Annotated in this window: 54 protein-coding genes, 2 tRNA genes and 1 pseudogene (1 of these 57 only partly in view); 24 read left to right on the top strand and 33 right to left on the bottom strand. The window is 48.5% G+C overall.

Annotated features, from left to right (window positions below; all coding sequences use genetic code 11):
• The first annotated feature begins 343 nt into the window (after positions 1-343).
• The 12 genes and pseudogenes from Q1B04_RS04705 to Q1B04_RS04650 all read left to right on the top strand — a co-directional run bounded on the left by Q1B04_RS04705 (position 344) and on the right by Q1B04_RS04650 (position 12,066).
• Complete coding sequence (locus Q1B04_RS04705) at positions 344-3,103, top strand: 2-oxoglutarate dehydrogenase E1 component (RefSeq protein WP_299756162.1); 2,760 nt, start codon at positions 344-346, stop codon at positions 3,101-3,103.
• Positions 3,104-3,128: 25 nt separating this feature from the next.
• Positions 3,129-3,491 (top strand): annotated as a pseudogene (locus Q1B04_RS04700) (four helix bundle protein).
• 54 nt (positions 3,492-3,545) lie between these two features.
• A complete protein-coding gene (gene odhB / locus Q1B04_RS04695; RefSeq protein ID WP_299756160.1) occupies positions 3,546-5,069 on the top strand; it encodes a 2-oxoglutarate dehydrogenase complex dihydrolipoyllysine-residue succinyltransferase in 1,524 nt (507 codons plus the stop codon).
• Positions 5,070-5,193: 124 nt separating this feature from the next.
• Complete coding sequence (locus Q1B04_RS19985; protein WP_366524616.1) at positions 5,194-5,421, top strand: four helix bundle protein; 228 nt, start codon at positions 5,194-5,196, stop codon at positions 5,419-5,421.
• 160 nt (positions 5,422-5,581) lie between these two features.
• Entirely contained in the window at positions 5,582-6,985 is a 1,404-nt protein-coding gene (gene lpdA, locus Q1B04_RS04685) for a dihydrolipoyl dehydrogenase (protein WP_299756157.1), read from the top strand.
• Positions 6,986-7,217: 232 nt separating this feature from the next.
• Positions 7,218-8,546 (top strand): hypothetical protein, encoded by a 1,329-nt coding sequence (locus tag Q1B04_RS04680; RefSeq protein WP_299756154.1) that lies wholly within the window; start codon positions 7,218-7,220, stop codon positions 8,544-8,546.
• A gap of 221 nt (positions 8,547-8,767) precedes the next feature.
• Positions 8,768-9,619 carry an ABC transporter ATP-binding protein gene (locus tag Q1B04_RS04675; protein WP_299756152.1) on the top strand — a complete coding sequence of 284 codons (852 nt, stop codon included), beginning with the start codon at positions 8,768-8,770 and terminating at the stop codon, positions 9,617-9,619.
• Positions 9,609-9,827, top strand: coding sequence for a hypothetical protein (locus Q1B04_RS04670; RefSeq protein WP_299756150.1), 219 nt, complete (start codon positions 9,609-9,611; stop codon positions 9,825-9,827). The genes Q1B04_RS04675 and Q1B04_RS04670 overlap by 11 nt, the downstream gene beginning before the upstream one ends.
• Positions 9,824-10,570, top strand: coding sequence for a hypothetical protein (locus tag Q1B04_RS04665; RefSeq protein ID WP_299756148.1), 747 nt, complete (start codon positions 9,824-9,826; stop codon positions 10,568-10,570). Before Q1B04_RS04670 ends, Q1B04_RS04665 begins: the two co-directional genes overlap by 4 nt.
• 1 nt (position 10,571) lies before the next feature.
• Positions 10,572-10,943: a GntR family transcriptional regulator gene (locus tag Q1B04_RS04660; RefSeq protein ID WP_299756145.1), complete on the top strand. Its 372-nt coding sequence runs from the start codon at positions 10,572-10,574 to the stop codon at positions 10,941-10,943.
• A gap of 29 nt (positions 10,944-10,972) precedes the next feature.
• Positions 10,973-11,134 (top strand): hypothetical protein, encoded by a 162-nt coding sequence (locus Q1B04_RS04655; RefSeq protein ID WP_299756142.1) that lies wholly within the window; start codon positions 10,973-10,975, stop codon positions 11,132-11,134.
• Positions 11,135-11,280: 146 nt separating this feature from the next.
• Entirely contained in the window at positions 11,281-12,066 is a 786-nt protein-coding gene (locus Q1B04_RS04650; protein WP_299756140.1) for a pentapeptide repeat-containing protein, read from the top strand.
• A 59-nt stretch (positions 12,067-12,125) separates the two neighbouring features.
• On the opposite strand, the gene Q1B04_RS04645 is transcribed toward Q1B04_RS04650, so the two are convergent.
• Positions 12,126-12,680, bottom strand: a complete 555-nt coding sequence (locus Q1B04_RS04645; RefSeq protein WP_299756138.1) for a hypothetical protein — start codon at positions 12,678-12,680, stop codon at positions 12,126-12,128.
• A gap of 350 nt (positions 12,681-13,030) precedes the next feature.
• Between Q1B04_RS04645 and Q1B04_RS04640 the strand changes: the two genes are divergently transcribed.
• The 5 genes from Q1B04_RS04640 to Q1B04_RS04620 all read left to right on the top strand — a co-directional run bounded on the left by Q1B04_RS04640 (position 13,031) and on the right by Q1B04_RS04620 (position 18,278).
• Positions 13,031-13,750, top strand: a complete 720-nt coding sequence (locus tag Q1B04_RS04640; RefSeq protein WP_299756135.1) for an ABC transporter ATP-binding protein — start codon at positions 13,031-13,033, stop codon at positions 13,748-13,750.
• Between the two features lie 47 nt (positions 13,751-13,797).
• Entirely contained in the window at positions 13,798-15,036 is a 1,239-nt protein-coding gene (locus Q1B04_RS04635) for an ABC transporter permease (protein ID WP_299756133.1), read from the top strand.
• 171 nt (positions 15,037-15,207) lie between these two features.
• Positions 15,208-16,458, top strand: coding sequence for an ABC transporter permease (locus tag Q1B04_RS04630; RefSeq protein WP_299756131.1), 1,251 nt, complete (start codon positions 15,208-15,210; stop codon positions 16,456-16,458).
• A 35-nt stretch (positions 16,459-16,493) separates the two neighbouring features.
• Positions 16,494-17,588, top strand: coding sequence for an efflux RND transporter periplasmic adaptor subunit (locus tag Q1B04_RS04625; RefSeq protein ID WP_299756129.1), 1,095 nt, complete (start codon positions 16,494-16,496; stop codon positions 17,586-17,588).
• A gap of 201 nt (positions 17,589-17,789) precedes the next feature.
• On the top strand, positions 17,790-18,278 hold the full coding sequence (locus tag Q1B04_RS04620) for a CHRD domain-containing protein (RefSeq protein ID WP_299756126.1): 489 nt from the start codon (positions 17,790-17,792) through the stop codon (positions 18,276-18,278).
• A gap of 10 nt (positions 18,279-18,288) precedes the next feature.
• Here Q1B04_RS04620 and Q1B04_RS04615 read toward each other — a convergent pair whose 3' ends face one another.
• The gene (locus Q1B04_RS04615; protein WP_299756123.1) at positions 18,289-18,888 is read right to left on the bottom strand and encodes a membrane-associated protein; all 600 of its coding nucleotides are present in this window, start codon (positions 18,886-18,888) and stop codon (positions 18,289-18,291) included.
• A gap of 111 nt (positions 18,889-18,999) precedes the next feature.
• Between Q1B04_RS04615 and Q1B04_RS04610 the strand changes: the two genes are divergently transcribed.
• Positions 19,000-19,494 carry a GNAT family N-acetyltransferase gene (locus tag Q1B04_RS04610; RefSeq protein WP_299756121.1) on the top strand — a complete coding sequence of 165 codons (495 nt, stop codon included), beginning with the start codon at positions 19,000-19,002 and terminating at the stop codon, positions 19,492-19,494.
• A 76-nt stretch (positions 19,495-19,570) separates the two neighbouring features.
• Here the strand turns inward: Q1B04_RS04610 and Q1B04_RS04605 are convergent, their stop codons facing one another.
• Both Q1B04_RS04605 and Q1B04_RS04600 read right to left on the bottom strand, forming a co-directional pair.
• Positions 19,571-22,051 (bottom strand): TonB-dependent receptor, encoded by a 2,481-nt coding sequence (locus Q1B04_RS04605; RefSeq protein ID WP_299756118.1) that lies wholly within the window; start codon positions 22,049-22,051, stop codon positions 19,571-19,573.
• Between the two features lie 253 nt (positions 22,052-22,304).
• Complete coding sequence (locus Q1B04_RS04600; RefSeq protein WP_299756115.1) at positions 22,305-22,841, bottom strand: RNA methyltransferase; 537 nt, start codon at positions 22,839-22,841, stop codon at positions 22,305-22,307.
• Between the two features lie 471 nt (positions 22,842-23,312).
• On the opposite strand from Q1B04_RS04600, the gene mutS reads away from it, so the two are divergent.
• The 4 genes from mutS to Q1B04_RS04580 all read left to right on the top strand — a co-directional run bounded on the left by mutS (position 23,313) and on the right by Q1B04_RS04580 (position 27,915).
• On the top strand, positions 23,313-25,946 hold the full coding sequence (gene mutS, locus Q1B04_RS04595; RefSeq protein ID WP_299756113.1) for a DNA mismatch repair protein MutS: 2,634 nt from the start codon (positions 23,313-23,315) through the stop codon (positions 25,944-25,946).
• A 334-nt stretch (positions 25,947-26,280) separates the two neighbouring features.
• Positions 26,281-26,353 (top strand) — tRNA-Gly (locus Q1B04_RS04590).
• A gap of 82 nt (positions 26,354-26,435) precedes the next feature.
• A tRNA-Leu gene (locus Q1B04_RS04585) sits at positions 26,436-26,519 on the top strand.
• 391 nt (positions 26,520-26,910) lie between these two features.
• Positions 26,911-27,915, top strand: a complete 1,005-nt coding sequence (locus Q1B04_RS04580) for a hypothetical protein (RefSeq protein ID WP_299756111.1) — start codon at positions 26,911-26,913, stop codon at positions 27,913-27,915.
• Positions 27,916-28,513: 598 nt separating this feature from the next.
• Here the strand turns inward: Q1B04_RS04580 and rodA are convergent.
• The 11 genes from rodA to Q1B04_RS04525 all read right to left on the bottom strand — a co-directional run bounded on the left by rodA (position 28,514) and on the right by Q1B04_RS04525 (position 39,393).
• Positions 28,514-29,833, bottom strand: a complete 1,320-nt coding sequence (rodA, locus tag Q1B04_RS04575; protein WP_299756109.1) for a rod shape-determining protein RodA — start codon at positions 29,831-29,833, stop codon at positions 28,514-28,516.
• 4 nt (positions 29,834-29,837) lie between these two features.
• Positions 29,838-31,667: a penicillin-binding protein 2 gene (gene mrdA, locus Q1B04_RS04570; protein ID WP_299756107.1), complete on the bottom strand. Its 1,830-nt coding sequence runs from the start codon at positions 31,665-31,667 to the stop codon at positions 29,838-29,840.
• Positions 31,664-32,197, bottom strand: a complete 534-nt coding sequence (locus Q1B04_RS04565; RefSeq protein WP_299756105.1) for a hypothetical protein — start codon at positions 32,195-32,197, stop codon at positions 31,664-31,666. The genes mrdA and Q1B04_RS04565 overlap by 4 nt, the downstream gene beginning before the upstream one ends.
• Positions 32,187-33,053: a rod shape-determining protein MreC gene (gene mreC, locus Q1B04_RS04560; protein WP_299756103.1), complete on the bottom strand. Its 867-nt coding sequence runs from the start codon at positions 33,051-33,053 to the stop codon at positions 32,187-32,189. Before mreC ends, Q1B04_RS04565 begins: the two co-directional genes overlap by 11 nt.
• 9 nt (positions 33,054-33,062) lie before the next feature.
• Positions 33,063-34,088 carry a rod shape-determining protein gene (locus tag Q1B04_RS04555; RefSeq protein WP_046310045.1) on the bottom strand — a complete coding sequence of 342 codons (1,026 nt, stop codon included), beginning with the start codon at positions 34,086-34,088 and terminating at the stop codon, positions 33,063-33,065.
• Between the two features lie 289 nt (positions 34,089-34,377).
• A complete protein-coding gene (purH, locus tag Q1B04_RS04550; RefSeq protein ID WP_299756099.1) occupies positions 34,378-35,901 on the bottom strand; it encodes a bifunctional phosphoribosylaminoimidazolecarboxamide formyltransferase/IMP cyclohydrolase in 1,524 nt (507 codons plus the stop codon).
• A 34-nt stretch (positions 35,902-35,935) separates the two neighbouring features.
• Positions 35,936-36,529 (bottom strand): phosphoribosylglycinamide formyltransferase, encoded by a 594-nt coding sequence (gene purN, locus Q1B04_RS04545; RefSeq protein ID WP_299756097.1) that lies wholly within the window; start codon positions 36,527-36,529, stop codon positions 35,936-35,938.
• Between the two features lie 532 nt (positions 36,530-37,061).
• Positions 37,062-37,445 (bottom strand): SRPBCC domain-containing protein, encoded by a 384-nt coding sequence (locus tag Q1B04_RS04540; RefSeq protein ID WP_299756095.1) that lies wholly within the window; start codon positions 37,443-37,445, stop codon positions 37,062-37,064.
• Between the two features lie 86 nt (positions 37,446-37,531).
• Positions 37,532-38,356: a Cof-type HAD-IIB family hydrolase gene (locus Q1B04_RS04535; protein ID WP_299756093.1), complete on the bottom strand. Its 825-nt coding sequence runs from the start codon at positions 38,354-38,356 to the stop codon at positions 37,532-37,534.
• Between the two features lie 85 nt (positions 38,357-38,441).
• On the bottom strand, positions 38,442-38,942 hold the full coding sequence (locus Q1B04_RS04530) for a DUF4442 domain-containing protein (protein WP_299756092.1): 501 nt from the start codon (positions 38,940-38,942) through the stop codon (positions 38,442-38,444).
• A gap of 19 nt (positions 38,943-38,961) precedes the next feature.
• Positions 38,962-39,393 (bottom strand): transcriptional repressor, encoded by a 432-nt coding sequence (locus tag Q1B04_RS04525; protein WP_299756089.1) that lies wholly within the window; start codon positions 39,391-39,393, stop codon positions 38,962-38,964.
• 206 nt (positions 39,394-39,599) lie between these two features.
• On the opposite strand from Q1B04_RS04525, the gene Q1B04_RS04520 reads away from it, so the two are divergent.
• Entirely contained in the window at positions 39,600-40,343 is a 744-nt protein-coding gene (locus Q1B04_RS04520; RefSeq protein ID WP_299756086.1) for a T9SS type A sorting domain-containing protein, read from the top strand.
• A gap of 59 nt (positions 40,344-40,402) precedes the next feature.
• Here Q1B04_RS04520 and Q1B04_RS04515 read toward each other — a convergent pair whose 3' ends face one another.
• The 18 genes from Q1B04_RS04515 to Q1B04_RS04430 form a co-directional block, all read right to left on the bottom strand.
• The gene (locus Q1B04_RS04515; RefSeq protein ID WP_299756084.1) at positions 40,403-41,245 is read right to left on the bottom strand and encodes a geranylgeranylglycerol-phosphate geranylgeranyltransferase; all 843 of its coding nucleotides are present in this window, start codon (positions 41,243-41,245) and stop codon (positions 40,403-40,405) included.
• Positions 41,246-41,361: 116 nt separating this feature from the next.
• The gene (locus tag Q1B04_RS04510) at positions 41,362-41,556 is read right to left on the bottom strand and encodes a cold-shock protein (protein WP_299756082.1); all 195 of its coding nucleotides are present in this window, start codon (positions 41,554-41,556) and stop codon (positions 41,362-41,364) included.
• Positions 41,557-41,677: 121 nt separating this feature from the next.
• Positions 41,678-42,175, bottom strand: coding sequence for an HAD family hydrolase (locus Q1B04_RS04505; RefSeq protein WP_299756079.1), 498 nt, complete (start codon positions 42,173-42,175; stop codon positions 41,678-41,680).
• A 138-nt stretch (positions 42,176-42,313) separates the two neighbouring features.
• A complete protein-coding gene (gene iscX / locus Q1B04_RS04500) occupies positions 42,314-42,550 on the bottom strand; it encodes a Fe-S cluster assembly protein IscX (protein WP_299756077.1) in 237 nt (78 codons plus the stop codon).
• Between the two features lie 72 nt (positions 42,551-42,622).
• The gene (locus Q1B04_RS04495) at positions 42,623-42,952 is read right to left on the bottom strand and encodes a 2Fe-2S iron-sulfur cluster-binding protein (protein WP_299756074.1); all 330 of its coding nucleotides are present in this window, start codon (positions 42,950-42,952) and stop codon (positions 42,623-42,625) included.
• Between the two features lie 109 nt (positions 42,953-43,061).
• Complete coding sequence (locus Q1B04_RS04490; RefSeq protein ID WP_299756071.1) at positions 43,062-43,841, bottom strand: Rossmann-like and DUF2520 domain-containing protein; 780 nt, start codon at positions 43,839-43,841, stop codon at positions 43,062-43,064.
• A 106-nt stretch (positions 43,842-43,947) separates the two neighbouring features.
• Entirely contained in the window at positions 43,948-46,542 is a 2,595-nt protein-coding gene (gene ccsA / locus Q1B04_RS04485) for a cytochrome c biogenesis protein CcsA (RefSeq protein ID WP_299756069.1), read from the bottom strand.
• 90 nt (positions 46,543-46,632) lie between these two features.
• Complete coding sequence (locus Q1B04_RS04480; RefSeq protein ID WP_299756066.1) at positions 46,633-47,058, bottom strand: cytochrome c maturation protein CcmE; 426 nt, start codon at positions 47,056-47,058, stop codon at positions 46,633-46,635.
• Between the two features lie 133 nt (positions 47,059-47,191).
• Complete coding sequence (locus Q1B04_RS04475) at positions 47,192-47,506, bottom strand: hypothetical protein (RefSeq protein ID WP_299756063.1); 315 nt, start codon at positions 47,504-47,506, stop codon at positions 47,192-47,194.
• 95 nt (positions 47,507-47,601) lie between these two features.
• The gene (locus Q1B04_RS04470) at positions 47,602-47,883 is read right to left on the bottom strand and encodes a CcmD family protein (protein WP_299756061.1); all 282 of its coding nucleotides are present in this window, start codon (positions 47,881-47,883) and stop codon (positions 47,602-47,604) included.
• Entirely contained in the window at positions 47,870-48,535 is a 666-nt protein-coding gene (gene ccsA / locus Q1B04_RS04465; RefSeq protein WP_299756058.1) for a cytochrome c biogenesis protein CcsA, read from the bottom strand. Before ccsA (Q1B04_RS04465) ends, Q1B04_RS04470 begins: the two co-directional genes overlap by 14 nt.
• 167 nt (positions 48,536-48,702) lie before the next feature.
• On the bottom strand, positions 48,703-49,371 hold the full coding sequence (locus tag Q1B04_RS04460) for a heme exporter protein CcmB (protein ID WP_299756055.1): 669 nt from the start codon (positions 49,369-49,371) through the stop codon (positions 48,703-48,705).
• Positions 49,372-49,625: 254 nt separating this feature from the next.
• Positions 49,626-50,330 carry a phosphate signaling complex protein PhoU gene (gene phoU / locus Q1B04_RS04455; RefSeq protein ID WP_299756052.1) on the bottom strand — a complete coding sequence of 235 codons (705 nt, stop codon included), beginning with the start codon at positions 50,328-50,330 and terminating at the stop codon, positions 49,626-49,628.
• A 58-nt stretch (positions 50,331-50,388) separates the two neighbouring features.
• Positions 50,389-51,153 carry a phosphate ABC transporter ATP-binding protein PstB gene (gene pstB, locus Q1B04_RS04450; protein ID WP_299756049.1) on the bottom strand — a complete coding sequence of 255 codons (765 nt, stop codon included), beginning with the start codon at positions 51,151-51,153 and terminating at the stop codon, positions 50,389-50,391.
• Positions 51,154-51,216: 63 nt separating this feature from the next.
• Positions 51,217-52,074 (bottom strand): phosphate ABC transporter permease PstA, encoded by an 858-nt coding sequence (gene pstA / locus Q1B04_RS04445; RefSeq protein WP_299756046.1) that lies wholly within the window; start codon positions 52,072-52,074, stop codon positions 51,217-51,219.
• Complete coding sequence (gene pstC, locus Q1B04_RS04440) at positions 52,067-52,942, bottom strand: phosphate ABC transporter permease subunit PstC (RefSeq protein WP_366524619.1); 876 nt, start codon at positions 52,940-52,942, stop codon at positions 52,067-52,069. The genes pstA and pstC overlap by 8 nt, the downstream gene beginning before the upstream one ends.
• Positions 52,943-53,018: 76 nt before the next feature.
• Positions 53,019-54,017 (bottom strand): PstS family phosphate ABC transporter substrate-binding protein, encoded by a 999-nt coding sequence (locus tag Q1B04_RS04435; RefSeq protein ID WP_299756040.1) that lies wholly within the window; start codon positions 54,015-54,017, stop codon positions 53,019-53,021.
• 116 nt (positions 54,018-54,133) lie between these two features.
• Positions 54,134-55,318, bottom strand: coding sequence for a porin (locus Q1B04_RS04430; protein ID WP_299756037.1), 1,185 nt, complete (start codon positions 55,316-55,318; stop codon positions 54,134-54,136).
• Positions 55,319-55,870: 552 nt separating this feature from the next.
• Here Q1B04_RS04430 and Q1B04_RS04425 point away from each other — a divergent pair.
• Positions 55,871-57,671, top strand: the 5' portion of a protein-coding gene (locus tag Q1B04_RS04425; protein ID WP_299756034.1) for a TonB-dependent receptor. 1,001 nt of this gene lie beyond the right edge of the window; only the first 1,801 of its 2,802 coding nucleotides appear in the window; it begins with the start codon at positions 55,871-55,873; its stop codon lies beyond the right edge, outside the window.

Genomic DNA, 57,671 nt, shown 5'->3' with positions numbered 1-57,671 from the left:
ATATATCTTTAAAGCAGTTTTTGCAAGTATGATAGAGTGATCAATCTATACTTATTGAACATTCTAAAACAGCTTTAAAGTATCAGGCAAGTATGGCTGCAGAAAAAGCAATGTGCTACGAAAGCCTTGCGGTAGATTAATGCTCCTAATTCAAGTTATCTCCTAAAATTCTTTGGATGTTGAAGTTAAATGCTGACTTAAGGTAACCACGAAGTATGAAACTGGGTAAGAGAATAGAAGTTTTGTTATTGATTGTAAGGCATATTTGCTAATGCGAATACATGAAATTTGATTTTTCAATAATACCTCTATCTTTGCCTTTACACATGCAGTAGTTTATACTATGGATAAATATACATACATCGCTAATGCGCACGGCGATTATATTGATGAGCTATACAAAACTTATCAGCAGGACCCGGAGTCAGTAGATGCCGGGTGGCGCAAGTTTTTTGAAGGTTTCGAGTTTGCTACGGCTTATGCCGAAAACGGCCATGAGGTGGCCGAAGGCACAACTCCGGCCTCCGCAAAAGGCGCTGTGGCTGCCGGTGAGTCTGAGAAAGAGGTTGCCGTTCGTAACCTGATCCACGCTTACCGCACACGCGGCCACTTACGCTCCAAAACCAACCCTGTTCGCCCACGCAAAGACCGTAAGGCAAGGCTAGACTTGTCAGACTTTGGCTTAACACAGGCGGATCTGGATACTGTTTTCCAAGTTGGTGAAATTATTGGAATCGGGCCGGCTACACTGCGCGACATTGAGGCGGCGCTGAAGAAAATCTACGAAGGCTCTATCGGCTTTGAATACATGTACATCCGCGATCCGGAGGTGCTGGAGTGGTTCAAGCAGAAGGTGGAGAAAGACTCCCTGAACTTTAATCCTGGGATAGAATATAAAAAGCGCATCCTGTCCAAATTAAACGAGGCAGTGGTATTTGAGAACTTCCTGCACACAAAGTTTTTGGGCCAGAAGCGCTTCTCACTGGAGGGTGGCGAAACAACTATTCCTGCCCTTGATGCTATTATTGATAAAGGCTCTGAACTAGGTGTTGAGGAAGTAGTAATAGGTATGGCGCACCGCGGCAGACTGAACGTGCTTGCCAACATCATGGGCAAAACCTATGAGCAGATCTTCTCTGAGTTTGAAGGCACAGCCGTTCCGGATTTAACCATGGGCGATGGTGACGTAAAATACCACATGGGTTACTCCTCTGAGGTAGTTACGCCATCCGGCAAAAAAGTAAACCTGAAGCTTGCTCCAAACCCATCGCACCTGGAAGCGGTGAATCCGGTAGTAGAAGGTTTTGTGCGCGCTAAGATTGACTGCATGTATAGCAAAGACGCCGACAAGGTGCTGCCTATACTTATACATGGAGACGCGGCCGTAGCAGGACAAGGCATTGTATACGAGGTGACGCAAATGGCAAACTTAGAAGGCTATAATACTGGCGGCACCATCCACTTCGTAATCAACAACCAGGTTGGCTTTACGACTGATTTTGAAGACGCCCGTTCTTCTATCTACAGCACAGACGTTGCCAAAGTTATAGATGCACCGGTGCTGCACGTGAACGGAGATGATCCGGAGGCAGTGGTGTTTGCCATGCGTATGGCTATGGAGTATCGCCAGAAGGTAAACAACGATATCTTTATTGATATGGTATGCTACCGCCGCCACGGACATAACGAGTCTGATGAGCCGAAGTTCACGCAGCCGCAGCTGTACAATATGATCTCGAAGCACGCTAACCCGCGCGAGGTATATAACAAGCAGTTGATTACCCGTGGGGAGGTAGATGCTGACCTGGCCAAGAGCATGGACAAAGAATTCCGTCAGATGCTTCAGGACCGCCTGGATATGGTAAAGCAAAAGCCGTTGCCATATAACTACCAGCAGATGGAGAAAGAGTGGCAGTCTCTGCGCCGCTCCAAGCCGGAAGATTTCAACCAGTCGCCGGAGACAGGTATTTCTGCAGAAGCAGTAGAGGCAGTTGGCAAAGCGTTAACTGTATTGCCGCAGGGCTTTAAGCCTCTGAAGCAGATCGAGAAGCTGATTAAAGAGCGTAAGGAAATGTTCTTTGAGAGCAAGCAGCTAAACTGGGCTGCAGCCGAATTGCTGGCCTATGGCTCTGTATTGTTGGACGGCAGGGTAGTTCGTTTCTCAGGACAGGATGTGCAGCGCGGTACATTCTCGCACCGCCACGCCGTATTACACGATGCCGTAACAAGCGCTCCGTATAACAGCCTGAACCACATGAGCGAGGAGCAGGGTTCATTCGAAATCTATAACTCCCTGCTCTCAGAGTATGGCGTGCTGGGGTTTGAGTTTGGCTACGCGATGGCTAACCCGAATGCCTTGGTAATTTGGGAGGCGCAGTTCGGTGACTTCGGCAACGGAGCACAAGTAATGATTGATCAGTTTATCTCTTCCACAGAATCTAAGTGGCAGCGCATGAACGGTTTGGTGATGCTGTTGCCGCACGGTTACGAAGGCCAGGGGCCAGAGCACTCCAATGCCCGCCCTGAACGATTCCTGCAGTTAGCGGCAGAGAACAACATATTCGTGACAAACGTCACTACGCCAGCCAACCTGTTCCATTTTATGCGTCGCCAGTTGGCCTTGCCGTTCCGTAAGCCTGCTGTTAACATGTCGCCAAAATCGCTGCTGCGCCACCCGGCTGTGGTTTCTCCTGTAGAGGATTTTACATCGGGTAGCTTCAAAGAAGTGCTTGGCGATAATTATGCGTCGGCAAAATCGGTGAAGAAGGTGCTGCTTTGCTCAGGTAAAGTATACTTTGACCTGTTGGAGGAGCAGCAGAAGAACAAGCGCAAAGACGTAGCCATCATTCGTATGGAGCAGCTGGCGCCGTTCCCGAAAGTACAGCTGGAGGCAGAACTGAAGAAGTATAAGAACGCCAAAGTATACTGGGTACAGGAAGAGCCGGAGAACATGGGGGCCTGGACTTATGTACTGCGCATCATGCGTAACGGCGTAGAAGATGTTGTGGCCCGCAAAGCCAGTGCATCGCCTGCCACAGGTTACATGAAAGTGCATGTAAAAGAGCAGCAGGATATCATTGAGAGAGCGTTTGCGGCGAATTAAGAATTAGGAATTAAAAATTAAGAATGTGAAAGCGGAGAATGTATTGCTTACAAAAAGTTATGCGTTCGCTATTCGCATTGTTAATTTGTACAAGTTCCTATCTCAGGAGAGAAATGATACAGTTATATCAAGGCAAATCCTCCGCAGTGGCACGTCTATAGGTGCTAATGCGGAGGAAGCTGCTGGCGCTTAAAGCAAAAAAGACTTCATTGCAAAACTCTCAATTGTCTATAAAGAAGCCAGAGAAACTAACTATTGGTTACGGTTGCTCAGAGACACTCAGTTTATAAGTTCAGAGCAGGCAGTTTCGTTGCTGGCAGATTGTGAAGAGCTGCTAAAGATTTCAGGTTCGATCCTGAAGACTGTTAAAAATCAGAATGATACTTAATTCGATCAGAAATAATTCTTACTTATTAATTCGTAATTCCTAATTGAATAAAATATGAGCTTAGAAGTTAAAGTGCCTGCCGTAGGTGAGTCGATCACTGAGGTAACCATAGCCCAATGGCTTAAGAAAGACGGCGACCGTGTGGAAATGGATGAGGTGATTGCTGAGCTGGAATCTGACAAAGCCACCTTTGAACTGCCCGCCGAAGCCGCAGGCATTTTACGCATTGTAGCACAGGAAGGCGACACAATTGATGTGGGCGCTCTAATCTGCAAAATTGACCAGGACGGTGCTGCCGCATCTGCTCCTGCGGCACCAGCTGCAACAGACGGTGCAGGTGAGGCGGTAGAGATGAAAGTGCCAACTGTAGGTGAGTCTATCTCTGAAGTTACCATTTCAAACTGGCTAAAAAGCAACGGCGATCATGTAGAGATGGATGAGGTGATTGCGGAATTAGAGTCTGACAAAGCCACTTTTGAACTGCCAGCCGAAGCCGCAGGAACTTTAGAAATTGTAGCGCAGGAAGGTGATACAGTGGAGATTGGTGGCCTGCTTTGCCGCATTGTGCCAGGTGCAGGTGCTGTAAAAGCAAATGCGCAGGCTGCAGCCAAGCAAGATGAGGCCGACCATAAAGCTTCTGCTCAGCCAGCTGCCGCACCGTCAGGTGCACAAACATACGCCTCTGGCACGCCATCACCGGCTGCAGGCAAAATCCTTTCTGAGAAAGGTATTAACCCTGCCGATGTGCAAGGCTCAGGCCGCGATGGCCGCATCACCAAAGAGGATGCACAAAATGCCCAGCAAGCCGCTGCCAAACCAGCTGCTGCTCCAGCGCCTAAGCAAGAGGCTGCTGCAGAGGCGCCAGCTGCTGCCGGCGCGCGCAACCAACGCCGTGAGAAAATGAGCTCGCTGCGCAAAACAGTTGCCCGCCGCCTGGTGCAGGTGAAGAACGAAACGGCCATGCTGACAACCTTCAACGAGGTTGACATGAAGCCGATCATGGACATCCGAGCCAAGTATAAAGACAAGTTTAAAGAAGTGCACGAAGTAGGCTTAGGCTTCATGTCGTTCTTCACAAAGGCTTGTACTGTTGCCCTGAAAGAATGGCCAGCGGTAAACGCTCAGATTGATGGTAATGACATGATCTTTAATGATTTTGTGGATGTTTCGATTGCTGTTTCTTCGCCGAAAGGTCTTGTTGTGCCGGTTATACGCAACGCAGAAAGCTTGTCGCTGGATGGCATCGAGAAAGAGGTTATTCGGTTGGCGAAGAAAGCGCGTGATGGCAAGCTTTCCATTGAGGAGATGACAGGTGGTACCTTCACGATCACTAACGGTGGTGTGTTCGGTTCTATGATGTCTACGCCAATCATCAATGCGCCGCAGTCAGCCATACTTGGCATGCACAACATTGTGCAGCGCCCAGTTGCCATCAACGGACAAGTTGAGATTCGCCCGATGATGTACCTGGCCCTGTCTTACGATCACCGCATTATCGACGGTCGCGAGTCAGTAAGCTTCCTTGTTCGCGTAAAAGAACTACTGGAAGACCCGATGCGCCTATTGCTGGGCGTTTAAAAGAACGCCTAGTAATAGGCGCAGTTAAGAGTTAAAAGTTATGAGTTATAAGTGGTTTAGATGTTTTTGTACATCCTGCGTACCAACTTTTAGCTCATAACTTTTAACTCTTAACTACAAAAGCATGGCTGATAGCATTGTAGCTAAAAAAGCATTTCAGTTTGCGATTCGGATTACAAAGCTGTACATGTACCTAAAAGATCAGAAGCAAGAATTTATACTTGCTAAGCAACTGGTTAGAAGCGGAACATCTATAGGAGCGAATGCAGAAGAAGCTGTTGCCGCGCAGTCTAAACCGGATTTTATACACAAGCTGCATATCGCTTTAAAAGAAGCGCGAGAAACAAGCTAATGGCTACAATTACTCCATGCAGTTGAATTATTAGAAACCGCAGCCTTCGAAAGTATACACAAGGATTGCGTAGAGTTGCAGAAGATGCTAAGTAGTATCATTCTTACATCTAAAAAGAACAACTCTTAACTCATAACTTTTAACTCTTAACTATACTAAAGTGCAATACGACGTAGTAGTTATCGGTTCTGGCCCTGGCGGGTATGTGGCGGCAATCCGTTGCGCCCAGGTTGGCCTGAAAACCGCGATCATAGAAAAGTATAATGTACTGGGCGGCACCTGCCTGAACGTAGGATGTATTCCGTCTAAAGCCCTGCTCGACTCATCAGAGCATTACCACAACGCGGCGCACGCTTTCTCGGAGCACGGCATTGAACTGGAGAACCTGAAGGTAAACCTGACGCAGATGATCAAGCGCAAGGGCGAGGTAGTAAAGTCTAACAACGACGGCATTACCTACCTGATGAAGAAGAACAAGATCGACACATACTTCGGCCTTGGCTCTTTCGTGAACAAAAACACGATTAAGATTACCGACGCAGAAGGCAAGGAGCAACAGATCGAAACGAAGAAAACGATTATCGCGACCGGTTCTAAGCCAACCACCCTTCCGTTCCTTCCTCTTGACAAGAAGCGCATCATCACTTCTACAGAGGCTTTGTCGTTGACTGAAATTCCGAAAAACATGATTATCATCGGTGGTGGGGTAATCGGTTTGGAGTTAGGCTCAGTATATGCTCGTTTGGGTGCTAAAGTGCAGGTGATTGAGTACATGGATTCTATTATTCCGACCATGGACCGGGCGCTAGGCAAAGAGCTGATGCGCATCCTGAAAAAAACGCTGAAGTTTGAGTTCTTCATGAGCCACAAAGTAACCGGCGCCACCAACGAGGGCGAGGTAGTGAAAGTGACTGCTGAGAACCCGAAAGGCGAAACGGTAACATTTGAAGGCGATTACGTGCTGGTATCTGTTGGCCGCAAACCATATACTGAAGGCCTTGGTCTGGAGAACGCTGGTGTGCAACTGGGTGAGCGCGGTATGATTGCCGTAAACGACCACCTAGAAACAAACGTGCCGGGCATCTTCGCGATTGGCGACGTGGTGCGTGGCGCGATGCTGGCACACAAAGCCGAAGAAGAGGGTGTTTTGGTTGCAGAGCATATCGTGGGGCAAAAGCCACATATTAATTATAACCTGATCCCGGGTGTAGTTTATACCTGGCCGGAAGTGGCAGGTGTTGGTTTTACCGAGGAGCAGTTGAAGGAGCAGGGTCGCGCCTACAAGTCCGGTTCGTTCCCATTCAAGGCGTCGGGTCGTGCCAAGGCATCCGGTGACACCGACGGTTTCGTGAAAGTGCTGGCAGATAAGGAAACAGACGAGATCCTAGGTGTGCACATGATCGGCCCACGCATCGCTGACCTGATTGCTGAGGCTGTAACAGCTATGGAGTTCCGTGCATCGGCTGAAGATGTGGCCCGCATGAGCCATGCGCACCCAACCTATGCCGAAGCCATGAAAGAAGCTTGCTTAGCCGCCACAGAAAACCGCGCTTTGCATATCTAAGCCGTTTCATACATTAATTTATACCTGGCAGCGCCACCTCGAAAGGGTGGCGCTGTTTGTTTTCTCAGTGGATATCTAGGCCTGGATCATGCGTGCTGAATTGAGAAAACTATCAGTAAAATTCAGCTAGTTCAAAAAGTATAATAATATTTATAGAGCTATATATGCAACTATTCTAAATCATTTTCATCTCTTGTGCAGATAAAAATTAAGCCTATTTACTGCAGATGCTATGAAAAAGATTGTAATTCTATTAGTGTATACTTTAACCCTAAATTTAGCTTTAGGGCAAAGTATGGTGCTTCCTCCCAAGTCACGTGCGCCTTTAGAGGCTATAGAAGCTATTAAGAACAACAAGCTGATAGGCTCGGATTCGACATTCCGATTGCTTTCTGAATGGAAGCAATACCAAGAGATACCGCAGGTAGATCAAGAGTATCTGTATTTCTATAATGATTCTGTATTTGGGCAGGTGCCTGTGAGGATATTTATACCTAAGGGCTACTCCAACTCTAAAAAAAGCCCATTACTCTTGCTGCTTCACGGTGCTGTAGGGCGTAGTTCTTTTACGGCTGCGCTAAAGCCTGACTCAAGTACATCAGAAGAGGATATTTTCTTCCAATACTTTACAAAGCAAGACTTTATTGTAGTGAGGCCCTACGCCGATCGATCCAAGCAATTTGACTGGGTTAGGAATGGGTTCAAACCAAGCCAAAACCTTACCTATAATACGCTTGCAAGTATAGTGGAGGAGTTAAAATTGGTGTTAAATATTGATGACTCTAAAATTTATGGCTTGGGTCATTCTGATGGATCCGATGGATGTGTTGGCCTTCTGTTATATAAACCAACACTGTTTGCCGGTTTTATAGCTTACAACTCCATGATTTTTAACATACATGCAAATAACTTCTATTTGAGAAACACTGCTAATAGGCCGCTATACATAGTGCACTCTGATAAAGATGTAATTAGGCCTGTAGAGCAGGCAAGGCTAATTGTAACTCTTCTAGATAGTATAAAAAGCCCTGTGCTCTACAAAGAATATCATGGTTATGAGCATTATGATGAGCACTTGTTAAAAGATTTGCCGTTAGCGACTAAATTTTTGAAAGGTATAAGTCGTAACCCCTTTGCTAAGCAAGTTTATTGGGAGACTAATAATATACATAATAAGCAGTGCGACTGGCTTAAAATCAATGAGTTTAATGCAGCGCAAGAGGCAAGCTTATGGCATAAAGGTCTGAACACCATCAGCTATAACAAAATAGATAAGGTTTTTGTAGATGAGCCGTATTATGGTACTATTGATAAAAGTGCAGCTGTGACAGGATTCTACCAGAACAATACTTTTTACATTAATACATCTCGTGTTAAAGAACTGGAGGTATTAATAAGTAATGTGATGGTAAATCTTGAAGAACCTGTTAAAATCATTTTAAATGGTGAAGTAGCTTATCATGACAGGGTAAGTATAAACAAATCATTTCTGCTTAATAATTTTTTGAAAAATTTTGACAGGCAAGCACTTTGGGTCAACTCAATTAAGCTAAAGTTGTAGCAGCCTCTGAGCTGCACAGGATAAATTTATGCTTATACTTATTATCTAATCACTTACATTAATTTATACCTGGCAGCGCCACCCCAAAAGGGTGGCGCTGTTTGTTTATCAAGACTTTTTAGAGGGAAGCCAAATTATTTTTTGCTAAACGCTTGCGAATCAGAAAACCTCCTTTACATTTGTAGTGTACTAGTAATCTAATACACTAAGCCGATAAAACTATGATTAAACTTTCACACATTAATTTCAGGTACAAAAAGAAGCGGCAGCTCTTCGAGAACCTGAACCTAAACCTGCAGCCTGGCTTTATCTATGGTTTGCTGGGCAAGAACGGCGCTGGTAAATCGTCGTTGCTGAAGCTGATTTCTGGTTTGCTGTACCCGGATAGCGGGCAGTGCACCGTGTTTGGCCACCATGCCGCTGCGCGCAAGCCCGCCATGCTGCAGGATATCTACATGATTCCGGAGGAATTTGAGCTGCCGCCGGTTAGCCTGGCCACTTTCGTGAAGATCAATTCGGTTTTCTATACCAGGTTCAGCCAAAACCAACTGGAAGCATATCTGGCAGAGTTTGAGCTGTCAGACGATGCAAAGCTTTCCACGCTATCTTATGGCCAGAAGAAGAAGTTTCTTATTGCTTTTGGCCTGGCCACCAACGCCCGCGTGCTCATACTTGATGAGCCAACCAACGGCCTCGATATTCCTTCCAAAAGCCAGTTCCGCAAGATTATGGCAGCCTCTCTGGACGAGGAAAAGATCATCATCATCTCTACCCACCAGGTGCGCGACCTGGAAAACCTGATCGATAACATTGTGGTGCTGGAGCAAGGCAACATCATCTTTAACCACAGCATTGCCCATATTTCTGAGCGACTGGCTTTTGAGTATAACCTGGCAGGCGTGCCGGATCAGGAGATTTTATACACAGAGGAGTTGCAGGGCCGCAAAGCGGGCATCGTGAAGAACATAGCAGGTGTGGATAGCCGCGTGGATATGGAGCTGCTGTTTAACGGCATCGTGAAAAATGCGCCTGCCATTAACGAGGCCTTCGCCAACCTGAAGTATGAATACTAAACCTGACACTGCAAGTATAAACCAGCTTGCCACCGGCAGGATGCTCCGAAGTCTGCGGACCCTGTTAACGGCGCTAATTGCCGCCGTGTGTGCCGTGCTGCTTACCACCAAACAGGTGAACTATACTTACCCCGTGGAGGCACTCCTGAAAAGTATAATTAAAGATAATTCTATCGTTGACGACCATTTGTACAAAATAAAACTATGACTACTGAATTCGACCTGACACGGCTGGGCCATTTTATAAAGCGGCAGCTATACATGAACCTTAATTCGCTATGGATTAGCATCGTAGCAGTAACAGGATTTTTGTTGGCTGCATCTGTGTTGTTACCTTACTTCAAAGGTGCCAGCAGCGTTCCTATACTCGTTAACTTGTTTGGGATCGTTTTTTTTGTTTGTGGATTTATACTTTCGAGCAAAGTATACACTGAGATGCAATCACCCCAAAAGAGCTATATGTTTCTCACACTTCCGGTATCCACAGTTGAAAAACTTATAGGAGCCTGGTTAATCTCATCACCAATATATGTTGTAGCAATAGGGATTTGTTTTTCGATTCTCATGGCTATTAGCGCGCTTATAATCGGGGAACCTGTTTTTTCTTTTTTCCAATCGAAATATTTGTTCCTGAATATCAGAGATATAAGCGCTTATATGGTGTTACAGACTATCTTTTTGTTAGGAGCCTGTACATTCAAGGGGAATAACTTCATGAAAACCCTACTGGCAGCTTTTATACTCTTTACAGTATTAGGGATGTATACAGGCGGGGTAGGGTATCTTCTTTTCGGCGAAAGCAGGCATTTTGGCCCTGATAATACCTCTGTTGAATTTAGAGACTCCATGAGATTCCTTTTCAAGGAAGTTATCCCATTCCTGTTCTGGTTTGTGCTGCCGCTGTACCTGCTGGTGGTATCGTATTTTAAATTGAAAGAAAGGCAAGTGTAAGATGGAATTTAAAGACAATCAAGCCATATACCTACAAATCGCCAACCGCTTCTTCGAGAACATCCTGAAGAGAGAATGGCTAAGCGGCGACAAAATACCTTCCATCCGCGATATGGCCGTGGAGTTTGAGGTAAACCCCAATACCACCATGCGCACGTTCAACTACCTGCAGGACAAAGGCATTATCTACAACAAGCGCGGCATTGGCTACTTTTTGGCCGATGATGGCCTCGAAAAAACCATCGCCCTGAAAAAAGAGCAGTTTGTGGAGGAGGAGCTTCCGGTGTTTTTAAGAACCATGAAACTGCTGGGGCTGTCGCTGGAGGACTTGAAAGCGTATGCTGCCAAGTATGAGGGTCCAAGTATAAATTAACTGATCTCACCATTTTAAAGCGCATTTACATGAAACTAAGTAATAAACTTCTGCTGGGCCTGTTCATCGTGATACTGCTGGGAGCCACAGCGGTAATGGGGACCGCCAAATATTATGGTTTGGATGCCTCTGTAAGCACAGAACCACTACACAAAGCACCGGCGCCACCCGCCCCTCCGGCAGCCGAATAAAGCTAAATGCCTTTGTGCCAGTTGCTTTTTTGAGGCGAAAGGTGCAAAGGCATTCTTTTTTTCTGAGGCTCAGGCAACCTTGCCCATACTTGCTGCATCTTTTAAGCAAACGCCTCCGGCAACCTATAACCTTAACACATACAACTATGCTGAAAAAAGTACAGGTACTACTCGTAATGCTCATGCTGCCCCTAATGGCCTGGGCCCAGACACGCGTAAAAGCTTCTGATATTATAGAAAAGATAAACCGAGGCGAGGCTGTGTCTTACAAAAATGCCGTTATCGACGGCGACCTTGATATGACCACGCTCAAGAACATGGAGCGTAAAAACAGCGGCAACATCGGCTCGAATGAGTATGTAAGCACAGTAACGACCCCACTTACTTTTGTGAACTGCACCTTTAAAGGCGATGTGCTGGCCTATGTTAGCAAAGAAGTGAAAGGCGGCCTTTTCAGCAGCAGCAACGAAGTATACAATACCAATTTTGAGAAAGACGTAGTTTTCGAGAACTGTAACTTTGAGAAGAAGTCTGCCTTTAAGTATAGCGAGTTCGATGGCAAAGCCAATTTCATGAGCAGCCGTTTTGCGGAGGAGGCACTGTTTAAGTATGCCGAGTTCGACAAGGGCCCTAACTTCAGCAACGTACGTTTTGATAGAGATGCTAACTTTAAGTATGTTGAGTTTCCGGAGCGCGTAAGTTTTGCAGGCGCTAATTTCAGGGGAGAGGCCAACTTTAAGTATGCTGAGTTCAACGGAGGCGTGAATTTCGAGAAAGCGTTGTTTAACGGCATTGCCAACTTTAAATATGCTGAGGCCGAAAGATCCTTCAACATTAAGGGCGCAAACTTTAAAGGCAGCGATGACTTTAAGTATACCAAATTTAACAACGAGCACGTAACGTTGGCTACCCTGCAGCGCATGGCGCAATAAAAAATGTAACATACATCTTTCTGGCCGCGCTACTTTCTAAAAAGTAGCGCGGCCTTTTTTTATGATGACTGCAATAACAGCATCACCTTTCCCAAACCCTCCGCAGCAGTATACTCAGGCACCGGCGGCAGCGCCAGCCAAGCTGCCCGCACCTGGTTCAGCAGTTCCAGGTTTATACGTAGGCCATACTTTATACTTGCCACAGCCACAGCAATGGCTGTTTTAAGATGATTGGCCTTAACACGTAACGTATGCAGGGAATAGCGACCGGGGTGCAGGTGCACGTGCCGGTTGGCATGCACACCCCAGCGCATAGCCCACACCGATTTATCCGAAAGCGTGTAGGTGCGGTAGCCATTGGGCGCAAGGTGCTCCCGGAAAGCCTCTGGCTGCAGTAAATCCCGCTCCTGCAAGTATAAAATCACTTCTTCCGAGAGCTGCTGTGCCGTGAGCGGCCCAATATACAGATCCAATTGCGAACCTCCGATAGTGCGCAGGGCTTTCTGCAGCTGCACTTCCGGCAGGTCTATACTTTCCTGCACAAAGCCCAGAATGTAGCCTAAATGGTGCTTTAGTGGGTGGAACAGGATGGGCTCGGGTAATGGCGGCGGCATACATGTATGGTACGTTTTCCGACGGCGCGGGATTTCCGCATCCGTTGCACTTTAAGGTTACTGCTGCGCATCTTAAATAAATCCGGATTTACAGGCAACCTACCCAATATCACTCGCATCTATATTTATACCAAGCGGCCACTGCGGCATTAGCTAACTTTATACTTGCCATAACCGCCGGCTCACTAAAATGGAGCTGCAGTTAAGCCCAGTTAGTAGATACAGATGCATGATAAGTCGATATAAAATCGTTGTAAGTATAAAGCAACTGTTAATTTTTATAACTTAAAGTACCTTGCATAACAGACTACCGTATTAGATAAGAGGTCTATTAATCAAATCTTTAGCCTATGATACAGCTTCAGGATATACACAAGTACTATGCCGTGGGGCAAAACAAGCTGCATGTGCTTAAAGGTATTAACATGCATGTGCGGGAGGGGGAGTTTGTATCGATTATGGGCTCATCCGGCTCTGGCAAGTCTACGCTGCTCAACATTCTGGGCATCCTGGATGATTACGACCAGGGCAGTTATACGTTGGCAGGCACATCCATCAAAAACCTGAGTGCGGCAAAGGCTGCCTATTACCGCAACCGCTTCTTAGGCTTTGTGTTCCAAAGCTTCAACCTGCTGTCCTTTAAAAACGCCATGGAAAATGTGGCGCTGCCGCTGTACTACCAGAAAGTGGGCCGCCGTGAACGCAATAAACTGGCGCTGCAATATCTCGAAATGGTGGGCCTAAAAGAGTGGGCCGAGCACTCGCCCAACGAGATGTCGGGTGGGCAGCGGCAGCGTGTAGCCATAGCCCGGGCGCTTATCTCGCAACCCAAACTCATACTTGCCGATGAGCCAACCGGCGCCCTCGATACCCAGACATCCTACGAGGTAATGGACATCTTTAAGGAGGTAAACGGCAAAGGCATGACTGTAGTGATCGTGACGCACGAGAACGACATAGCCGCCCAGACCCACCGCATCATCCGGTTAAAAGACGGCCTGATTGTGAACGATAATCATGGCTTGCACGAAGCTGCCGAGGCGGCGGCTGTAGGCGTGGCACAGCGGTAAAGTTCTTCTCCGGGTCAGCAATCAATAATTATCAACCAGCAATAAAAATGTTCGACTTAGATAAATGGCAGGAAATACTGGGTACGATGCGCAAGAACAAGCTGCGCACCTTCCTGACGGCCTTCGGTGTGTTTTGGGGCATCTTTATGCTGGTGTTGCTGCTGGGCGCGGGCAAAGGGATGGAGAACGGGGTGATAAACCGCTTCGGAGACGGTGCCAAGAACAGCATTTTTGTGTGGAGCGGGAAAACAGCTGTGGCGCATAAAGGAATGAAGCCCGGCCGTGAAATAAAGTTTACGAACCAGGATCTGAGCGCTATTGAACGGGAGCTGTCACAGCTGAACATGATGGCACCCCGCAACCGCGTGTGGGGAGAGTATACCATCAACTACAAAAAGCAAAACGGCTCATACCAAGTGTTTGGCGCTGCCCCAGACTTTATGGAGATGAACGGCGAGCGCGCTTTCAGGGGCCGCATACTGAACGAGTTAGATGAGCGCGAAAAACGCAAAGTGATCGTACTGGGCGATCAGGTGGCGCAGGTGCTGTTTGGGGAGCAAAACCCAATCGGGGAGTATGTGAATATTCGGGGCATCCATTTTAAAGTAGTGGGCACTTTTAAAGTGCGTGGCAACAACAGCGGCCGCCGCGAGGAGCGCGCTTACATTCCGTTTTCGACACTGCAGAGCGCATTTAACCAGCCAAACCAGGTGCAGCTGATGCTGCTTACCGCTGCAGATGGTGTGCCGGCTAAAGAAATGGAAGATAAGCTGCGCGCGCTGCTGGCCCAGCGGCATAGGTTTTCGGAAACAGATGACATGGCGATTGGCGTGGAAAACACCGAAGCAGAATACTTAAAAGTTCAGGGCCTGTTTAATGGCATCCGGATTTTTGTTTGGATTGTGGGCATCGGCACCCTGATAGCAGGCATTGTGGGGGTGAGCAATATCATGCTCATCATTGTAAAAGAGCGCACCCGCGAAATTGGTGTCCGCAAAGCCTTAGGGGCAACTCCGTTCTCTATCGTAAGCCTGATTTTGCAGGAGTCGGTGGTGATAACGGCTTTTTCCGGATATATGGGGTTGCTGTTCGGTACGGGACTGCTGGCGCTGGTGGAGCACCTGCTTTCCGGTGCAGATTTGCCATTTTTTGCTAACCCGGAAGTAGATCTGGGTGTGGCGCTGTCGGCAACGGTGGTGCTTGTGCTGTCAGGGGCTATTGCTGGTTTAATGCCAGCCCTCAAAGCCGCAAACATTAAACCCATTGAGGCGCTTCGGGCAGATTAAATGGCGAGTGAGTGAATTTTGAATGAGTTAATATTGGATGGTTGAAAAGTATGAGTTTTCTGATTCAGGCAGAAATGCTTTTTATGCTTGCCAGCCTGTAGCTGCTAATAATTTAAGTTTCAACTCATTCATTCGCTCTTTCACTCAATCAAAATTCTAAAGTATAAAAGCATGATCGACATAGATAAATGGACGGAGATCTATAACACGGTAAAGAAGCATAAGCTCCGCACGGCGCTTACGGCCTTTGGCGTGTTTTGGGGCATCTTTATGCTGGTGGTGCTGCTGGGCGCGGGCAAAGGGTTGGAAAACGGCATCACAAGTGAATTTAACATCGCCAAGAATGCGGTTTTTATCTGGACCCAACGAACCAGCGTGCCCTACATGGGGCTGAAGGCCGGCCGAACCATACAAATGACCAACGACGACGTAGCCGCCATAAAAGCCAAGATTCCGGAGGTAGGCGTGATAGCACCCAGCAACCAGCTGCGGGGCGACTTTACTGTGAACTACAAAAATAAAAGCTCAGCCTTTACCGTAAATGGCGAAACGCCCGGAGTACTGTTCGTTAAGCCTCTAATTGTTAAAACCGGGCGCTTTGTAAACGGTATCGACATGCAGGAAAAACGCAAGGTGGCCGTAGTGGGGCCGCGTGTGCTGGAGGTGCTTTTCCCGAACGAGAAAAATCCGTTGGGCAAGTATATCAGCATTAAAGGGAGCTATTTTCAGGTGGTGGGCACTTTTGAGCCGGTGGGCAAAGGCGAGGACGTGGTAGAAGACGCTAAGGTGATTTATATTCCGCACACGGCCCTGCAGCAGACCTTTAACCAGGTAAATGAGGTAGGTTTTTTAGCCATGGTGCCGAAGCCGGGCGTTCCTGCCGCTGTGATAGAAGAGAAGGTTAAAACCCTGCTGATGCAGCGCCACCAGGTAGCCCCCTCCGACCTGAAGGCTTTCGGTTCGGCCAACGTGGAGAAGGAGTTTCAGGATGTGCAGGGGCTGTTTGCCGGTATTGCCGGCTTTAGCTGGCTGGTAAGTATAGGCACCATCATCGCGGGTATCATCGGGGTGGGTAATATCATGCTGATAGTGGTGAAAGAGCGGACAAAGGAGATCGGCATCCGCAAAGCCCTCGGTGCCACACCGCTATCTATTGTCAGCCTTATTATTCAGGAGTCTATCATGATAACGGGGCTGGCGGGCTATGTGGGGCTGCTGGGCGGTACAGGAATTATCGCCCTGATAGAGTACCTGATGCGCAAGTTTGACGTGCAGGCGGGCTTTTTCGGTGTGCCCGAGGTTAACCCCGGCATAGCCATTACAGCCACCGTGCTGCTGGTGGTAACGGGTGCGCTGGCCGGCCTTATACCTGCCACAAAAGCAGCCGCAGTAAATCCTGTGGTGGCGCTAAAAGACGAGTAAACAAAGTATAAACAGACGCTAAAATAATGTTAACTATGAAAAAGGTTCTGCTAGGTTTATTTATTCTGGTATTTCTGGGCCTGTCGGGCTGGTTGGGCTACTACTTCTACAACAAAGCCAACACTGATCCTATTGTATACAAAACAGAAGCTCCCTTCGAGACAGAGATCGTGAAGAAAACCGTGGCGACAGGCTCTATTGTACCGCGCAAGGAGGTGCAGGTCAAATCGCAGGTATCCGGTATTGTGGAGGAGCTGTACGTGGAGACGGGTGAGGTAGTGAAGCAGGGGCAGCTACTGGCCAAAATACGCATTGTGCCGAACATGGTAAACGTAAACAACGCCGAAACCCAGCTGCAAACTGCCAAACTGAACTTTGAGGAAGCTAAGCGTGAGCTGGCGCGCTATGAGCAGTTGTATGCCGAGAAAGTAATTCCGGAGCAGGAGTTCCGCAAGTATAAAGCCGACTACAGCCTGAAGCGGGAGGCGCTATCTGCCGCTGAGAGCAACCTGCAGCTGGTACGCGAAGGCTCATCTCGCAAGCGCGGCCAATCCTCCAACCTGGTTTACTCTACCATAGAAGGCATGCTGCTAGATGTGCCGGTGAAGGTAGGCACCTCCATTATAGAGCGCAACAACTTTAACGAGGGCACCACCATTGCCTCTGTGGCCGATATGCGCAGCCTTATTTTTGAGGGCAAGATTGATGAGTCGGAGGTAGGCAAGCTGAGAGAGAACATGGACCTGCTGCTAACCATCGGGGCGATTGAGGGCCGTGTGTTCGATGCCAAGCTTGAGTACATCGCTCCCAAAGGCGTGGATGAGGAAGGCTCTATAAAGTTTCCGATTCGGGCCAAAGTACTGCTCGATGAGAAAGACTTTATACGTGCCGGCTACAGCGCCAACGCTGATATTGTGCTGGACAAACGCGATAGAACTCTGGCTATAAAAGAAAGCATGCTCAAGTTTGAGGAAGAGCAACCGTATGTGGAGGTGGAGACAGCGCCGCAGCGTTTCGAGAAGCGAATGATTAAAACCGGACTGTCGGACGGCATCAACATAGAGGTGCTATCCGGGCTTCAGAAAAAAGACAAAGTAAAAGTGCCTGATGCCAGCGTCGCTCAGATTTAAAGTATAAACGTGTTTGTTTAAGGTGAGAAAGCGGGTAATATGCCCGCTTTCTCTGTTTCTGGGCGGAGTGCCTACCGTGCAAATATGGCCGTTAGAGGAGTGCTTTGGATAGCTTACGGAAAAGTGACCGGCTAACTTAACAACTGGTGTATGGCTCAGTAAAATAAGTATATGTAAGTTTTACTTATTAAGTACTTTATTATGGAAAAGAGAATTCTAGACTACCGTAAGTTGTTTGTTGTATGCCTGATCATGCTAAGCGGACTGGGTGTGGCCTGCGACGACGACGATGATGACGTTGACCTTACAGATGACATAGAGTTTAATGACATAGCGCTACTCGGAACCAATGAGCGGCCAGTTATTGCAACCTCCGGGGCAGGTGAGATGGATGTCGTTTTTAATGAGCTGAGCAATACCCTAGACTATACCATTACCTGGCAGCTAGGGGATTCAGACGCTGCTACCACTGCCATGCACTTTCACGGGCCTGCAGACCCGGAGTCCAGTGCTCCTCCTATAATTGATATTGAAGAAGGATTTAACCAAGGCTCCAGCGGCACAATATCCGGCTCCACCCGGCCCCTAACCCAGGATGAGGAAGATGATCTGAAGGCAGGCCTATGGTACGTGAACATCCACAGCTCGACATACCCAAGCGGTGAGCTGCGTGGCAACCTGATACAGTAACTTTGGTCAGTTAATTAAAAATCCAGTTGAGCAGGAGGTGAGAGGGGAGGTAAACACCAATTGGGAAGAAAAGCATAACAGCCCCAAAGTATAAGTGGGCTGGTATAGTATGCTGTGCCCTGTTGCCGGGGCCGAAAACCCAATTGATGTTCTCCTGCGGGTCAGTGAGAAAATATGTGAGCGGCAGTACAACCCAGGCCAAAGCCGTTTGCCAGTAAATAGCCTCCGGCTGATAGCCCCACACGGATAGCAGCCAAAGTATGAGCACCGGCAGCGCCACATGAAACAGCGACAGCCCCCGCAGAAAAAGGCTTTTCTGCTTATCAAACATATAAGCACTTAGCCCTAGCAGCTGCCGCCCGGTAACGATTCTCCAGAAATAGTCTACGTTCCATGCTATCTCCAGTGCAAGCACGCCCACAGCCATCATGCTTAGCAGGAGCTTTGAGCCCGTCCATAGTACTACGCCTACCGCAAAAAGCGCAATATCCGAGAACCACAGAAAGTTGCCTGGGCCATAGTTCCGCCAGTATACAGGTAGCAGCAAGAGTACAAAAGCGGTATAGGCCAGCTGCAGCCAGAGCGGGATTATAGTCAGGTCTGTATCCATACTTTGTGGGGCAGGTACAGTGTATATACTGCCATCAGAAGTATAAAGTATAGGCGCTCTATCAGTCGCGGTAAATTTTTACCTTTGCGCTGATTATACTTTCAGCATACCATGGCACAGCATTACAACACGCCTTCGGCAATACAGATTGTTGATTTTAACATTTTTTACGCTAAAGCTTTTTACGACCTCAACCACGAGTGGATCTCAAAATATTTTGTGATGGAAGAGGCTGACACCAAATCGCTGAGCGACCCGCAGAGCTATATCATTAATAAGGGCGGGCATATCCTGATTGCGCTATTCAACGGGGAGCCTGTAGGTACCTGCGCCCTTATAAACGATGGCGACGGTGTGCTGGAACTGGCTAAAATGGCTGTGGCTCCTAAAATGCAAGGCATGAAAATAGGCAAGATGCTTGGAGAGGCTGCCATAGACAGGGCGCGTCGCGCAGGTGCCAGCAAAGTATACCTGGTATCGAACCGCCGCTTGCAAACGGCTTTAAACCTGTATGAACGCCTCGGTTTTGTGGAAGTGCCTATGCCGCCCAGCATCTATGAGCGCGCCAATATTAAAATGGAGCTGGAGCTAACGCCAGAAGTGTAGCTACAACCCTTCTGGCGCAAGTGTCTGCTTGTGCCTTGCAACCGGAGCTAAACTATACTTCTGTAGCTCTGGCTGATTAAAAATCCTCCTCGTCGCCGCCGTTTTGCTCGCGCTGCTCATTGCGGCGGTTGCGTCTGTCGTTGTCGTCGCTGTTAAGGCGATAAGTGAAGCCCAGGTATATAATGCGGCTCTGTCGGCGGTTCTCGATCTCGGACCTGAACTCAGGGCCATAGCTCAGAAAGTTAAACTGCCGGGTGTTAAACAAATCCGAGATGCGCAGAGAAATTGTGCCGTTCTTCTTCAGCACGTCTTTTTTCATGCCTAAGTCTGCGCTGAACATCTGCTCCATGCGGCCTTGTATATCGGCGCGCGGAGCACGGTAAAATGCAGACAGCTGTATGTCCAGATCCTTCCACACCGTCATGTTAGAGTTGAGTTTGGAGTTCCAGCTAAACTGCGCGTTGCTGAGCTCGGTGTCGCCTTGGGTGGTGTTTAATTCTGTTCTGAATCCGGACCAACTGGCATTTAGCTTCCACCAATCCGTAACCGGGTAATTCGCGCCAAACTCAAAGCCATACGACCTGTTATCTGATAGGTTTATAAAAGTGGTTTCGGTGCCCGGCTCTCCGGTCTCATCCACAAGAAGTGTGGAGGTTGTTCTAAAGCGCTCGATCTCATCGGTAGTGTGGCGGAAGAACATCGTGGCGTTAAAAGATGCCTGCCCCCAATAACGCAGATACCCCAGCTCCAGCGAATTTACGAATTCCGGGTTCAGGTTTGGGTTGCCATAGTATAAGTTATACCTGTCGGAGCGGTCAATAAAAGGATTCAGGTAGCGGCTGCGGGGTCTGTTAATGCGGCGGCTGTAGCTGAACTGCATCTTATTATCCTCATCAAAATCGTTGGTGATAAACAAGGTAGGAAACAGGCTGAAGTAGTCGTTGTTGTACACCTCATTGGAGGTGCGCTGATCTGATTTGGTGAATGTCTGCTCGGCCCGCACACCAATCTGGTAAGTTATACTTTTATACTTATTGCTGAAGTTGGTGTACACCGAATATACCTGCTCATCATATACAAAGTGGTTACTTTGGTTTAAGTCAAACTCCGGCTCGCCGGTTATACTGTTCAAATTAAAAAAGCGGGAGTCTTCATCCAGCCGCTCAAAAGAAGTTCTGAAACCGGCCTCCAGGCGGCTGTTTTCTGATAGAGGGTGCACGTAATCGGCCTTGGTCACAAATTCGTAATTCTGATCGTCTACTAGTGTCTCCTGTACCTCTGCCTCAGTGTCGGCACCAACTATGCTCTCCTCAAAAATGCTCCGCTCATCATCCACATTAGCATTGTAAATCACGTCAGCGGTAAGCTCCTGCCCTTTGCGGTCAAAAGTCTGGCGGTAACCAAGTGTTACGTCAAAGGCTTTCTCGTCCTCCACCTCGTTGGTGTTGCGGTTGCGGATGCTTTGCAGCAGGCGGTTCTCATCCAAAAAGCGGTAACGTATATCGTTATTGCTTTCATCTTGCCCAAAACGGTACAAAGCCGAGGCTGAGAGCGTGTGCTTAGGCGTGAGGTAATAATCAGCGCCAAGGCGGAAGTTGTGGGACAGGTCAGTGCTGTTGCGCTCACCCGCCTGCAGGCGGTAGCTGGTGCTGTCTATCTGGCCGGCATCGTTCAGGTAAAAGTTAGTGGTATTGTTCCGCTGAGTGCCGGGCCGCGTGCGCTGCCTGAAATCATAGCCACCGTTTAACGACCACTTATCATAGCGGTAGTTCAGGTTCAGGGAGCTATTGTAGTTATCATAAGTACCTGCTGTAACAGAGGCAGAGCCGTTTAAGCCCGGTTTTTTCTCCTTTTTAAGCACCAGATTGATAATGCCTGACGTACCCTCCGGGTTATACTTGGAAGAAGGGTTAGTGATCAGCTCAATGCTTTCGATCATGTTGGCAGGTATCTGGTCCATAGTCAGCTCCGACAGCGCCGACCGCTTGCCGTTTATAAGTATGGTAACATTGGAGCTGCCGCGCATACTTACGTTGCCGTCTATGTCCACATCCACAGAGGGCAGGTTCTGCATCACCTCGGCCACAGAACCGCTCTGTGCAGCCAGATCCTGACTGACGTTTACTACTTTCTTGTCCAACTCATACGCTACAATCTGCCGCTGCGCCACTACTTCTACCTCGCTAAGTTGAGTAGAGGAAGCACTTAGAATTATATTGCCCAATGCTGCCTCCGGCTTGCTGGCGGTAATGCTGATACCGGATATGAACTTGGTTGGATAGCCTACCATAGAAGCTCGCAGCATGTACCGGCCTGCAGGTATACGCTCCAGTATAAAAACACCTTCCATATCTGTTGTGGCGCCAGTTACTAAACTGGAGTCGGGGGCGGAGAGGAGTACTACATTGGCAAAACCTATGGGCTTGCTGGTGCCAGCCTCCAGCAAGGTGCCGCTTACTTTTCCGTTGGTATTGCTAGCGGAGTCCTGTGCCAAAACAGCAAGCGGTGCAAGTAAAAACAGGAGGTATTGCAGAAGTGTAAAATAAGTTTTCATCATAGTTCAATAAGAATGTACGCCCTCAAAGGCGCTTGCAAAATATTAGGAGCAGATTACGGGGCTATAGGTGAAGCAGCCTGTGTATAGTGCGACAATCAAGAAGGGTGAAGGTTTAAAACCCGCGCGTTATTTTTGCGAAAATCTCTAGTTTGTCGCTAAGGCATTACTGCTGACGAGTATAGCTCGGAAGGGCAAACAAAAAGCGCCAGCATGTGCCGGCGCTCCGTTATAATATAGTTGCTGTAATTTATACTTACTGGCTTGCCAGCGTTTTGCTCAGAAAATCCCAGGCTACCACGCCGGTAGCCACCGAGATATTGAGCGAGTGCTTGGTGCCAAACTGCGGTATCTCCAGCACAAAATCAGAATGGTTAATGACCTCCTGCTCCACGCCAAAAACCTCGTTGCCTAGCACCAGCGCATACTTCTGGCCTGCCTCCGGCTGAAATTGATCAAGCTTTATACTATTCTCAGCCTGCTCCACCGAGCCGATTTTATATCCTTGGGCTTTCAGGTCCTGCACCAGCGCCAGGGTATCCGGCACATGCTCCCACTCCACAGACTCGGTAGCGCCCAGCGCAGTTTTCTCTATGTCGCGGTGTGGTGGCTTGCCTGTAATGCCGCATAGGTATACTTTTTCGGCCATAAAAGCGTCGGCAGTCCGGAAAACAGAGCCCACATTGTTCAGGCTCCGCACATTGTCGAGCACCAAGACTAACGGTATTTTTTTCTTATTTTTGAATTCTTCAACCGATTCACGGTTGAGGTCATCCATCGAGAGTTTTCGCATTGTTTAGATATTAGACGCCAGACATTAGACTTTGTGTTTCCAGCGTTCCTGCAAAGGTCAGGCTGTTTTAGGCAAAAGTCAAACTGATTGTTGATTGTTAAATGGTTGGATGGTTAAATTGTTGGAGGAATTGGAGGAAGTATAAATAGGGTACAAAGTATAAATGTACTGCTGTTTCGGATTTCCGTGTCCGAAACCAACTCGCTCTTTCGGATTTGCAATCCGAAAGTATAGTATCCGCGGATTTGTAATCCGCAATAGCAAAAGCTATAGCTACTGGCAAGCAGGCGGAATGCAAATCCGCAGACAACAAAGTTCCGGATTGCAAATCCGGAAGAGCATAAGGCCGAAAGAGCCGATAAATTATAAGATCCCTCCCGGGAGGGGCAGGGGTGGGTAGAAGTTCATTCCCAAGCATCAGTTACAAGTATAAATCGCGGTGCACCAGCATCCGGCAAAGTATAGAACAGTATGAAAGGAGAAGGCAAAAGCACAGTAACCCCGCTGATGAAGCAATACAACGCTATCAAGGCAAAGCATCCGGGGGCGCTGCTGCTGTTTAGGGTAGGGGATTTTTACGAGACCTTTGGCGAGGATGCCGTCAAGGCCAGTAAGATACTGGATATTGTGCTGACTAAGCGCGGTGCAGGCTCATCCTCGGAAACGGCACTGGCCGGCTTTCCGCATCACTCTTTAGATACCTACCTGCCCAAACTGGTGCGTGCCGGTGAGCGCGTAGCCATCTGCGACCAGCTTGAAGACCCGAAAACGGTAAAGGGCATCGTGAAGCGAGGCGTAACCGAGCTCGTAACGCCCGGCGTGTCGTTTAACGACCAGGTGCTGGAGCGCCGCAGCAATAATTACCTGGCCGCCGTGCACTTTGGTAAAACCGAAACAGGCGTGTCTTTTCTAGATGTTTCCACGGGTGAGTTTATTACAGCGCAGGGCGATAAAAACTACATCGGGAAGCTGCTGCAAAGCCTGGCACCTGCCGAAGTACTTTTCTGCAAACGCGAAAAAGAAACCTTTACCGAGCGCTATGGACCCGATTTCCGGTACTACGCTCTGGAGGAGTGGGTGTTTAAGTATGATTACGCCTATGAATCGCTGACAAGGCAGTTCGGAACGGCCTCGCTCAAAGGTTTTGGTATAGAAGGCATGAGCGAAGCCATTATTTCGGCGGGCACCATCCTGCACTACCTCTCCGAAACGCAGCACAACGAGATCATCCATATTGCCACCATCTCCCGCCTGGAAGAAGATAAATATGTATGGCTCGACCGCTTTACCGTGCGCAACCTCGAGCTGGTGTATCCGCAGCATCCGGAAGGCGTTCCGCTGATCAACGTGCTCGACCAAACCGTGACGCCCATGGGGGCACGCCTGCTTAAAAAATGGGTAGTGCTGCCGCTGAAGGAAGTTACCCAGATTCGCCGCCGCTTGGATACTGTAGAGGCCCTGACACAGCACCGCGAGCTGCTGGATGAGTTGGTACAGCACCTGAAGCAGATCAGCGACCTAGAGCGCCTGATTTCAAAAGTGGCCGTGCGCCGCGTAAACCCGCGTGAGCTGGTGCAACTGGCTAAAGCGCTGGAAGCTATACTTCCGATCAAAAAACTACTTGCTGCCAGCAATATCCCTGCCTTGGTAAAACTGGCCGATCAGCTGGCCCCCTGCGATGGCTTGCGCGAGGAAATCCGCAATGTGCTGAAGCCGGAGCCGCCCATGCTTACCAACCAGGGCAACATGATCAACGAGGGCGTGAACGAGGAGCTAGATGAACTGCGTGCCATTGCTTTTTCGGGGAAAGATTACCTGGCGCAGCTGCAGCAGCGCGAGATCAAGAACACAGGCATCAGTTCGCTTAAAATCGCCTATAACAAAGTTTTTGGTTACTACCTGGAGGTGACGCATGCGCACAAAGACAAAGTGCCTGCCTCCTGGATACGCAAGCAAACCCTGGTTAACGCTGAGCGCTATATCACCGAAGAGCTAAAGACCTACGAGGAGAAAATCCTGAATGCCGAGGAGCGCATTTATACCATTGAGTTTAGTCTGTTTAATGAGCTGGTACTTTATGCCATGGATTATGTGGCGCAGGTGCAGCAAAACGCCAAAGTTATCGGTGTGATTGATTGCCTGAGCGCTTTTGCCGGCATTGCCCTGAGCAGCAACTACGTCAAGCCCGAGGTCAACGACAGCCACATCCTCCATATTAAAAAAGGTCGCCATCCGGTTATTGAGAAACAGCTGCCGCTTGGCGAAACTTACGTGCCAAACGATATTTTCCTGGATAACGAGGAGCAGCAGGTGATCATTATTACAGGCCCTAACATGGCTGGTAAAAGCGCTCTGCTACGTCAGACGGCCCTAATGGTATTGATGGCCCAGATCGGCTCCTTTGTGCCGGCAGAGGCCGCGCAAATCGGCATCATAGATAAAATATTTACCCGCGTGGGCGCTTCGGATAACTTGTCGAAAGGCGAGTCTACGTTTATGGTGGAGATGACTGAAACGGCAAGTATACTCAACAACCTCTCGGACCGCAGCCTGGTGCTAATGGATGAGATTGGCCGCGGCACCAGCACGTATGATGGCATTTCCATTGCCTGGGCCATTGTGGAGCACCTGCACAACCACCCGAAGTTTAAAGCCAAAACCCTTTTCGCGACGCACTACCACGAGCTGAACCAACTGGCTGAGGAACTGCCGCGCGTGAAAAACTATAACGTGTCGGTGCGCGAGGCAGGAGGCAAAATTCTGTTTATGCGCAAACTGGTGCCGGGCGGCAGCGAGCACAGCTTTGGTATACATGTGGCACAGATGGCCGGTATGCCCAACAATGTGGTGCTGCGCGCCGATGAGATCATGCACCACCTGGAGAAGGAGAAAGTGTCGGAGCAGGCCCCGCAGCAGAAAATGAAGGCGGTGCCGAAGAGTAACTACCAGCTAAGCATGTTTGAGCTGCACGACCCGCAATTGGAGCGCGTGAAGGAGCTAATGGAGCAGCTTGATATAAACACCATAACGCCCGTAGAGGCCCTGCTAAAACTGAATGAGTTAAAACTGCTGCTTCAGGATAAAGAAAAGGCTGGCATGCGCTAAAAAAGCCTGGAGCAAATTTTTCTGCCGGTGCGGCTATACGTTGAAGTATAACTGCACCGGCTTTTTTGTGTTTCTGATCCCGGCAAGCTGGTGCTTAAAGTATAAATTTGCTTGTTTTCCGGCTCAAGAAGTATAAATTTACATTCAGATGAAGGTGCAGCGGCAGGCAGCACAAATTCTTGTTAAAAAAGTTTGAAAAATTTTCTCCCTGATAATCAGTAAGAAGAGCACTTGGATGCAATTTTTTTTAGAGAGGGACTTGACATCTCAGAATTTGTCTATATCTTTGCATCACTAAATCACTACGGAGGTTTAGCGAAATAAAAAAACAAAAGCGGGAGTAGCTCAGTTGGTAGAGCGCGACCTTGCCAAGGTCGAGGCCGCGGGTTCGAATCCCGTCTCCCGCTCGCTTAAAAGAAGACAAGAGACGTTGTGATAAGCAACGTCTTTGTTTTTTAAAGTCACCTCTTCAGGATCAGCCTGAAGATTGCCGGGATGGTGGAACTGGTAGACACGCAAGACTTAAAATCTTGTGAGCGCAAGCTCGTGCGGGTTCGATTCCCGCTCCTGGTACGATGAAAAGCCCTGTAAACCAAAAGGTTACAGGGCTTTTTTGCTGACGCAAGGTTTTTGCGTCAGTGACTCAAATCACCTCCTTTTGCAATCTGCACCGCTTTTTTTATACTTCCAAAAAGCCTCTACGGGGCCTTTAGATCCACTTTTTTCAGAATGAGAGCGGGGTAGGTATTCCCGCTCCAGTTTCAAGAGTAAAATACTTGTCTACATACCAATGTTTAGTGGAGGAAGCAGATAAAGTACTAACAATATTTTGCTATCTGTATATAACTTTATACTTTCAAGGGAAATTGTTAAAACATCTTTAGTTATTGAATCTGTACAATCAAAACTAGATGATGTTTTAGAGACATTAGGGACCTTAAAAATATAAGATCATTCAACATTGATGGAAAGCGAGTATTTAGACAAACTTAGAGAAATGGCTTTCTTCTTAAGGATAGTACCCAAGGCTAGGCAAGATCATGCTGTAGCAGTTGATGTACTTATTAAGATGTTAAGTAGTTTACAAGAATCATACGCAAGATATGCAGAGGTGATTTTTCGACATGACTTTACATCCCAAACTAAAGAAGTGAAGAAAATGGAAAATGACCAATTCCCTCTGCTTATAGTTGATCTCAAATATGAGAGTTTTGGTGCTGCTCTTGCTCCCGACTATATAACCGCAAGTAAGTATGATGTACTGATGAGAGGTGAGGGCTTGAGTTGGAAGAAGGAAACCTTTCAAAATTTTAAAGAAGATGTACTGTATTCAGATTTAGCATCTACTACAAGTCGAAATCGAATCAAATCTAAATTTACAGAAGACGAAAGAAGAGCAATATACAGCCCTATATTCCGAAGCATACATAGCTCGCCGAATTATAGTGTAATCGTCAAGCCAAGTAGTAATGGAATTGAACATCTATTAAGAGATCTTCCTGTAACTATAATATCAGAAATAACACCATCTAGGGAGAAGGTTAAATCAGAGGAGCCTAAGACAAAATTCATGAGAGCCTATTTTGAGGTTGATGAATCTTCTGACCAAATCTTCAGTAAGAAGAGCATTCGTAAAGTTATTGCATTTACAAATGTGCCTATGGATGAACTTCCTTATTTCCCAGAACGAATTTCCTTGCCTGGGGAGATGACAATTATCCTTAATGAAAAAATTGAGGTAACGGTACAGGTAGATGAGGAGGGTTTACAATTCATATATGAGCCTCTTGAAATTGCTGTGTGGGGAGAAACACGAGAAGATGCTGAAGAAGCATTCAACTTTACTTTCATTAGCTTATATGAGTCTTATGCATTAGAGGAAGATGTAAATCTAACTGAGGGTGCAAAGCAATTAAAAGACATGCTTATGTCATTAGTCCACCGAGTTGAGGAAGGAGGGACAAGGTGAAAATTAGAAGTGCTTCCGATATTGAAAAGGTATTAGAGAAAAAAGGGTTTGAGAGACAAAAGGCTAGAAAGCATCATAAACACTTTGTGCTTATGGTTGATGGGAAAAAGACTCGTGTCAATACATTCCTTAGCCACGACGGGCGCGACTATGGTAAGAGCTTAATGTCGAGCATAAAGAAGCAGCTGTGCTTCGATGATCCTGATAAAATGGAGAAATATTTCGATTGTACATTTAGTGAGGTTTCATACATTGAGATGTTATCGAGTAATGGCAAGCTTTGATAAGCAAAGCTATGGTTAGAATAAGCCTGCGTCAGTATCTGCGTCACTATATCTTGCGTCAGTTTTCGAGTCAGTAGCTGGTAAAATCTATCTGTATTCAAATTAAACAAACATAAAATAAATCCTGTAAAGGGCCTTTTAAGGTTTAAGACCTTCGGGCAATCGCGTTCGATTCCCGCTCCTGGTACTAATTAAAACAGCTAAAGGGCTGTAAGTTATTAACTTACAGCCCTTTAGCTGTCTATTATCTCTTGTGTTTATTATCTCTTGGTAAGTATAACTACACACTTATCGAGCTTATCTTAAATCAGAATTTACCTCGCCAAATCCTTTGCTCTGTTAGCGTCTATTGCTAAAAGTATAAACAGCAGGATTGTGAAAGACCACAGTGAGGAGCCGCCGTAGCTGAAGAATGGCAGAGGAATACCTACCACCGGCGCCAGACCAATGGTCATCCCGACGTTCACTAAGAAATGGAAGAATATGATAGAGGCTACGCAATAGCCATAGGTTCGGGCAAAGACGGACTTTTGCCGCTCGGCAATGCCTACAATCCGGATCAGGAGCAGCAGGAATATTCCTATAAGAACGGTGCTGCCCACCCAACCATGTTCCTCTCCGATAGTGCAGAAGATAAAGTCTGTACTTTGCTCCGGCACAAAGTCGAACTTCGTTTGAGTGCCCTCCAAAAAGCCTTTGCCCCAGAAGCCGCCAGACCCAATCGCGATCTTAGACTGCGTAACATTCCAGCCATAGCCCAACGGGTCTGCCTCCGGGTTGATAAGCGCCTTAATACGGTTCTGCTGGTGCGGCTGCAGTACATCATTCACAAAAAAATCTACGCTGAAGATCATGCCGACCACCACTATCCAAAGCCCAATCATAACCTTAAAGCGCCGTAGCAGGCGATAATCCATCCAGGTGGCCAGCGCCATCAGAATAGTAACGGCAGCAATAAGGTAGAGCTTTGGCACCAGCAGCGTAAGTATAAAAATGGCCGCTGCAGACCCGCCAATAATAAGTATAAGTGGCGACATGCCTTCGCGGAAATAAGCAAGTATAAAAGCAGCAAACACCAAGGCAGAGCCTGTCTCGTTTTGCAGCACAATAATAATCGGTGGCACGAAGGTGATGGCGGCCAATATCATCTGGTCTTTAAAATTCTGCTGCCGCAGGTTTACACTTCCCAGAAACCTGGAGGCCGCCAGCGCAGTAGCAAATTTTGCCAGTTCGGCTGGCTGTAGGCGTATACCGCCACCCAAATCCAGCCACGAGCGCGAGCCAGCAATGGGTTTTGCTACTACCAGCGTGACCAGCAGCAACAGGATAATAAAACCATATATGGGATAGGCCAAATGTTCATACACCTTATGGTCTACTACAAGCAGCACGATGATCAACAGAAAAGAAGCCCCAATCCAGGCTAGCTGCTTGCCGGAGTTTATATCCATGCTGAAAATGTTGATCACATTGTCAGGGCTATAAACGGCGGCGTAGATATTCATCCAACCTAAGGCAACCAGCAGGAAGTATAGCAACACGGTTACCCAATCTAGGTGCGGGGTGATAAAGCTAGAACTGCGGCGGCTGTGGGGTGTAGCGCTTGTCAACGATTGTCCGAGTACTTTCTCCATAACCTTACTTTGATTTGATGTTGAGGTACTCTCTGCTCAGCACCCATTTCTCCTGCTCCTTAATGGTAACAGTATCTGTCAGGTATTGCTCAATCATCAGGCCTGCAATAGGAGCCGCAGATTGGCCTCCCCACTTGCCGTGCTCCACGTAAACAGCGATGGCAATTTTAGGATTGTCCTTTGGTGCGAAAGCTACAAACACGGCATGGTCCGGGCCCTGCGGGTTCTGTGCAGTACCGGTTTTGCCGCATACTTCAATACCTACTTTTTGCAGGTTGGCTCTGCGGCCTGTACCTGCGCGCACAACTTCCGACATACCTGCAATAATTGGCTCAAAGTGCTGCGGACTTACAGCGGCATAATGCTTTTCCTGGTACTCCTTCAGCGGCTTGCCGTCATTGCCCACCGAGCGGATAATATGCGGCGTAATGTAGTAGCCTCTGTTAGCGACAACAGACATGAAGTTTGCCATTTGCAGCGGCGTAACGCCAAGCTCTCCCTGTCCTATGCTGAGCGAGTAAATAGTAGAGTACTTCCAGCGGTTTTTGCCATAAACCCGGTCATAGAGGTCAGTAGAGGCTACAATGCCTTTTTTCTCGCCAGGTATATCAATGCCCAGCTGCTGGCCAAAGCCGAAGCTCAGCACCTTCTCACGCCATTCTTTCAAGCCAATAGCGGTATCGGTAAAGGTGTTAGCAGACTTTCCTTGGTTAATGAGTGCCTTGTATGCCTGGTAAAACCACGGGTTGCAGGAGTGCTGCACTGCCCCGTACAGGTTAAGCGGGGATGGGTGCTGGTGGCAGTTTACAAGTGATTTGTTGCAGGCGAAAGTAGTATTTGGGGAAATAACACCTTCTTCCAGTGCAATCAGCGCCTGCGTCAGTTTAAAGATAGAACCCGGCGGGTTCTGGTCTGCCATGATGGGACGGTTGAACATGGTTTTATTAGAGTCCTGGAGCAGGGCCATGTAGTTTTTGCCGTAGTCTTTTCCGGTAAACAGGTTCGGATCGTAGAAAGGGGCTGAAACGTAGGCTAAAATCTCACCGGTAGATGGCTCAATAGCTACTATACTTCCTTTGGCGCCATTCATCAGGTGCTCACCGTAGGCCTGCAGGTCCAGGTCGATGGTGCTTATAAGGTTTTCGCCGGCCACTGCCAAGGTATCAAAGGCACCCTCGCGGAAAGAGCCTTTCTCCACGCCGCGCACGTTCACCATTTTATACTTTACGCCGCGCTGGCCCATCAAATACTTTTCATACTCCAACTCTATGCCAGCTTTGCCAATATAGTCGCCGGGGCGGTAGCCTCTGTAAATGCTGTCTTCCAATTGCTTTGGGCTGATCTCGGCAATATAACCCAGCGCGTGCCCTAAACTTTGGTGCGGATAGCCGCGCGCAGTACGAGCGTTAATGTAGAAGCCGGGAAAATCAATCAGGTTATTCTGAATGTAAGCAAACTCCTGTGTGCTGAGCTTCTGGTAAAAAGGCGAAGGCTGCACATAAGAGAAGGACCGGGCTTTTTTAAGACGTGCCCGTACGTCTTCCAGCGGTAGTTTTACCAGTTCGGCCAGCCGCAGGGTATCCAAATCCTTTACATCCTTCGGAACAACCATCAGGTCGTATACAGGTGTGTTCTGGACTAAAAGCTTGCCCTCGCGGTCATAGATCAGCCCCCGGAAAGGATATTGGATGATGGATTTGATGGCGTTGGTCTCGGCAGCTTGCTTGTAACTACTGTCCACAACCTGGATATAGAAGAGCCGGATGGCGAACACAATGCCCACCACCAGAAATATGCCCTGAATTACGTATTTTCTGTTTTCTAAGTACTTCATCGGTAATCTATTCGCTCTCGCTTAGGTGAGAAGAACAGAAGCTGTATGATAACCACAACGATACCTGTAAACAGGGTGCTGAGCAAGGTCTTCGCCATAGTGTAAAGAGCCGTCTGGAAATTAATCGTCTCCAGAAAGAAGACAGCCATATGGTGAAGCAGAATCAGCGTGAAGGCGTAGGTAAGAAACCAGCGTGTGCCCATCACGTGTATATTTACCGCATCGCTGCTGTCGTAACCATCGCGCGGCGTCAGAAGGTTCAATACATGCGGCCTTAAAAAAGCCAGAAGCACGCTTGCTGCGGCATGTATGCCCATGGTATCGTAAAACACATCTACTGTAAAACCCACTGCAAAGCCTAGAACCAGCAGCCATACTCTGTTGATAGTCAGGGGTAAGTATAGCAAGAAGGCCACATAGATAAAGCAGAAGCCCATACTGTAGAGGGCTAGGTTATCCATGAGCAGCACCTGCAGCGCTACAAACAAAAAAAACTGGATGATATGATTTAAGCCAAAGCTATTGTTCATCTGTTATGATGCCTGTGTTTTGTTCTAAGCTATCACGCTCCTGCTTATAGGTGTTTTCCACCACATACACATAAGACAGCTGCGCAAAATCCACACTCAGCTTAACGCCTATGGTATAAAAGCTTTTGTCCGGCTCCTGCTCTATTGAGCTGATCGTGCCTACCATAATGCCCTCCGGGAATACCGTATTAAAGCCGCTTGTTACCACGGTGTCGCCTTTCTCAGGCTTTACGTGCAGCGGAATGTAGTCTAGCAGCGCTGTGCGGTAGTCTCCTCCCTGCCATTTAATGGTGCCGAAGGTATTATCCTTTTGGAGTTTGGCTGATATCAGCATCTGAGAGTGCAGCAGCGAAGTAACTGTGGCGTAACGCTCCGATACCGTCTTAATGCGGCCCACCACGCCATGCGGGGAAACTACGCCCATGCCTGGCTGAATGCCATCAGCTGTGCCTTTCGCAATCGTCAGGTAGTTGTTCATGCGCCGCACCGAATTGTTGATTACACGGCTAGCCTTTAAATGGTAAGGCAGAGCCAGGCTACTATCAGTAGGGGCGAAGTAGGTGGTATCCAAAGTGGCAGTACTGTCTATCTCCGTGGCCAGACGGAATTGCATTAGCTCCTGGCGCAGGGCTGCGTTCTCGCTTGCCAGCGTCTGGTTAATGTCCGTCAGGCGGAAATAGTCAGTGATGCCGCTCTGGAAGTCCAGTACCTGCCCCACATACCTGTTGGCCGAGTTAAAGAAGGCAGCGCCCTGATACGTGTTGTAACGCACGATCAGGAATATGCACAATACCTCCAGCAGCAGGAACACGAGGAACGCACGGAACCGGTAAATAAATGCAAAAAGATTCCGCATCTCGCCCTGTTAGGTTAGCAGGACGTTCTTAAATCCTTCTATGTTCTTGATGGCTGCACCCGTGCCACGCACCACCGCTCTTAGCGGATCTTCGGCAATGTGGATAGGGAGCTTTGTTTTAGCAGCCAAACGCTTGTCAAAGCCTCTTAGTAAGGCTCCGCCACCGGTCAGGTGAATGCCGTTGTCGTAGATGTCGGCGGAAAGCTCCGGCGGCGCAATTTCCAGCGCTTTCAGTACGGCCTCCTCAATCTTAGACACCGACTTATCCAGCGCAATGGCAATTTCCTGGTACGTTACCTTTATCACCTTCGGGATACCCGTCATCAAGTCTCGTCCACGGATCTCATAGTCGGCTGGTGGGTTCTCCAACTCAGTAAGCGCAGCGCCAACCTCAATCTTGATCTTTTCAGCAGAGCGCTCCCCGATCAGCAGGTTGTGCTGGCGGCGCATGTAATCCAGAATGTCTTTAGTGAAAACGTCACCGGCAATGCGGATAGACTGGTCGCAAACGATACCGGATAGGGCAACCACGGCAATCTCCGTGGTACCACCCCCGATGTCCACGATCATGGAGCCAATCGGTTGCTCCACGTCAATGCCGATACCAATTGCTGCGGCCATCGGCTCCTGGATCATCCATACTTCTTTGGCTCCGGCATGCTGCGCAGAGTCACGTACGGCACGTTTTTCAACCTCCGTAATACCAGACGGGATGCAGATAACCATGCGGTGCGATGGCTGGAACAGGCGGCGGCCCGTGTCAATCATCTTAATCATGCCACGAATCATTTCCTCAGCAGCGTGGAAGTCAGCGATCACGCCATCCTTCAGCGGTCGGATGGTTTTGATGTTCTCGTGCGTCTTCTCGTGCATCTGCATGGCGTTGCGGCCAATGGCAAGTACACGGCCCGTTGTGCGGTCCACGGCGATGATGGAAGGTTCGTCTACTACAATTTTATCGTTGTGGATGATCAGGGTATTGGCGGTGCCAAGGTCAATGGCTATATCGCTGGTTAAAAAATTAAATAGTCCCATGGTGAAGTATGAAAGGGGTGCGGTAGCCCGTTATATTTTCAATATACAATATTTCTAATCAAAAACTTGCGGCAAAATTAGTGAAATTCAGTGGAATTAATAATGCAAGTTGCCTTCTGTTACCCGAATAAACATTTTATTTATTTTGAGAATCTGCTCCACACACAGCTGATTGATTGGTTAACGCTATATATAGGCTTAAATTGGGCTCTGCTCAGAAAACATAAAAATCCCCGGCCTCGTCAGAAACCGGGGATTTTTAGCGATACCTAACGTATGGTGCAGCAAATTAATGCTTAAAGTGCCGCACGCCTGTCATCACCATAGCAATGTTATGGGCATCGCAGTAGTCAATTGAATCTTGGTCTTTGATAGAACCTCCTGGCTGCACAACAGCCTTAATGCCAGCTTTATCAGCTATCTCCACGCAGTCCGGGAAAGGGAAAAACGCATCAGAAGCCATTACCGTCTGGCTCACGTCAAACCCAAAGCTATTGGCCTTCTCGATAGCCTGGCGCAGGGCATCCACACGCGAGGTTTGGCCTACGCCGCTCGAGAACATCATCTTGTCCGTTGCCAGTACAATGGTGTTGGATTTGGTGTGTTTACATACTTTGGCGGCGAATACTAGCGCCTTCTTCTCCTCGGCGGTTGGCTGGCGCTTAGTGGCGGTTTTAAAGTCAGCCTCCGTCTCGGTAGCCAGGTCCTTGTCCTGCTCAATCACGCCGTTCAGCAGTGTCTTGAACAGTTTGGTTGGCAGCTCCACTGATTTCTGCTTCAGTAGGATGCGGTTTTTCTTTGTCTTCAGCAGTTCCAGTGCATCCGCGTCAAACTCAGGAGCAATCAGCACTTCGAAGAAAAGCTTGTTCAGCTCCTCGGCCACGGCCATATCAATTGTTCTGTTCGCGATGATCACACCGCCGAAAGCCGATACCGGGTCAGAGGAAAGGGCATTCAGGTAAGCCTCTTTCATCGTGTCGCCGGTGGCGCATCCGCAGGCGTTGGTGTGCTTCAGGATGGCAACTACAGGCTCCTCGAACTCAGCGGCCAGAGCCACGGCAGCGTCCACATCCACCAGGTTGTTGTAAGAGAGCTGCTTGCCGTTAAGTTGCTCAAACAGGTCTTCCAACTTGCCATAGAAAGTGCCTTTCTGGTGCGGGTTCTCGCCATAGCGAAGCGGCATGCTGTGCTGCACACTCTGCTTAAATGCCGGAGTCTCCTCGTTGACATTCATGTAGTTGAAGATATGCGTATCGTAGTGCGAGGAAACGTTGAAGGCCTTGGCGGCAAAGCGCTTGCGGTCTTCCAGCTCCGTGGCGCCGTCTTTCTCCTGCAGCAGCTCCACCACCTCGTCATACTGCTCGCGCGATGACACGATCAGTACATCCTTGAAGTTTTTGGCCGCCGCACGGATCAGGGAAATGCCACCGATATCTATCTTCTCGATCACGTCTGCCTCTGCTGCGCCTGATGCCACGGTTTCCTCGAACGGGTAGAGGTCCACAACTACCAGGTCAATCGGCGGAATTTCATACTTCTCGCGCTCCGAAAGGTCGCTATCGTTGTCGCGGCGATGCAGGATGCCTCCGAACACCTTTGGGTGCAGGGTTTTCACGCGGCCACCGAAAATAGATGGATAGTCAGTCAGGTCTTCCACGGCTACTACCTGGGCGCCCTGCTCTTCCAGAAACGTTTGCGTGCCGCCGGTAGAGTAGATGGTTACGCCGTGTTGCTTAAGCAGCTCCACGAGTGGTTCCAGGCGGTCTTTGTAATATACCGAGATCAGTGCGGATTTAATTTTAACGGGTTGCATGGGCAATGAATGTATGGGGTTGATTATCGTATTTTTAAAGTTGCTCCTTTTTCAGGATCAGTTTCTCTACCACCAGGGGCAGAAATTTATGTTCCAGCTGCAGCACGCGCGCGGCAAGCTCCTCGGGGGTATCGGTAGTGTATACAGGGCAATGCTCCTGAAGTATAAACTCGCCTTTATCGTACTCTTCATTGACGCGGTGTATGGTAATGCCCGACTTGTCGTCGCCGGCCTGCACCACGGCAGTATGCACATTTAGGCCGTGCATGCCTTTGCCGCCATACTTTGGCAGCAGCGCAGGGTGTATGTTAATGATGCTGTCGGGGAAAGCTTGCAGAAAGTTTTGCGGCACCAGCCATAGGAAACCGGCCAGCACAACCAAGTCGGGCTTGAATTGCTGCACCTGCTCCACCACTTTATCGGAGTTATAAAACTCATCCCTGGAAAATAAAAAAGCCGGGACGTGGTAGGTCTCGGCTCGTTGAAGGGCATACGCTTTCGGGTTGTTGGAGAACAGGGCGGCCACACGAATTTCAGGGTGGTGCTCAAAATGCTCCAGCAGCCGCTGCGCATTGCTCCCCGATCCAGAAGCGAAAATAACTATATTTTTCTTGTTCTTGGGTTCCAATGGTATTGGGTTGTAATGAAGCTACAAATATAGGATGTTCTTGGGTAGATATAAATGTATAAGTATAAAATCGTGGTTTATACTTTGAATAGCTGTTCTTGTTGGCTGCTGTTCTTCTCAACTTGAAATAAGCTATACTTACTGGCTACAGCTGATCCCTGGCTTTACGACCAGCTTGTTTCAGTTTTGGCTTTGGCTCCCTCAAGGCCGGGAGGCCTCGCCTTCGGGCATCGCGCTGGAAGCTTTTCCTGCCCTCGTGCCTCGGGCTGCCTCGCTCGCGCTCGTCACCGGAAAAACTCCAAAGGCGCTCAACCCAAAGGCTGGGATCAGCTGACAGAGCTTCAACAGAGTTCCCCTCCTTTGACAAGGAGGGGCAGGGGTGGTTGGACCCGGTGATGCAGAGCAGAGCAGTAAAATCGTTCCAAATTCCCCTCTCGGGAGGGGCAGGGGTGGGTTTACTGCTGGTCGTGACCAAGCCGTAGTTATCCAGCAGCTAGCGGTTTATACTTAAGCTGGCCAAGTACAAACCGCTTTACTCGCCTTCGTAGAAATCAATCAAAGAGGCAAAGTATGCCTCGTCCCAACCTTCGGTAATATCTTCGTAAGCTTCGTCTGGGATGTTGGCGTGGCGTAGCTCGGCGGAGGTGCCATACTTGTGGGGGTGCAGTTTAATGGTAACAATGGAAGCTTTTTCCTGCTCACCGAAGTACCACTGCTGCACCAGCATCTTGTTTTCTTCAAACTCCAGGTTTTTGCCGGTTATGCTTCCTTCCCAAAGCGAAAACTCTGAACCAGGCTCTGTAGACATTTCTGCTGGCTCGCCTGTCCAAAGCTGTATGGTCTGCGGGTTTGTCAGGGCAATATATACTTCCTCGGGGTCAGCGGGGATGATGTAGTATTTCTTATAGTCTTTCATTTGTGGGGATGTGATAATTGTAGGTTAAAGCAAACCAGAGACAGCAGTATCCGGTAAGTCCTATGCCTCTATTTCTTATTTCTAAGTTAATTCCAGTACTTCTCAATAGCCACGGCAACACCATCTTCTATACTTTTAAGCGTTATCTCGTCGGCTACGGCTCTTACTTCTTCGCGGGCATTTCCCACGGCTATGCCAAGGCCTGCTTCCTGCAGCATATGAATGTCGTTGTAGTTGTCGCCGAAGGCCATTACCTCTTGCATGGCTATGCCAAAACGCTCTTTTAGCAGCAGTTCCAGGGCTGTGGCTTTGGAAATAGCACGCGGCGCAATTTCTAAATAGGTGTCTTTAGAGCGATAAGCATGTACTTTATCGGCGTAGTTACTATTCAGTTCCTGCTGCAGTGCATCTATCTCGTCGGCGGGGCCCATGCACATTACCTTGTGCGCGCCTGTCTCTGCCTGGTGCCACTTATCAAGTATAGGCGCCAGTTCGGCAATCTTCGGAGTGACTTTCGTTATGCGCTGCTCGCGCTCTGCCCAATAATCCAGTGAAGGAGCGTACCAGTTATCCTGCTCATAAAGGCTTACGTGTATGTCGGTGCCCGTGGTAAAGTCGTGGATAATCTGGCAGATACTCGACTGAATCTGTACAGAATCCAGTTGCAGAGGCGAGGCCTGATCATCCTCAAAATGAATTACATAACCGCCGTTAAAGCAGATAAGCGGGTGGTGTAGGATATTCAGCTCCTGCTGCAGGTGGCGCATAGCGCTCGGCATGCGTGAGGAGGCCAGAATTACCGGCACGCTTCTGTCCAGGTTCCTGAAAGTATGAATGGTGCGCTGCGACAACTGGCGCTCGCTGTTGAGCAGGGTGCCGTCTATGTCAGTGCAGATAGCTCGGAATTTCATGCGTGGGTACTATGGTTTAGGCTGCAAGTTACAAGTATAGGTTGCCAAAACCGAACAAATGCATGGTCTTTAGCTGCCCGCCGTTCTATACTTTCTGCCTCGCTTTTAATGACCAGGTAAAGCGGAATGCTGCTACCTGATCTCCGCCCTCATCTACACCAATACTTGTTGCCACCACGGTTACACCCTCTCCGGTAGCTTTTGTTTGCTCCACAGCCTGTTGTATCTGTTGGCCGTCTTGGCAGGTAAAGGAGATTTTGCCCACCGCTTTCTTCGTGAAGTTAGCCTCCATGTTCACCACCAGCATAGATACGGCAGGTTTGGATTTGTACACATGCATCATGCAAAGCGCACCCGTGGAGAGCTCGGCCGCCATACTTAAGCAGGCAAAGTAAATGGAGTTAAACGGGTTTTTATTGATGTATTGGTAAGGTATGGTAACGGTAGCGCGCTCTGTGGTGAGAGAGGCGACGCGCAGGCCCGCCAAATAGGCCATCGGTAATTTAGCCAGCAGGAAGAGGCGGAACTTAACCGGCGATGTAACCAACTTCTGAAACTCTTCGGCATTGTTTTGCTGGTGCTTCATAGGCGTATTTAAGTATTGCTCAAACGTTTACTTCTTGGCTGCAACCTTTGCAGATGCCCTCAGCTGAGAAATGCAGGCGATCGGCTATATAACCTTGTGGCAGCGCCAGAAGCGGAATATTCACGTCGTTCAGGCAGAAGGTTTGGCCGCAGGAGGAGCAGTTGAAATGTATGTGGTTGTCTTGGTGCTTTTGCTGTGAGCAGGCGTCGTGTTTACAGAGCGCAAACTTTATAGCGCCGCTTACATCTTTTATGCTGTGTATCAGCCCGTTCTTTTCAAACGAATACAGGGTGCGGTAAATCGTTACACGGTCATAACTGTCACCGATAAGCCTTTCCAGATCTGCATGCGAGAGTGCAAAGCCGTTGCACATAAGCTGGTGCAGTACCTCCAGCCGGCAACCAGTTTTACGCAAATTATAGTCTAATAGCAGCTGTTGCGCTTTGTCCATTTTTATTGCTATTCCCAGTCTGTAACAATATCAAATATACATACTTGCCTTGATAAAACAATAAACGCTTACAAACCGCAAAAGATATATAGTAAAAAAAGTATTAAAAAATGAAAGCAAAAGCAGGCCTTTTGCGTATGTAAGCTAATACTATCTCTAAAAATCATATTATCACACCTAATATTGAAAAGTTAAAATTTTTCACAATGAAAAAAACTCTACACGTTATTGCGACTGTAATGGCCTTTGTGCTGGCAACAGGTTTAAGCAGTGCACAGACTAAAGAACCTACCATAAACGGTACCCTTGATGTGATCTCTGAACAGGGAAACTTGGCTGTGGGAACAGATATACAGTGGCAGGTGCTAATAAACTCTTTTGACCGCGTGGGCGAGAGTGCAAACCTGGAAATAAAGCTGCATAACCCGGCTCAGAGCGAAAACTTTACCTTATTCTATAACTCTAACCGCGAAGCCACAACAGAAGATGAGGCAGTGTACTCAGAAGTAACTTTTGAGGATAGCGTTGCTGTAGTTGGGCCTGAAGGAGGTGAGGAACTGATGGATTCTTACAAGGAGTTCTTTAAAATCAATTTCTCAGCGCCCGGTATTTATAAGTATGACCTGATCCTGCGCCGCGCTGATGGCAACCCTTTAGCAACAGTAACCGAAACTATTACGGTTGGCACAGTGGCAGGCATTGATGATATGATCGGAAACACACGCGTAGCTGTTTACCCTACCGTTTCGGAGGGGGCAGTAAGAGTAAACCTGGGCAGCATCCGTAATGCAAATGTTGCTGTAGTGGATATTTTAGGCCGCAAAGTGCTTGAGCTACGCAATGCAAACGGTATTGTGGAGATTGACACCAAACAGTATGCCCGCGGCACTTACTTTGTAAAAGTAATGGCTGAAAAAGATGTAGCATCAAGTCGCCTGATTGTAAGGTAACGCAACAAAATTGCTTATTGATTACAAAAAGCCTGGGTCTGCCGCCCGGGCTTTTTATTTTACAGCAGCAGCATAGACAGTATGCCGGTAAACATAATAAGCTTATTTAGGTTGCTGAGGTACGTAAAATCGCGTTTGCGGTCTGCGCGCAGCAGCTTTACGATTAGCCAGACACTTGGCAGCAGTACAAGCAACACCATGTAGCCATCAAAAAGCAGACTGGAGGCAGGGTGAAGTATAACAATGATAACAAAAGTCTGAAATACCGCCACCAACGGGTAAAGCACCAGTTTAGCGCCTCGCATACCAGCTACAATAGGCAGTGTGCGGCACTCAAAGGAGGCGTCGCCTTTCATATCCTCAATGTCTTTGATAATCTCCCGGATAAGCGAAATCAGAAACGCGAAGGTGGCATAGCCAAGCGTAATGCGGTTAAGCTCGTCTGCGTACACAGCCACTATCAGCAGCATAGAAGCCGAAAGCAGCGCAATCACCACATTTCCGATCAGCAGCATTTTCTTGAGCCGTGCCGAATAGCCCCAGAGCAGCAGCACAGCCCCCAGATTTATAAGCCCTACAGGTATAGAGAGTAACAACCCCAACAGCAAACCCGCTCCTGACAAAATCAAGTGGGCAAACATGGCCTTTCGCCTGCGTATCCGGCGGCCTATCAGTAGCCGTTCCGGCTTATTGATGGCGTCAATCTTGATATCGTAGTAGTCGTTGATGATGTAGCCGGCGGCGGCTATGCAAACAGTAGAGAGCGCCAACACCCAGAATTTTGTGTCTAGCAGCCTGTGCCACTCCAGGCCCGGGGCCAAAAGGCAAGCCTGCACCAGCGCCTGGCTCAGTACAATCATGACCAAGTTGCGGGCACGTATTAGTGTCAGGATGTATTTCACGGGCGGTATGGGTGCAGGTGTGGCTTGATGCTACAAAATTACGACGCAACACCGAACAGGCAACAAAAAAAGCCCCTGTAGTAGGGGCTTTTCCTGTGCATGTAAAGTATGTTTGCTTAGAACTTCTTCACGTTTACTGCATTGATTCCTTTTTTGCCTTCTACCGTGTCGAACTCAACGCGATCGTTTTGCTCAATCTGCAGACCGTTTAGGCCGGTAACGTGTACAAAGAAATCTTCGTTAGTGTCGTCTTCGGTGATAAAGCCGAAACCTTTTGATTCGATAAAGAACTTTACTTTTCCTGTCTTCATAAAAATTGAACTGTTGATGGTAATTAAACTGGTCGTAAACTAAAAATTATTTTCTATATATCCAATAGTCTATTAAATAAAATCTTCTATTTATTGGTAAAATAGTATAAATCCAATTTAGCTACCAGTTGTCCTGTGTTTTCATGATAGTCTCAATAAGCTGTCTAACAGCTCCCCGGCCTCCATTTTTAGTGGAGATAAATGTAGAGATGGCTTTAATGTCTTCGGCAGCATCGGCTGGGCAGGCGCGCAAACCGCAGCGCTGCATTACCTCATAGTCCGGCATGTCGTCTCCCATGTAAGCTACCGTGGCCGGATTAATGCCCTGCATGTATAAGTAATCCTCCAGTGTATCCACTTTTTCATCAATGCCTAAATAAATGTCTTCAATGCCCAGCTGTTCGAGGCGGCGGCGCACACCGGGCTCGTTTTTGCCTGAGATGATGGCAACGCGATAGCCTTGGCTGATGGCGTGCTTAATGGCAAAGCCGTCTTTTATATTAAAAGCGCGAACTTGTTCGCCGTCGGCAAAGCAGTAAAGCAAACCATCGGTTAGCACACCATCTACATCAAAAACGAATGTGTTGATGCTTTTGAAGTCAGTTTGGGTAATAGACATATAAGTGATTTATAGGTGAAGGAGCTTTAAACTGGCAGCTCTATGTTACTTTATAAAAACTGAAAAGGCTCTTTCCGCTGAAAGAGCCTTTAAAAGTATAGAAAATTCTGAATTTATACTTGCAGATACAGGTATGAATTAATCCTGGTTATCGCGCCACTCGTATACCCAGGCCGCTTGGATTTGCTCCAGGTGTCCTTCGTTAGCCTGCTCGCGGGTGCCCTCAAAGTTAGGCAGCGACAGCACCCAGTCCAGCAGCTCGGTGAAACGGATGCGGTAAATCTTAGACTCTGTAAAATCATCGCCGAACTTCTCGTAAAGCGCCATGGCAATGTCTTCGTAATCGTTCCAGTGTATTGGTGGCTCGTAGCTCATACTTTGTCTTTCTCTTTATCATCCAGCATTTACCTGTTACCGATAGATGCCGTTTGTTGTTTATCTAATGAATTAATGGCCCAGAAAATCCTGCTCCGGAATAGTAACCACAACATCCTCATTGCCCTGCACTACGCACTGGCAGCCTAGCCTGGAGTTGATGCGCGGATCTACAGCACGGTCAATATAGTCTTCTTCTTTGTCTGAGATCTCCGGCAGGTCGTCCATGCCGGCTTCTATGTATACGTGGCAGGTGCTGCAGCCACACACGCCGCCGCAGTTGTGCTGCAGCTGTATGCTGTTGTTAAGGGCTACATCCAGCACTGATTCGCCTTCAACAGCCGGGTGAGTCTCATCCGGTGAGCCGTCGGCAAACTTAAATGTTATATTTACAACTTTCATGTCTGTGTCTTTATACTAAAGTGCAAAGTTACAAAGCCAGCTTTCCGAATCAAAGTATACGAGAAGGCTTATACGCTGGCTTAGTTTAACAGGTATTTGGAATAAATGGTTAATGGTTTTTAGAAGCGGCCTGTATACTTTGTGTGAGCAGCCGGTAAAGCTCCTGCAGTTGAGGCTGCTGCTGCAGCATGTGCAGGTGCGCTTCAATCACGTTTTGGTCGTGACGGATAGCGGGACCGGTTTGAACCGTGTACGGGTGCTGCTGCATGGCCTTGGCAATAGTTTCCTGCAAGAGCGGCTGCAGCAGGTGGTGGGGCAGGTTGGCTTCCTCAAGCAGTTCTCGGCTGATGCCCAGCAAATGATTGGTGAAATTACAGGCAAACACGGCTGCCAGGTGCAGCTGCTTTCGGGCCCCTGATGCCACGGCTTCCACAGTGCTGCTTATACTTTGCGCCAGGCTCAGCAGCAGCTGAAGCGTTTCCTCATCCCTGGCCTCTAAAAGTATAGGCACCTGTTTAAAGTCTACTGTTTTGGTTTTAGAGAATGTCTGGAGCGGATAAAAAACACCGGTTGTAGCGCCTTTTACAGTGTTAAGTATACTCAAGGGCTGCGACCCTGATGTATGTGCCACCACTGTTCCCTGTTTTACCTGCAGAGCGGCGGCCACAGAGGCAAGTGCGGCGTCAGGCACGGCTATTAGGGCAACGTCAGCAGCAATGGATTGAAAATTAAGCGAGCCGACAGGTTGCGCGTGAGGCAAAAGCTGAGCCAGTTCTTCGCGGGGAGAGGCGGAGCGGCTGTAAGCGGCGGTTATGGTATGCCCCGCCGACTGCAGCGCCTGTGCCAGATGCCAACCCACATTGCCTGCTCCAATTATAGCTATGTTCATACTTTCTTGTTTATACTTTGCTGCTACGGCAAGTTAAGCGGTACGGGCTGCAAAACAAAAAAGCCTTTGCTACAACAGCAAAGGCTTTTAATACGGTCGGCTGCAATTAAGCTGCCTGTGCTTTTCTCTTTTCTTTCGGAGCGGCTGGCTTGGCTTTTGCGCTACCGTCTTTGCGGCGCACAATGGCCATCACAAAACCGATAGACATAACAATAGTGCCTATCCAGAGGATGTTTACAAAAGGCTTTTCAATTGCTTTTAGAATCACATAGTCCTTTTGCGAAGCGTTTACACCTATCTTAAACTTGTTATTTTCTGTGTCGATGTTCAGGAAGGTGAGGCGCAGGCCAAGATCACCGACTTCTTCCGGTACGCGGCCCATCATCTGGTTCTTGATCATCAGCACCGGGTGTGCGTGGTAAGTTTTACGCTCTCCGTATATTTTCAGATCAGCTTGCACGGCCACATCGCCTGGTTCCAGCGTTACGCCCGGCACTTGCTTTATCTGCTCCACACCGTTAAACACAGCCACATAATCATTCAGGATAATAGTGTCTCCAACGGCAAGATCATACTCCTGCAGCTCGCCCCAGTCTTTCTCCTCGTTCGGGTCAGGAATGGAAGAAACGTGGGTATAAAGGTCCATGTTAGCAAAATGCTGAATATCCGGAGAAGCTAGTAGGCCCATGTTAGGGTTTACCTGCGCGCGCGGATAAAGGGTAAACACCTTATCGCCTTCACGCTCTTTAAACTCTACCTTGTAGTATGTGTTTTCCGGAGAGTATAACTCTAGTGTATCGCCGGTCTCGAAGTATACTTTGTCGTCTGCCTTAATCTGGCCGCGCGCGATGGTTTTATACGGGTCGGCGGTAGGGAAGAGCAGCTCTCGGTTTATGTAACCTGGTACGCCGGTCACTTCCTGAAACTGGCCATGGTAGCTTACGCTATACTTGTCCATGTCCACGGGCGTGTTGCGCCACAGCAGTACGTTATCGCGGTTAATATCTTCCGGAAACTCACGGGAGTAAACTAAGCCGGATGTATTTTGGGAGATAATATTGTCGTAACCTGATGAGAACAGTATGCCCAGCAGCATGAGTGCTATGCCTATGTGCGCCACGGCACCACCCGAAAGCGATATCTTTTTGTGCAGCAGGCTCAGGATGATGCTCAGGTTAGCAAACACAGCAAACAAGGCGGCTACCAGTAAGATAATAAACACAGGATTGTCCATGGTCTCGTGCAGCATACCGAGCTTGGAGAGCACGATAATCAAGCTGGCGAAAAGCAGCGTTAGCATGCCTGGTAAAGTAATCGCATCTACAAAGCTGCCTTTCTCGCCTTTGCGCCACCACAGTAATTGGCCGATGCCGGTAAGTATAGCAATTGCCACACCGCCCCAAAGCTGAAACTTGGTATAGTGTGCAATCTGATCAGCTGGCAGCGCTGCATTAGACTCTATGCCGATAAAGCCCATAAAAGAGTTGTAAACCGGAATAGAAGTGGTAAACAATACCTGGAAAGCAGCCAAACAAAGTACAACTGCCCCAATAAACACCCAAAACTCGCCGCTGTAAGTGGTCAATTCTTTATCAGTAGTCGGAATACTTTTCCAGCGGTATACCAGTAGCGCAACCGCTAGCACAGCAAGCGCCGCTAAGTATGAAAACAGCTGGCCGGAAAGGCCAAGGTCCGTAAATGAGTGCACAGAGGCATTACCCAAAATGCCGCTTCGGGTGAGGAAGGTAGCGTAAAGGATAAGTATAAAAGAGGCGATCACCAGTATGAAAGAGGCTTTCAGACCCGACTTGCCACGGTTATAGGCAATCATTGTATGGATAGCGCCCACAAGCACCAGCCACGGAATGTATACGGCGTTCTCCACCGGGTCCCAGTTCCAGTAGCCACCAAAGTTGAGTGTTTCATACGCCCAGTAAGCACCCATCATAATGCCAATGCCCAAAGACACAGCCGCAAAATGCGACCACGGCAGGGCAGGCTTAATCCACTCGGCAAACTTACCTTTCCAAAGGCCGGCTATAGCGAAGGCAAATGGCACCAGTGTAGCTGCAAAACCCAGGAACAGCGTTGGCGGGTGAATCACCATCCAGTAGTTCTGTAGCAGCGGGTTAAGGCCAGTGCCATCGGCAGGTACAAAATCAGGGTCCATGGCGAACACTGGCGTATCCGGCATAAAGTCGCGCATCAGAATAAAAGGAGAGGAGCCGATCTTCAGGTCTCCAATCACCACACCCAAAATCATGGATGTAAGGAAGAGCTGCACAAAGGCGAAAACACCCATTACCGGAGCTTCCCATACTTTGTTTTTACGGCTGCTGTTAATCAGCACCACGCCCAGCACTACATGCCAGAATATCCAGAGCAGAAACGATCCTTCCTGGCCTTCCCAGAAGCTGGAGATCATGTAATGAACCGGCAGGTGGTTGGAAGAGTGGCTCCAGGCGTAGTAATATTCGTAACGATGCTCGTGAATAATGTTGAACAGCGAGAAGATTATCATCATGACGGCGGCTCCGTGCACGTAAAAAGCCCCGCGTGCCAGCTTGCGCCAGCTATCGTCGCCGGTGAGTTCTACGTTGGCGCGCGACGCCATAAAGTATGCGTAAGAGGATACTATGGCCGCCACAAAAGCCACAATCACACTCGTATGGCCAATATCCCCGATCAGCGTGTTAATCATCTTTGAAAGTTATAGAGTTAAAAGGTTAAAGAGTTAAAAGGTTAAAGAGCTGATTTTCTAACTCTTTAACCTTTTAACTTTCTAACTACATTAAAGGCTTGCTGTGTTTTGCTGGATTTCTTTCTCCACATACTTAGATGGGCATTTTAGCAGGATCTTGTCGGCTACAAACACATCTTTTTGCATGTTGCCTGTAATCACGACCTGCTCAGAGCGCTCGAAGTCCTGCGGTTTAGGGTTGAAGTACACTACCCGCTGCTCTACACGGTTGGTATCTACCAGCGTAAAGCTAAAATAATTGGGGTCCACAAGCGGGTCGTAGTTCATCTCAACAATGTGGCCCTGAGGATCTTTTTTAAGACGGCCTACTACGTGTACTTTGGTCATGTCGCCATCCTCGGCGCGCTCAATGGCCTCACCGAAAGATACATACGTGCTGGCATCGCCCACCGAAGACATGATGATAACAATTGCTACAGCAATCACTAAAATCCCGATGATGTGTGTCTTTTTCATCTTAGTAAAAGTATAGGTACTCTTTTTCTGTTAGCCTAACACATGACGAATCGTTTTAAATCCATCCTGCAAAAACTATTTAAAGGCTCAAAAAGGCACACACCAAAGGGGTAATCCGTCAGCGGGTGCCGTTTTAAGTAATGGGCAGCACTTTGGCCTCAAAGGCTGTGCTTTCAGTTGTTTTACCCTCTCCTTCCTGCAGCCTGATGAAAAAATCATCTGAATCAAGAAGTTTGTAGGTGCGCAGGTGCCGCTGCGATATAAACCACATTTCGTGGTAGGTGTTGCTTATTATAAAGAAGCACTCCGATGTTTCGCTGGCATTGTAAACGCCCAATACTTTGTAAGCAAAGGCTGGGTCGAAGCGGCCGTCGTTAATCGGGTGCGGTTTCACGTGCTCCAGCGGACTCAGCGAAACATATAAGCGAGGGTTTAAGGTGATGCTCATCGTAAAAAAGTATAAACTTGAATTTAGATGAACTTTCTACGCAAATCTCAGCCCTGCTGGCTGAATGCGCAGGCTACTTTAAACCTCTTTATTTATTACCTGTTCACCAGGTTGTCTTTCAGTTGTTTCTCCAGTTGGCTTACCTTTCGGTCTATGGTTACCAAGTAGGCAATAGTGCCCGCCAGCACCGATAGCAGCACAATCACCACCACGTAAATTTTCCCATCCTGGCGTAAGGTGTCTGCCATTTCCACATCATGTTGCGGAGCCGACGAAAGCTCTACCTCCGTTTGGGCAGCCTGCGCTTGAGCCGGCTGCAAGCCTGCTGCGGCGCCAAGTATAAAGCACCACAAGGCCAGTATTCTAAACAGTTTCATATAAGCGTTGTCTCAGTATTTCTAATCTTGATTTTACGTTCACCATCCAAATTCCCAGCAGCGTCCAGCCTAGTACGGCCGGGTAAAAGATGATGCGCAGGCTGCTGTCCATGTCGTAGGTGTTAAAGCCGGGGTTGCCGCCGTTGCCGGGGTGCAGCGAGTCGGTGAGGCGCGGGAGTATAAACAGCAGCGGAATAAGCGCCGCAAACGCAAAAATATTATACACGGCACTGATGCGCGCGCGCTGCTGCTGTTCGCTAAACGAACTGCGCAGTACCAGATAAGCGAAGTAAATTAACAAGCCAATGGCTGATGCGTTCTGCTTCGGGTCATTGCTCCAGTACTCGCCCCAAGTAAATTTGGCCCACTCCATACCTGTTACAATGCCCAGCACGCCAAAAAGTATCCCTACTTTGGCAGCCTCGAAAGCTATCACATCGTTTTTTACGGTAGGGTCGCTCAGGTATTTAATAGAGTAAACTACCGAAACCAGCAGGATCAGGATCATGCCAAACCACATCGGCACGTGAAAGAACAGATTGCGGATGGTTTCATTAAGTATGGCCAACCGCGGCACTTCAGCAAGCATACCGGCCACTACCGTAAAAACCAGTAGCACCACTGCCAGTACTTTCCACCAATTCTTCTTCATTTTTATCAACTAAATATCTGGGATGCAGAAGCAAAATAATTTGCTGGCTCATGTAACAAGAGCCTCTGCTGCTATCTAACCAAGAGACACAAAAACACTGTAATTCGTTCTGTTTCTATGCGCTGCAAGTATAACAGCATCTGGTTCCTGCTCCTGTACCGGCCACTTTACGAACGCCAAAGGTACGGGAATAAGATGTAAGAAACAGTTACCACGATCATGTTTATGGCAAGCAGCGTCAGCAGTTCGTCGAGGCTGGCGCTACGTTCGAGGCCATCCATGGCGTTTTTAGACATCTTCATCAGCATGAGCAGCATCGGCACGATTACCGGAAAGCTCAGCACGGCCATCAGTGTGCTGCTGTTGGCCGCCTTGGAGGCAATGCTGGAGATCATGGTAAGGGAGGTGGAGAAGCCCAGCGCCCCCAGCAGGAGCGAGAGCAGAAACATCGGCACATCCTCTACCGGGTTGCCCAGCACAAATCCGTAAAACACAAAGCAGATAATGGCAAGCAGCAGCATCAGCAGGGTGTTATAAATGATTTTGGCAAGTATGATTCCCTGTGGGCTGACAATGGAGTAAAAGTAAAGCAGCCTGCCTCGGTTCTCCTGCATAAAGCTTTTAGCGATAGCGTTTACGGAGGTGAACAGAAGTATAATCCAGAGCAAAGCGTTCCAGACTGGCGCCACCAGTAAGTTGGAGCGCATGCCAAAGCTGAGGTAGCATACAAACACCACACTGCCTACATACAGCAGCATACCGTTTAGCGCATATTTCTGCCGCCACTCCAGCACAAGGTCTTTCCGGATCAGGTATAAAATCTCTTTAAACAGCACTTTCTTTTATTTTACCGCAAAGGTAAGGCACAAAATCTTGGAAAGGTAATCTGAGTTAGAAAGTTAAAGCGTTAGAAGGTTAGAAAGTTGGGAGTTGAAGGGCTTTTTGTAGGGATAGGTTGCGACCTGTTCTAATCTTGCCCACTTTTTTTAATCCTGTAGATCCTGTTATCCTGTAAATCCTGCTTTAGACAAAAAAAGAGCATGGCCCGGAATAGACCATGCTCTTTCGCATACCTTAATTATCGAAAAGCTTATACTTCTTTGCCCTTGTCCTTACCGCTGCTCTTCTTTTTCTTTTTGTCGGATCTGTGCTTGATTACCTTGGCCTCACGGTAGAAAATCACTTCCTCGGCTATATTGGTTACCTGATCGCCGACACGCTCCAGCTTCTTTATAATAGAGAGTAGCGCCAGTGCGTCTCCTATTTTTTCAGGGTTCTTCTGCATGTACTTTGTTACAATGCTGTCTGACTTGCGGTAAATCTTGTTCAGCACCTTATCGCTTTTTATAACTTCCTTGGCAAGAACCGGGTCATTGTTTTTGAACGCGATACGGCAATCTGTAAACATGGCCAGTGCTGCTTCATACATGGGTACAACCTTAGTGGTCTCCAGCAGCTCCTGGTCCAGAGGCTCATCTAGTTTCTGGGCAAAGCGTGCAATGCCTTCTGCCGTATCGCCGATGCGCTCCAGGTTGGCATTTATCTTGAGCACGGCCAGCACCAGGCGCAGGTCTACGGCCACAGGAGTAAACAGGGCGAAGAAGTTCTCGCACATGCGGTCTATCTTCACATCAAACTGGTTTACCTTACGGTCGCGCTTAATCACCTGCTTGGCCAGCTCTGCGTCGGCAGTCATCATGGCTTCCCGGCCAGCCTGTAACTGATACTCTACCAAATCCCACATCTCGAGGAGCTTGGTTTTTAAACGCTCAAGTTCAATATCTATATGCGGCATTATCTTTTATGGTTACGGGTGAGAATCTGCAAGTATAAGAAACAAAGTGAGTTGCTGATCAACCGAAGCGCCCGGTGATGTAATTTTGCGTGCGCTCATCCTTCGGACTTGTGAACATCGTTTTGGTCTTATTGAACTCTACCAACTCACCCATGTAGAAAAAGGCGGTATAGTCGCTTACGCGGCCTGCCTGCTGCATGTTGTGCGTCACGATCACGATGGTGTAGTCGTTCTTCAGTTCGTAAATCAGCTCCTCTATTTTGGCGGTGGAGATAGGGTCCAGGGCAGATGCCGGCTCATCCATCAGCAGCACCGACGGAGAGATAGCCAGCGCGCGCGCAATACATAAGCGCTGTTGCTGCCCGCCAGACAGCGCCAGGGCAGACTTGTCCAGTTTGTCTTTCACCTCCTCCCAGAGGGCGGCGTTGCGCAACGATTGTTCGGCAGCTTCCTCCAGCACCGATTTCTTTTTAATGCCCTGAATTTTAAGGCCGTACACCACATTCTCAAAGATGCTTTTCGGGAAAGGGTTTGGCTTCTGGAAAACCATGCCCACCTCTTTCCGCAGTTCATCTACGCGCACCTCCTTCTGGTAAATATCCTTACCATCCAGCAGGATCTGGCCCTCAACCCTGAAACCGTCAATGTAGTCGTTCATGCGGTTAAAGGTGCGCAGGAAGGTAGACTTGCCACAGCCCGAAGGACCGATAAAGGCCGTCACGGCTTTTTCTTCCATGGCGATGTTTATACCTTTCAGCGCGTGAAAATCTCCGTAGTATGCGTCGAGGTTTAAGGCCTCCAGTTTATTCTGTTTTTTGCTCATTTTTTCAAAACGAAAGATAATGTGTACAGGGGCTAGTCCAATGGCAGCAGGTGCAAGCCAGCCTTACCACCTCACTTTTCGCTGCTGCTTGTTGCGCAAGTATACGGCAATGCCGTTTAGCAGGAAAGTGATAACCAATAACACGATAATAGCGGCTGCGGCGTTTGTCAGGAAAGCCTCCTGCGGCCGTGATGTCCAGTTAAAGATCTGGATCGGCAGCACCGTAAACTCATCCAGCGGCGTGCTTGGCGTAAAAGGCACGTAAGCCAAAGCACCAATCACGATCAGCGGAGCCGCCTCGCCCACCGCTCTGGACAGCGCCAGGATAATGCCTGTTAGTATACCTCCAAAGGAAGCCGGCAGCACCTGGTGCCACACCGTTTGCCATTTAGAGGCGCCCAGTGCAAAAGAGCCGTCGCGGATGCTGCGCGGCACAGCTTTTATAGCCTCTCGTGTGGTTACGATGATGATCGGAAGTATAAGCAGCGACAGCGTGAGCGCACCTGCCAGCAAGCTACCGCCCAGGCGCATCTGGCGCACAAAGATCTCTAGGCCCAGCAAACCATAAATGATAGATGGCACACCGGCCAGGTTAGCGATGTTTATCTCCAGGAAGTTAGCCATTTTATTTTTCTTGCCATACTCCTCTAAGTATACACCTGCTGCCACACCCAACGGAAACGCGATAATGGTCGTCAGAACCAAGATCCAGAGGGTACCTACCCAGGCCGTAAGTATGCCGGCACGGCTTGCCCTGCGCGAGGGCAGGTTAACCAGGAAATCCCAGTTCAGGCGCTGCACACCTTCAATAATAATGTCTATCAGGAAAATACCGAGTACTACCAGGCCGATAAAGGTGCAGAAAACACCGAAAACCTGGAAGGCCTTATCCTTTAATCTGTTGATGTCAGAGTTAGTCATACTTTTCCTGGTATTTCTTTTTGATCCAGAAGCTGAGGTTGTTCAGCGCAAATGTGAAGACGAAGAGCGTGATGCCTGCCGCAAAAATGGTTTTATACTCTAGCGAGCCCTGCGGCACATCGCCCATACTTACCTGCACAATGTAGGTGGTGATGGTTTCGATGGGTACGAGCGGGTTTAGCGTGAGGCGTGGCTGCTGGCCGGCAGCAATGGCTACAATCATGGTTTCGCCCACAGCTCTGGAGATGGCAAGTATAACCGATACCACAATGCCTGATGAGGCAGCCGGCACCATTACTCCAAAAGATGTCTGCAAACGTGTGGAGCCCATGCCATACGCAGCCTCGCGCAACGAGCGCGGCACAGCGCTGATAGCATCTTCACTCAGAGAAGAAATCATCGGGATGATCATGATACCCATTACAATACCAGCCGAAAGTGCGTTGAAGCCGGCAAGGTTAGGGATGAGCTGCTGCAGAAAAGGCGTAACTACCGTTAAGGCGAAGAAGCCGTACACTACCGTTGGGATGGTGGCTAGCACTTCCAGCAGGGGCTTTACTACTTGCTTCATGCGGGCATGTGCATACTCGTTCAGGTACACAGCAATAGTTAAACCGATAGGCAGCGCCACGGCAATGGCTACAAAAGTAGTGAGCAGGGTGCCCGCCACCAAAGGCATTATACCGAATTTCTTGTCTGCAAAAAGAGGCGTCCATTCCTTTTCGGTTAGGAACTCAACTAAAGATACCTCCTGAAAGAAACTGATGGACTCTGAAAGCAGAACCCAAATGATACCAACGGTAACAAGGATTGTGATTGCGGCTGATAACCACAACAAGCCCTCGATAATTTTTTCGGATACTTTCAAGGTGCCGCTAATTTTATAGAGCACAAGTATAACCGCTTTTGTGAGCGGTTATACTTGTGCATCAGGGTTGCTTTGTTTATTGCTGATTTGCTGTGGCTCCAGAGCCTGAGACAAACTGCTCAAACTTCTGCCTTTGCTCTTCATACAGGTTGTCCGGTAGCGGAATGTACCCAACTTCCTCGGCCAGTTCACCGGCGTTATCAAGGTAGAAGTTTACAAAGTCCACTACTTCCGGGCGCTCCACCGCCTTAGAGTGAACATAGATAAACAGCGGGCGGGAAAGCGGAGCGTAAGATCCGTCCTTCACAGTCTCCAGCGAAGGCAGAATAGCGCCTGCGCCATTGCTGTCGTCCTGGTCATCCACCGGAATAGCCTTCAGTTTGTTCTGGTTTTCCTCATAATAGGCATACCCGAAAAAGCCAAGGGCGTTAGGGTCTGTAGATACGCCCTGCACCAGCACGTTGTCATCCTCACTGGCGGTATAGTCGCCGCGGCTGGAGTGGCTCTTGCCTACAACGGCCTCCGTAAAGTAGTCATAAGTGCCGGACTCTACGCCCGGTCCGTACAGGTGAATCTCGCGGTCAGGCCACTCTGGGCGGATCTGGTTCCACTTTTTGATGGTACCTTGTGCGGCAGGCTCCCAAATTTTCTTCAGCTCTGCCACTGTAATGTCCTGTACCCAATCATTTTCAGGGTGTACTACTACAGTCAGGCCGTCGTAAGCCACGGAAAGCTCTAGAAAAGAAAGGTTGTTCTCCTGGGCTACTGCTGCCTCGTCTGCATTGATGGCGCGAGATGCGTTCGTAACGTCGATGTCGCCTCTTGTAAATTTCTTGAAGCCGCTGCCTGAACCAGACACGCCCACTGTTACTTTCACGTCAGGAGCCTCTGCGCGGTATTCTTCCGCCACTGCCTCTGTAATCGGGTATACCGTAGAAGACCCGTCTATCTGTACGCTCCCTGTAAGGTCAGATCCGCCTTCAGCATTCTCTGTATTACCACCGCAGGCACTGAAGAGCATGGTAGCGCCCAGCAGCATGGCGGCGTTTAGATTGTTAAGCTTTAAGTTAAGCATAAGCCAGTGTTTGGTTTGGTTGAGTGTTTTTTGTGATTCGTTCAGCAGACATCTGTAATTTTTTGCTTTATACTTAGATGCCATGTAAGTAGTTATGTAAGTGCAGTTGGCAGGCTTTACAGGGCCACTTCCATCTGCAGCCTGAACAAGTAAGCGTTCTCCCGCCCAGGCTGGTCCTGAAGCGTTACATCGCTCTGCACCTTTAGGCTATGGCCCACAATATATTTAGATAAACCCAGCGTATACTGCTCTTGTGAACCTAAGTTAGTGGCTTTGTCAGGGTTGTAAGTTGTGTAGCGGCCTGCTACTTCCCAGTTGCTCGGGAAAAGGTAACCAGCCTGAATATTAAAAGCGTTTCCGGTTACAAATGTCTCCTCAACAGCTCCATCATCGCTTCTTAAAACCACAGGTCCGGCAGGTGCTGTTTTGTTGGCGTATTCTGCCATAGAAGAGAAACCTCTATATTTGAACATGTAGTCTACAAACAGCGTACGCAGGTCGCGCTCATCTACTAAAAAGTCGCCTAACTGACCACCTTCTCTAGAAGCATTATCGTTAAAGTTGTATGCAGCTGCAATGGCTAACTTAGGTGTCTCTTCGCGTACCAGATCGCTGCCTACATAAGCACCGCCTCCCTCAAACTCACCGAAAGGCATTACCTCTACTTTGGCAGTATAATCGTAGCCACCTGCATTGTTCACCGTAATGTCGCGGCCCTCGCCCATAGAAATGGAGCCAGACTCTCTGACAACGGCAGTACCCATTGTATGGGTGTGGTGTAGTTGCAGACCCGCGTCACGGTCAATGTTAAAGCGTGAGTTTAGTAAGCTTCGGTCTACGAACTGCATTTTCTGAGAAGAGATGATTCGCTCACGGTTACCGGGCAGTTTGGTCTGGCCTACCCACAGCTCCCAGCCTGGAGCAAAATTCCACATGGCTACCGCGTCTAAAATAATATTGTCGGCGTTGTTAAATCTGGCAGGATCGTCGTTGCCAATGTCGCTGTTACTAAGGCCTAGTTCTATTTTATACTCTAGCTTAGGCGAGTAAGCGAAGCCTTCAAACTTAAGACGGGCTCTACGGATCAGAAAGCGATCGTCCAGCTGATCGGTGCTGTTGTTGATGGCACCTTGGTACAACATCTGAAAGCGAGTGCTGAACTTAAGGCTGAAGGAAGAGTCGGCGGCTATAAACTGCAGGCCCTTGCCAAATTTACTTTTGTTAACAGTTTGTGCCTCTGCGGTGTTAAAGGCAAGGCATGCTAGCGCTACAACAAGTGCGCCTCTCAGCTTTTTGTACACGGTACTATTTGTTTGGTGAGAAAATTACTTTGCTAAATGGCTGTTATATACTTTAACCTATATAACTGAACAAGTATGCTTTCTAGCTCTAGATAATTAAGTACAGAAAGTGTTTTATACTTGTCCGGCAGCTGTAGTTAGTCAGGCTGCAGCTGCCGGTCCACTCTTTCTTTTGCCTTAGCACCGCCTTAGTCAGGGGCGGCAACGGTGGCTTCCGAAATCTTGGTGCAAAATAAGTGTATTACTGTTACTGCTGCTTTACCGCAATGTTAAGCTAATGTTAACATTTAAAGGTTGCCGCTTTGCGCCCTGTTTTGTGTAAACAGCTGCACATTAACAATAAATGGTGTGCATGTGGAGGTGAACGCACCACCTATACGTTAAATTAGGCATACTTAATATTACGGTAACATGCAGTTAAAACTGCGGTAAAGCTACCGTAACCGCTGCTTAACACATCCCCGCTTTACTTAACGGTATCATAACCCCGCCTTAAAAATGGCTTAAACTAGCCGCCATACTTTTGCAGCGAGACTAATAAACAGTACTTCCATGAAATTTCTACTTACAATTCTCACCGTGCTTACATCCTCCGTCTGCGGTTTTGCCCAGCAGGGCATAGTAAAAGGTAAAGTTACTGACAAGATTACCGGCGAAGAGGTAATCGGAGCTGTAGTGTTTGTGAAAGGCACCTCTAAAGGAACTACAACAGACTACGAAGGGAACTTTGCGCTGCCACTGGAGCCCGGTACTTATAATGTGTCGGTTACATTTCTATCTTATAAGCCTTATGAGCAGGCAGGAGTGCAGGTAGCCGCCAACCAGACAAAGACTTTAAATGTGCAGCTGGAAGAGAACACCACTCAGATACAGACGGTAGAGATTGTAGGCACCCGCCAGACCAACACCGAGGCTGCCGTGCTCCAGACCATGCGCCAAAGCGAGGTAGTGGTAAGCGGCGTGGCAGGTGAGCAAATTGCCAAGTCAATGGACCGCGACGCAGCCGAGACCGTGAAGCGTATACCGGGCGTAACCATACTTAACGACCGTTACGTGGTAATCAGGGGGATGAACCAGCGCTACAACACAGTGACGCTGAACGATGCCCTGACGCCAAGCACAGAGCCGGATCAGAAAGCCTTCTCTTTCGACATCCTGCCTACAAGCGTAATCGACCGCATCATGATCTATAAAAACGGCTCGCCGGAGTTGCCAGGAGAGTTTGGCGGGGGCGTGATAAAGATCTACACCAAGAATGTGGTAGACGAGGATAAGACAACAATAGGTGTATCGGGCTCTTACCGCGCCGGCACTACTTTCAACAACTTCCTGCACGACAGCAAAAGCAGTACTGATTTTCTGGGGTTTGACAATGGCAAACGTGCTATCCCGGATGGTGTGCCTGCCAACCTGAACAGCTTTTCTAACCAGGATCTGCTGGTAGGCACAGGACGTAAATTTCCTAACAACTGGGCACCAAAATCCACTACGGCAACGCCTGACCTGCGCCTGTCGCTTGGCCTGAACCGCCGCTTCGATATTGGCTCTATCAGAATGAGTACTGTGTCGGCGGCCTCCTATAGCAACACACAAAGTATAGCAGAGGGAACACGTGATACGTATGGCGCCTTCAACGAGTCGCTGGGTAAGAGCGAAAGGCAGCAGCGTTTTGACGACAAAGTATACACAAACAATGTGCGTCTTGGGGTTATCAGCAACTGGTCTGCCAGGCTGAACAATGATAACAAGATCGAGTTCAGAAACTTGTTTAACCAGTTGGGCAGCAATGAAGTGTTGGAGCGAGAAGGAGTGGACTATGCTAACGGCAACCAGTTGCAGCGCAATTACTCGCTGCGTTACGAGAGCCGTACAATTTACTCTGGTCAACTACAGGGCACCCATGACCTGAACGACAACAAATCGACAGTAACCTGGATGGGTGGCTATAACTTCACGAACCGTAATGAGCCAGACTACCGCCGCTTCCGTACCGCCGACGATGACAATGATGGCGTATACCGACTGCTGTATCAGCCAATCCCGACACTGCGCGATGCAGGCCGCTTTTACTCTGACCTGAACGAGCACGGCCTGACGGCAAGTAGCCAGTTTGAGCACCGCTTCGAAACCGCAGACTCTACTGCCGAGAACGCCCCGAAAGTAAGAGCCGGTTTTTATGTGGAGCGTAAGAAACGCGACTATACTTCCCGCTTCTTCTCCTTTGCGCCGGCCAGCAACGATAGCTTTGATCAGAACATTCCATACTTGCCGCTTGAAGAAATCTTTGCTCCTGAAAACATAAACGCATCAACAGGTTGGAGATTGTTGGAGGATTTTAACCCACAGAACAACT

Source organism: uncultured Pontibacter sp. (assembly GCF_947495565.1).
Taxonomy (GTDB): Bacteria; Bacteroidota; Bacteroidia; order Cytophagales; family Hymenobacteraceae; genus Pontibacter.
Note: the sequence above shows the minus strand (reverse complement) of the source record. Positions and strands in the feature narration are given on the sequence as shown.

Coding starts and splice junctions, on each gene's coding strand:
- Q1B04_RS04705 (WP_299756162.1), top strand. CDS start 344: ATGGATAAATATACATACATCGCTAATGCGCACGGCGATTATATTGAT.
- odhB (WP_299756160.1), top strand. CDS start 3,546: ATGAGCTTAGAAGTTAAAGTGCCTGCCGTAGGTGAGTCGATCACTGAG.
- Q1B04_RS19985 (WP_366524616.1), top strand. CDS start 5,194: ATGGCTGATAGCATTGTAGCTAAAAAAGCATTTCAGTTTGCGATTCGG.
- Q1B04_RS04680 (WP_299756154.1), top strand. CDS start 7,218: ATGAAAAAGATTGTAATTCTATTAGTGTATACTTTAACCCTAAATTTA.
- Q1B04_RS04675 (WP_299756152.1), top strand. CDS start 8,768: ATGATTAAACTTTCACACATTAATTTCAGGTACAAAAAGAAGCGGCAG.
- Q1B04_RS04670 (WP_299756150.1), top strand. CDS start 9,609: ATGAATACTAAACCTGACACTGCAAGTATAAACCAGCTTGCCACCGGC.
- Q1B04_RS04665 (WP_299756148.1), top strand. CDS start 9,824: ATGACTACTGAATTCGACCTGACACGGCTGGGCCATTTTATAAAGCGG.
- Q1B04_RS04660 (WP_299756145.1), top strand. CDS start 10,572: ATGGAATTTAAAGACAATCAAGCCATATACCTACAAATCGCCAACCGC.
- Q1B04_RS04655 (WP_299756142.1), top strand. CDS start 10,973: ATGAAACTAAGTAATAAACTTCTGCTGGGCCTGTTCATCGTGATACTG.
- Q1B04_RS04650 (WP_299756140.1), top strand. CDS start 11,281: ATGCTGAAAAAAGTACAGGTACTACTCGTAATGCTCATGCTGCCCCTA.
- Q1B04_RS04645 (WP_299756138.1), bottom strand. CDS start 12,680: ATGCCGCCGCCATTACCCGAGCCCATCCTGTTCCACCCACTAAAGCAC.
- Q1B04_RS04640 (WP_299756135.1), top strand. CDS start 13,031: ATGATACAGCTTCAGGATATACACAAGTACTATGCCGTGGGGCAAAAC.
- Q1B04_RS04635 (WP_299756133.1), top strand. CDS start 13,798: ATGTTCGACTTAGATAAATGGCAGGAAATACTGGGTACGATGCGCAAG.
- Q1B04_RS04630 (WP_299756131.1), top strand. CDS start 15,208: ATGATCGACATAGATAAATGGACGGAGATCTATAACACGGTAAAGAAG.
- Q1B04_RS04625 (WP_299756129.1), top strand. CDS start 16,494: ATGAAAAAGGTTCTGCTAGGTTTATTTATTCTGGTATTTCTGGGCCTG.
- Q1B04_RS04620 (WP_299756126.1), top strand. CDS start 17,790: ATGGAAAAGAGAATTCTAGACTACCGTAAGTTGTTTGTTGTATGCCTG.
- Q1B04_RS04615 (WP_299756123.1), bottom strand. CDS start 18,888: ATGGATACAGACCTGACTATAATCCCGCTCTGGCTGCAGCTGGCCTAT.
- Q1B04_RS04610 (WP_299756121.1), top strand. CDS start 19,000: ATGGCACAGCATTACAACACGCCTTCGGCAATACAGATTGTTGATTTT.
- Q1B04_RS04605 (WP_299756118.1), bottom strand. CDS start 22,051: ATGATGAAAACTTATTTTACACTTCTGCAATACCTCCTGTTTTTACTT.
- Q1B04_RS04600 (WP_299756115.1), bottom strand. CDS start 22,841: ATGCGAAAACTCTCGATGGATGACCTCAACCGTGAATCGGTTGAAGAA.
- mutS (WP_299756113.1), top strand. CDS start 23,313: ATGAAAGGAGAAGGCAAAAGCACAGTAACCCCGCTGATGAAGCAATAC.
- Q1B04_RS04580 (WP_299756111.1), top strand. CDS start 26,911: ATGGAAAGCGAGTATTTAGACAAACTTAGAGAAATGGCTTTCTTCTTA.
- rodA (WP_299756109.1), bottom strand. CDS start 29,833: ATGGAGAAAGTACTCGGACAATCGTTGACAAGCGCTACACCCCACAGC.
- mrdA (WP_299756107.1), bottom strand. CDS start 31,667: ATGAAGTACTTAGAAAACAGAAAATACGTAATTCAGGGCATATTTCTG.
- Q1B04_RS04565 (WP_299756105.1), bottom strand. CDS start 32,197: ATGAACAATAGCTTTGGCTTAAATCATATCATCCAGTTTTTTTTGTTT.
- mreC (WP_299756103.1), bottom strand. CDS start 33,053: ATGCGGAATCTTTTTGCATTTATTTACCGGTTCCGTGCGTTCCTCGTG.
- Q1B04_RS04555 (WP_046310045.1), bottom strand. CDS start 34,088: ATGGGACTATTTAATTTTTTAACCAGCGATATAGCCATTGACCTTGGC.
- purH (WP_299756099.1), bottom strand. CDS start 35,901: ATGCAACCCGTTAAAATTAAATCCGCACTGATCTCGGTATATTACAAA.
- Q1B04_RS04540 (WP_299756095.1), bottom strand. CDS start 37,445: ATGAAAGACTATAAGAAATACTACATCATCCCCGCTGACCCCGAGGAA.
- Q1B04_RS04535 (WP_299756093.1), bottom strand. CDS start 38,356: ATGAAATTCCGAGCTATCTGCACTGACATAGACGGCACCCTGCTCAAC.
- Q1B04_RS04530 (WP_299756092.1), bottom strand. CDS start 38,942: ATGAAGCACCAGCAAAACAATGCCGAAGAGTTTCAGAAGTTGGTTACA.
- Q1B04_RS04525 (WP_299756089.1), bottom strand. CDS start 39,393: ATGGACAAAGCGCAACAGCTGCTATTAGACTATAATTTGCGTAAAACT.
- Q1B04_RS04520 (WP_299756086.1), top strand. CDS start 39,600: ATGAAAAAAACTCTACACGTTATTGCGACTGTAATGGCCTTTGTGCTG.
- Q1B04_RS04510 (WP_299756082.1), bottom strand. CDS start 41,556: ATGAAGACAGGAAAAGTAAAGTTCTTTATCGAATCAAAAGGTTTCGGC.
- Q1B04_RS04505 (WP_299756079.1), bottom strand. CDS start 42,175: ATGTCTATTACCCAAACTGACTTCAAAAGCATCAACACATTCGTTTTT.
- iscX (WP_299756077.1), bottom strand. CDS start 42,550: ATGAGCTACGAGCCACCAATACACTGGAACGATTACGAAGACATTGCC.
- Q1B04_RS04495 (WP_299756074.1), bottom strand. CDS start 42,952: ATGAAAGTTGTAAATATAACATTTAAGTTTGCCGACGGCTCACCGGAT.
- Q1B04_RS04490 (WP_299756071.1), bottom strand. CDS start 43,841: ATGAACATAGCTATAATTGGAGCAGGCAATGTGGGTTGGCATCTGGCA.
- ccsA (WP_299756069.1), bottom strand. CDS start 46,542: ATGATTAACACGCTGATCGGGGATATTGGCCATACGAGTGTGATTGTG.
- Q1B04_RS04480 (WP_299756066.1), bottom strand. CDS start 47,058: ATGAAAAAGACACACATCATCGGGATTTTAGTGATTGCTGTAGCAATT.
- Q1B04_RS04475 (WP_299756063.1), bottom strand. CDS start 47,506: ATGAGCATCACCTTAAACCCTCGCTTATATGTTTCGCTGAGTCCGCTG.
- Q1B04_RS04470 (WP_299756061.1), bottom strand. CDS start 47,883: ATGAAACTGTTTAGAATACTGGCCTTGTGGTGCTTTATACTTGGCGCC.
- ccsA (WP_299756058.1), bottom strand. CDS start 48,535: ATGAAGAAGAATTGGTGGAAAGTACTGGCAGTGGTGCTACTGGTTTTT.
- phoU (WP_299756052.1), bottom strand. CDS start 50,330: ATGCCGCATATAGATATTGAACTTGAGCGTTTAAAAACCAAGCTCCTC.
- pstB (WP_299756049.1), bottom strand. CDS start 51,153: ATGAGCAAAAAACAGAATAAACTGGAGGCCTTAAACCTCGACGCATAC.
- pstA (WP_299756046.1), bottom strand. CDS start 52,074: ATGACTAACTCTGACATCAACAGATTAAAGGATAAGGCCTTCCAGGTT.
- Q1B04_RS04435 (WP_299756040.1), bottom strand. CDS start 54,017: ATGCTTAACTTAAAGCTTAACAATCTAAACGCCGCCATGCTGCTGGGC.